Origin of the sequence: Edaphobacter modestus (assembly GCF_004217555.1) — a bacterium.
Lineage (GTDB): Bacteria > Acidobacteriota > Terriglobia > Terriglobales > Acidobacteriaceae > Edaphobacter > Edaphobacter modestus.
Window position 1 is genome coordinate 1 of record NZ_SHKW01000008.1, and the last position, 56,695, is coordinate 56,695.

At 53.6% G+C, this 56,695-nt stretch carries 60 protein-coding genes and 1 pseudogene; 15 read left to right on the forward strand and 46 right to left on the reverse strand.

What is annotated here, in order from left to right; translation table 11 throughout:
* Both BDD14_RS30450 and BDD14_RS30455 read right to left on the reverse strand, forming a co-directional pair.
* Positions 1 to 1,738, reverse strand: a 1,738-nt coding sequence (locus tag BDD14_RS30450) for an ABC transporter permease (protein ID WP_165420443.1), incomplete at its 3' end; no start/stop codon positions are given.
* 14 nt (positions 1,739 to 1,752) lie between these two features.
* Positions 1,753 to 2,079: a PadR family transcriptional regulator gene (locus BDD14_RS30455; RefSeq protein ID WP_130425236.1), complete on the reverse strand. Its 327-nt coding sequence runs from the start codon at positions 2,077 to 2,079 to the stop codon at positions 1,753 to 1,755.
* Between the two features lie 704 nt (positions 2,080 to 2,783).
* On the opposite strand from BDD14_RS30455, the gene BDD14_RS30460 reads away from it, so the two are divergent.
* The 6 genes and pseudogenes from BDD14_RS30460 (at position 2,784) to BDD14_RS30485 (ending at position 8,383) form a co-directional block, all read left to right on the forward strand.
* On the forward strand, positions 2,784 to 2,996 hold the full coding sequence (locus BDD14_RS30460) for a hypothetical protein (protein WP_130425238.1): 213 nt from the start codon (positions 2,784 to 2,786) through the stop codon (positions 2,994 to 2,996).
* Between the two features lie 131 nt (positions 2,997 to 3,127).
* Positions 3,128 to 3,427 (forward strand): hypothetical protein, encoded by a 300-nt coding sequence (locus tag BDD14_RS30465; protein WP_130425240.1) that lies wholly within the window; start codon positions 3,128 to 3,130, stop codon positions 3,425 to 3,427.
* 539 nt (positions 3,428 to 3,966) lie between these two features.
* Positions 3,967 to 4,296, forward strand: coding sequence for a PadR family transcriptional regulator (locus BDD14_RS30470; RefSeq protein ID WP_130425242.1), 330 nt, complete (start codon positions 3,967 to 3,969; stop codon positions 4,294 to 4,296).
* 13 nt (positions 4,297 to 4,309) lie between these two features.
* Positions 4,310 to 7,033, forward strand: a complete 2,724-nt coding sequence (locus tag BDD14_RS30475) for an ABC transporter permease (RefSeq protein ID WP_130425244.1) — start codon at positions 4,310 to 4,312, stop codon at positions 7,031 to 7,033.
* Positions 7,034 to 7,210: 177 nt separating this feature from the next.
* Positions 7,211 to 7,674, forward strand: a pseudogene (locus BDD14_RS30480) (IS30 family transposase); the annotation flags it as partial.
* 217 nt (positions 7,675 to 7,891) lie between these two features.
* Positions 7,892 to 8,383 (forward strand): hypothetical protein, encoded by a 492-nt coding sequence (locus BDD14_RS30485; protein WP_130425246.1) that lies wholly within the window; start codon positions 7,892 to 7,894, stop codon positions 8,381 to 8,383.
* A gap of 285 nt (positions 8,384 to 8,668) precedes the next feature.
* On the opposite strand, the gene BDD14_RS32210 is transcribed toward BDD14_RS30485, so the two are convergent.
* From BDD14_RS32210 to BDD14_RS30530, 10 genes are all read right to left on the reverse strand, one after another.
* Positions 8,669 to 8,815, reverse strand: a complete 147-nt coding sequence (locus BDD14_RS32210; RefSeq protein ID WP_165420444.1) for a hypothetical protein — start codon at positions 8,813 to 8,815, stop codon at positions 8,669 to 8,671.
* Positions 8,816 to 8,903: 88 nt separating this feature from the next.
* The gene (locus BDD14_RS34960; protein WP_130425248.1) at positions 8,904 to 9,461 is read right to left on the reverse strand and encodes a DUF1643 domain-containing protein; all 558 of its coding nucleotides are present in this window, start codon (positions 9,459 to 9,461) and stop codon (positions 8,904 to 8,906) included.
* 309 nt (positions 9,462 to 9,770) lie between these two features.
* Positions 9,771 to 11,756, reverse strand: coding sequence for a DNA repair helicase YoaA (gene yoaA / locus BDD14_RS30495; protein ID WP_130425250.1), 1,986 nt, complete (start codon positions 11,754 to 11,756; stop codon positions 9,771 to 9,773).
* Between the two features lie 52 nt (positions 11,757 to 11,808).
* Positions 11,809 to 12,474, reverse strand: a complete 666-nt coding sequence (locus tag BDD14_RS30500; RefSeq protein ID WP_130425252.1) for a ribonuclease HII — start codon at positions 12,472 to 12,474, stop codon at positions 11,809 to 11,811.
* 246 nt (positions 12,475 to 12,720) lie between these two features.
* Positions 12,721 to 12,942: a hypothetical protein gene (locus BDD14_RS30505; protein ID WP_130425254.1), complete on the reverse strand. Its 222-nt coding sequence runs from the start codon at positions 12,940 to 12,942 to the stop codon at positions 12,721 to 12,723.
* A 92-nt stretch (positions 12,943 to 13,034) separates the two neighbouring features.
* Positions 13,035 to 13,499 carry a hypothetical protein gene (locus tag BDD14_RS30510; protein WP_130425256.1) on the reverse strand — a complete coding sequence of 155 codons (465 nt, stop codon included), beginning with the start codon at positions 13,497 to 13,499 and terminating at the stop codon, positions 13,035 to 13,037.
* Positions 13,496 to 14,146 (reverse strand): phosphoadenosine phosphosulfate reductase domain-containing protein, encoded by a 651-nt coding sequence (locus BDD14_RS30515; protein WP_130425258.1) that lies wholly within the window; start codon positions 14,144 to 14,146, stop codon positions 13,496 to 13,498. Before BDD14_RS30515 ends, BDD14_RS30510 begins: the two co-directional genes overlap by 4 nt.
* Before the next feature lie 710 nt (positions 14,147 to 14,856).
* On the reverse strand, positions 14,857 to 15,258 hold the full coding sequence (locus BDD14_RS30520) for a leucine-rich repeat domain-containing protein (protein ID WP_130425260.1): 402 nt from the start codon (positions 15,256 to 15,258) through the stop codon (positions 14,857 to 14,859).
* A complete protein-coding gene (locus tag BDD14_RS30525; RefSeq protein WP_130425262.1) occupies positions 15,255 to 15,656 on the reverse strand; it encodes a BlaI/MecI/CopY family transcriptional regulator in 402 nt (133 codons plus the stop codon). Before BDD14_RS30525 ends, BDD14_RS30520 begins: the two co-directional genes overlap by 4 nt.
* 520 nt (positions 15,657 to 16,176) lie before the next feature.
* The gene (locus BDD14_RS30530; protein WP_130425264.1) at positions 16,177 to 16,815 is read right to left on the reverse strand and encodes a hypothetical protein; all 639 of its coding nucleotides are present in this window, start codon (positions 16,813 to 16,815) and stop codon (positions 16,177 to 16,179) included.
* A gap of 74 nt (positions 16,816 to 16,889) precedes the next feature.
* Between BDD14_RS30530 and BDD14_RS30535 the strand changes: the two genes are divergently transcribed.
* A complete protein-coding gene (locus tag BDD14_RS30535; protein ID WP_165420445.1) occupies positions 16,890 to 17,951 on the forward strand; it encodes an HNH endonuclease in 1,062 nt (353 codons plus the stop codon).
* On the opposite strand, the gene BDD14_RS30540 is transcribed toward BDD14_RS30535, so the two are convergent.
* Both BDD14_RS30540 and BDD14_RS30545 read right to left on the reverse strand, forming a co-directional pair.
* On the reverse strand, positions 17,948 to 18,457 hold the full coding sequence (locus BDD14_RS30540) for a hypothetical protein (RefSeq protein ID WP_130425268.1): 510 nt from the start codon (positions 18,455 to 18,457) through the stop codon (positions 17,948 to 17,950). The genes BDD14_RS30535 and BDD14_RS30540 overlap by 4 nt on opposite strands.
* A gap of 60 nt (positions 18,458 to 18,517) precedes the next feature.
* A complete protein-coding gene (locus BDD14_RS30545) occupies positions 18,518 to 18,922 on the reverse strand; it encodes a DUF6573 family protein (protein ID WP_207231948.1) in 405 nt (134 codons plus the stop codon).
* Positions 18,923 to 20,100: 1,178 nt separating this feature from the next.
* On the opposite strand from BDD14_RS30545, the gene BDD14_RS30550 reads away from it, so the two are divergent.
* Complete coding sequence (locus BDD14_RS30550) at positions 20,101 to 20,949, forward strand: hypothetical protein (RefSeq protein ID WP_130425270.1); 849 nt, start codon at positions 20,101 to 20,103, stop codon at positions 20,947 to 20,949.
* Positions 20,950 to 21,129: 180 nt separating this feature from the next.
* Here BDD14_RS30550 and BDD14_RS32215 read toward each other — a convergent pair whose 3' ends face one another.
* The 6 genes from BDD14_RS32215 to BDD14_RS30580 all read right to left on the reverse strand — a co-directional run bounded on the left by BDD14_RS32215 (position 21,130) and on the right by BDD14_RS30580 (position 27,000).
* The gene (locus BDD14_RS32215; RefSeq protein WP_165420446.1) at positions 21,130 to 21,360 is read right to left on the reverse strand and encodes a hypothetical protein; all 231 of its coding nucleotides are present in this window, start codon (positions 21,358 to 21,360) and stop codon (positions 21,130 to 21,132) included.
* A gap of 377 nt (positions 21,361 to 21,737) precedes the next feature.
* The gene (locus BDD14_RS30560; RefSeq protein ID WP_130425274.1) at positions 21,738 to 23,507 is read right to left on the reverse strand and encodes a tetratricopeptide repeat protein; all 1,770 of its coding nucleotides are present in this window, start codon (positions 23,505 to 23,507) and stop codon (positions 21,738 to 21,740) included.
* Between the two features lie 159 nt (positions 23,508 to 23,666).
* On the reverse strand, positions 23,667 to 24,818 hold the full coding sequence (locus tag BDD14_RS30565; protein WP_130425276.1) for a DUF4236 domain-containing protein: 1,152 nt from the start codon (positions 24,816 to 24,818) through the stop codon (positions 23,667 to 23,669).
* Positions 24,819 to 25,202: 384 nt separating this feature from the next.
* Entirely contained in the window at positions 25,203 to 25,517 is a 315-nt protein-coding gene (locus BDD14_RS30570) for a hypothetical protein (RefSeq protein ID WP_130425278.1), read from the reverse strand.
* A gap of 3 nt (positions 25,518 to 25,520) precedes the next feature.
* Positions 25,521 to 26,159 carry a hypothetical protein gene (locus BDD14_RS30575; RefSeq protein ID WP_130425280.1) on the reverse strand — a complete coding sequence of 213 codons (639 nt, stop codon included), beginning with the start codon at positions 26,157 to 26,159 and terminating at the stop codon, positions 25,521 to 25,523.
* A 64-nt stretch (positions 26,160 to 26,223) separates the two neighbouring features.
* The gene (locus tag BDD14_RS30580; protein WP_130425282.1) at positions 26,224 to 27,000 is read right to left on the reverse strand and encodes a hypothetical protein; all 777 of its coding nucleotides are present in this window, start codon (positions 26,998 to 27,000) and stop codon (positions 26,224 to 26,226) included.
* Between the two features lie 446 nt (positions 27,001 to 27,446).
* On the opposite strand from BDD14_RS30580, the gene BDD14_RS30585 reads away from it, so the two are divergent.
* Both BDD14_RS30585 and BDD14_RS30590 read left to right on the forward strand, forming a co-directional pair.
* Positions 27,447 to 28,325 (forward strand): leishmanolysin-related zinc metalloendopeptidase, encoded by an 879-nt coding sequence (locus BDD14_RS30585; protein ID WP_130425284.1) that lies wholly within the window; start codon positions 27,447 to 27,449, stop codon positions 28,323 to 28,325.
* A gap of 50 nt (positions 28,326 to 28,375) precedes the next feature.
* The gene (locus tag BDD14_RS30590) at positions 28,376 to 28,633 is read left to right on the forward strand and encodes a hypothetical protein (protein WP_130425286.1); all 258 of its coding nucleotides are present in this window, start codon (positions 28,376 to 28,378) and stop codon (positions 28,631 to 28,633) included.
* A 61-nt stretch (positions 28,634 to 28,694) separates the two neighbouring features.
* On the opposite strand, the gene BDD14_RS30595 is transcribed toward BDD14_RS30590, so the two are convergent.
* Genes BDD14_RS30595 through BDD14_RS30605 form a run of 3 tightly spaced genes read right to left on the reverse strand, consistent with a single transcriptional unit; the run spans position 28,695 to position 32,841 of the window.
* Entirely contained in the window at positions 28,695 to 31,154 is a 2,460-nt protein-coding gene (locus BDD14_RS30595) for a DEAD/DEAH box helicase family protein (protein WP_130425288.1), read from the reverse strand.
* Positions 31,151 to 32,377, reverse strand: a complete 1,227-nt coding sequence (locus BDD14_RS30600; RefSeq protein WP_130425290.1) for a DUF1173 family protein — start codon at positions 32,375 to 32,377, stop codon at positions 31,151 to 31,153. The genes BDD14_RS30595 and BDD14_RS30600 overlap by 4 nt, the downstream gene beginning before the upstream one ends.
* Positions 32,374 to 32,841 (reverse strand): hypothetical protein, encoded by a 468-nt coding sequence (locus tag BDD14_RS30605; RefSeq protein ID WP_130425292.1) that lies wholly within the window; start codon positions 32,839 to 32,841, stop codon positions 32,374 to 32,376. The genes BDD14_RS30600 and BDD14_RS30605 overlap by 4 nt, the downstream gene beginning before the upstream one ends.
* A 171-nt stretch (positions 32,842 to 33,012) precedes the next feature.
* Between BDD14_RS30605 and BDD14_RS30610 the strand changes: the two genes are divergently transcribed.
* Positions 33,013 to 33,567, forward strand: coding sequence for a TniQ family protein (locus BDD14_RS30610; RefSeq protein ID WP_130425294.1), 555 nt, complete (start codon positions 33,013 to 33,015; stop codon positions 33,565 to 33,567).
* A gap of 88 nt (positions 33,568 to 33,655) precedes the next feature.
* Here the strand turns inward: BDD14_RS30610 and BDD14_RS30615 are convergent, their stop codons facing one another.
* Together BDD14_RS30615 and BDD14_RS30620 are read right to left on the reverse strand one after the other, a co-directional pair.
* Entirely contained in the window at positions 33,656 to 34,024 is a 369-nt protein-coding gene (locus BDD14_RS30615) for a nucleotidyltransferase family protein (RefSeq protein WP_165420447.1), read from the reverse strand.
* A gap of 27 nt (positions 34,025 to 34,051) precedes the next feature.
* Positions 34,052 to 34,585: a hypothetical protein gene (locus BDD14_RS30620; protein ID WP_130425298.1), complete on the reverse strand. Its 534-nt coding sequence runs from the start codon at positions 34,583 to 34,585 to the stop codon at positions 34,052 to 34,054.
* A 696-nt stretch (positions 34,586 to 35,281) separates the two neighbouring features.
* Here BDD14_RS30620 and BDD14_RS30625 point away from each other — a divergent pair.
* Together BDD14_RS30625 and BDD14_RS30630 are read left to right on the forward strand one after the other, a co-directional pair.
* Positions 35,282 to 36,991 (forward strand): hypothetical protein, encoded by a 1,710-nt coding sequence (locus BDD14_RS30625; RefSeq protein ID WP_130425300.1) that lies wholly within the window; start codon positions 35,282 to 35,284, stop codon positions 36,989 to 36,991.
* Positions 36,991 to 37,686: a hypothetical protein gene (locus BDD14_RS30630; protein ID WP_130425302.1), complete on the forward strand. Its 696-nt coding sequence runs from the start codon at positions 36,991 to 36,993 to the stop codon at positions 37,684 to 37,686. Before BDD14_RS30625 ends, BDD14_RS30630 begins: the two co-directional genes overlap by 1 nt.
* A 631-nt stretch (positions 37,687 to 38,317) precedes the next feature.
* Here BDD14_RS30630 and BDD14_RS34965 read toward each other — a convergent pair.
* The 10 genes from BDD14_RS34965 to BDD14_RS30685 form a co-directional block, all read right to left on the reverse strand.
* Complete coding sequence (locus BDD14_RS34965; protein ID WP_130425304.1) at positions 38,318 to 38,473, reverse strand: hypothetical protein; 156 nt, start codon at positions 38,471 to 38,473, stop codon at positions 38,318 to 38,320.
* Positions 38,445 to 38,600, reverse strand: coding sequence for a hypothetical protein (locus tag BDD14_RS32220; RefSeq protein WP_165420442.1), 156 nt, complete (start codon positions 38,598 to 38,600; stop codon positions 38,445 to 38,447). Before BDD14_RS32220 ends, BDD14_RS34965 begins: the two co-directional genes overlap by 29 nt.
* 30 nt (positions 38,601 to 38,630) lie before the next feature.
* A complete protein-coding gene (locus BDD14_RS30645) occupies positions 38,631 to 39,194 on the reverse strand; it encodes a hypothetical protein (RefSeq protein ID WP_130425306.1) in 564 nt (187 codons plus the stop codon).
* 635 nt (positions 39,195 to 39,829) lie between these two features.
* Complete coding sequence (locus BDD14_RS30655) at positions 39,830 to 40,390, reverse strand: plasmid fertility inhibition factor family protein (RefSeq protein WP_130425308.1); 561 nt, start codon at positions 40,388 to 40,390, stop codon at positions 39,830 to 39,832.
* Positions 40,391 to 40,453: 63 nt separating this feature from the next.
* Positions 40,454 to 40,747: a hypothetical protein gene (locus BDD14_RS30660; RefSeq protein WP_165420448.1), complete on the reverse strand. Its 294-nt coding sequence runs from the start codon at positions 40,745 to 40,747 to the stop codon at positions 40,454 to 40,456.
* Between the two features lie 31 nt (positions 40,748 to 40,778).
* A complete protein-coding gene (locus BDD14_RS30665; RefSeq protein ID WP_130425312.1) occupies positions 40,779 to 41,231 on the reverse strand; it encodes a hypothetical protein in 453 nt (150 codons plus the stop codon).
* 34 nt (positions 41,232 to 41,265) lie between these two features.
* On the reverse strand, positions 41,266 to 41,529 hold the full coding sequence (locus tag BDD14_RS30670) for a hypothetical protein (protein ID WP_130425314.1): 264 nt from the start codon (positions 41,527 to 41,529) through the stop codon (positions 41,266 to 41,268).
* A gap of 486 nt (positions 41,530 to 42,015) precedes the next feature.
* Positions 42,016 to 45,420, reverse strand: a complete 3,405-nt coding sequence (locus tag BDD14_RS30675) for a TonB-dependent receptor (RefSeq protein WP_130425316.1) — start codon at positions 45,418 to 45,420, stop codon at positions 42,016 to 42,018.
* Between the two features lie 482 nt (positions 45,421 to 45,902).
* On the reverse strand, positions 45,903 to 46,721 hold the full coding sequence (locus BDD14_RS30680; RefSeq protein ID WP_130425318.1) for an XF1762 family protein: 819 nt from the start codon (positions 46,719 to 46,721) through the stop codon (positions 45,903 to 45,905).
* Positions 46,722 to 46,898: 177 nt separating this feature from the next.
* On the reverse strand, positions 46,899 to 47,555 hold the full coding sequence (locus BDD14_RS30685) for a hypothetical protein (RefSeq protein WP_130425320.1): 657 nt from the start codon (positions 47,553 to 47,555) through the stop codon (positions 46,899 to 46,901).
* A gap of 177 nt (positions 47,556 to 47,732) precedes the next feature.
* Between BDD14_RS30685 and BDD14_RS30690 the strand changes: the two genes are divergently transcribed.
* Positions 47,733 to 48,803 (forward strand): RelA/SpoT domain-containing protein, encoded by a 1,071-nt coding sequence (locus tag BDD14_RS30690; protein ID WP_130425322.1) that lies wholly within the window; start codon positions 47,733 to 47,735, stop codon positions 48,801 to 48,803.
* Between the two features lie 40 nt (positions 48,804 to 48,843).
* Here the strand turns inward: BDD14_RS30690 and BDD14_RS30695 are convergent, their stop codons facing one another.
* The 3 genes from BDD14_RS30695 to BDD14_RS30705 form a co-directional block, all read right to left on the reverse strand.
* Positions 48,844 to 49,278 (reverse strand): TA system VapC family ribonuclease toxin, encoded by a 435-nt coding sequence (locus tag BDD14_RS30695; protein ID WP_165420449.1) that lies wholly within the window; start codon positions 49,276 to 49,278, stop codon positions 48,844 to 48,846.
* Positions 49,271 to 49,510 (reverse strand): hypothetical protein, encoded by a 240-nt coding sequence (locus BDD14_RS30700; protein ID WP_130425326.1) that lies wholly within the window; start codon positions 49,508 to 49,510, stop codon positions 49,271 to 49,273. The genes BDD14_RS30695 and BDD14_RS30700 overlap by 8 nt, the downstream gene beginning before the upstream one ends.
* A gap of 469 nt (positions 49,511 to 49,979) precedes the next feature.
* Entirely contained in the window at positions 49,980 to 50,447 is a 468-nt protein-coding gene (locus BDD14_RS30705) for a hypothetical protein (RefSeq protein WP_130425328.1), read from the reverse strand.
* A 15-nt stretch (positions 50,448 to 50,462) separates the two neighbouring features.
* Between BDD14_RS30705 and BDD14_RS32685 the strand changes: the two genes are divergently transcribed.
* Positions 50,463 to 50,798 carry a hypothetical protein gene (locus BDD14_RS32685; protein ID WP_130425330.1) on the forward strand — a complete coding sequence of 112 codons (336 nt, stop codon included), beginning with the start codon at positions 50,463 to 50,465 and terminating at the stop codon, positions 50,796 to 50,798.
* A 70-nt stretch (positions 50,799 to 50,868) separates the two neighbouring features.
* Here BDD14_RS32685 and dnaN read toward each other — a convergent pair whose 3' ends face one another.
* The 8 genes from dnaN to BDD14_RS30750 all read right to left on the reverse strand — a co-directional run bounded on the left by dnaN (position 50,869) and on the right by BDD14_RS30750 (position 56,381).
* Entirely contained in the window at positions 50,869 to 52,077 is a 1,209-nt protein-coding gene (gene dnaN, locus BDD14_RS30715) for a DNA polymerase III subunit beta (RefSeq protein ID WP_242618408.1), read from the reverse strand.
* An 80-nt stretch (positions 52,078 to 52,157) separates the two neighbouring features.
* The gene (locus tag BDD14_RS30720; protein ID WP_130425332.1) at positions 52,158 to 52,457 is read right to left on the reverse strand and encodes a hypothetical protein; all 300 of its coding nucleotides are present in this window, start codon (positions 52,455 to 52,457) and stop codon (positions 52,158 to 52,160) included.
* Positions 52,447 to 52,749, reverse strand: a complete 303-nt coding sequence (locus BDD14_RS30725) for a hypothetical protein (RefSeq protein ID WP_130425334.1) — start codon at positions 52,747 to 52,749, stop codon at positions 52,447 to 52,449. The genes BDD14_RS30720 and BDD14_RS30725 overlap by 11 nt, the downstream gene beginning before the upstream one ends.
* 46 nt (positions 52,750 to 52,795) lie before the next feature.
* Entirely contained in the window at positions 52,796 to 53,305 is a 510-nt protein-coding gene (locus BDD14_RS30730) for a hypothetical protein (RefSeq protein ID WP_130425336.1), read from the reverse strand.
* Positions 53,306 to 54,123: 818 nt separating this feature from the next.
* Positions 54,124 to 54,426: a DUF6874 family protein gene (locus BDD14_RS30735; RefSeq protein WP_130425338.1), complete on the reverse strand. Its 303-nt coding sequence runs from the start codon at positions 54,424 to 54,426 to the stop codon at positions 54,124 to 54,126.
* 66 nt (positions 54,427 to 54,492) lie between these two features.
* On the reverse strand, positions 54,493 to 54,828 hold the full coding sequence (locus BDD14_RS33555) for a hypothetical protein (RefSeq protein ID WP_242618409.1): 336 nt from the start codon (positions 54,826 to 54,828) through the stop codon (positions 54,493 to 54,495).
* A 10-nt stretch (positions 54,829 to 54,838) separates the two neighbouring features.
* Positions 54,839 to 55,687 carry a PRTRC system ThiF family protein gene (locus tag BDD14_RS30745; RefSeq protein ID WP_130425340.1) on the reverse strand — a complete coding sequence of 283 codons (849 nt, stop codon included), beginning with the start codon at positions 55,685 to 55,687 and terminating at the stop codon, positions 54,839 to 54,841.
* A gap of 37 nt (positions 55,688 to 55,724) precedes the next feature.
* Positions 55,725 to 56,381 (reverse strand): DUF1738 domain-containing protein, encoded by a 657-nt coding sequence (locus BDD14_RS30750; protein WP_130425342.1) that lies wholly within the window; start codon positions 56,379 to 56,381, stop codon positions 55,725 to 55,727.
* Between the last annotated feature and the right edge of the window lie 314 nt (positions 56,382 to 56,695).

A 56,695-nucleotide genomic window follows, 5' to 3' on the forward strand; every position in this document is an offset into this window, starting at 1 on the left:
TGGCAGAGGATATGTCCTTGTGCGCATTCAACTGGTGCAGCATCCGCCTATACGTGCTCATAATCTCTTCCGGCTTCTGCATTCGCTGGAACTCTGCGGCGACCTCGGTCACATGTTTCGGGTTGTACCCTAAATCTTCTCCGTAGATCTGCCGGAGCGTGCGCCAGTAGAAGCTCGCAGTCGTCAACAACAGAAACGTCACGGCAATCTGCGCCGCCAGTAAAACCTTGCTCGCAATGGCCGGCTGTCGCTTCATGCTCGACTTCGCCTTCAACACTGAAGCCGGATTCGCGTTCGTCGCGAACAGCACCGGCACAATCCCCACCACGACCGTGCACAACACCGTAAAGATACCTGCAACAGCGAACATCCTCCAATCCGGATGCAACACCACAATCTCACCTGCGCCCGGCTTTGTTAGAAAGTTCGAGAGCATATGGGTGCCCGCAAAGGTGATCGGAAGCGCCAGCGCAGCTCCGCCAACCGCGACAATCAGTGCTTCCATCAAGCACTGTCGCACCAGATGGCTCCGATTCGCTCCCAGCGCAACCCGCACCGCAAACTCGTGAGACCTCTCCAGCGTTCTCGCAAGCTGCAGTCCCGCCACGTTGATGCAGCAGAACACCAGCGCACTCATCATCAGCACCTGAAGCAAGGTGAGAGTGCTGCCATAATCCTCCAGGGCTTGCTGCCCACGGCTTGCGCTTGTCATCCAGAGACTCATCCCCTCAATCGCCGGATGACGAGAAACATAAGGTTGTAACTCATGCCGCAACCACTTAGCTGTGGTCTCCTGAAGATGTGCATTCGCCTCTTTCAGAGTCACGCCTTCACGTAGGCGTCCCACAGTCGTAAATCCAAAAAGATCCTCAGCATGTAGCGGGTCTTCTCTTCCTGCATCTCCTTGTATGTTGAGAAATGCCATCGGGATGTACATCTGCGTGGGCACGTTCGGCGTGATGCCCTCGAATCCCGAGGGTGTCACTCCCACAATCTGCGCTTGCTGCCCTGAGATCGTTATGCGTTCGCCGATCGCCGCAGGGTCCCGATGATACTTTGCGCTCCAGAAGTTGTAGCTCAATACCACGGGCCACACGGGAGGATGTTCCTGCTCGTTATCCTCGGGCGTTAACAACCGACCCCTCTCTGGCCGGACCCCCAGTACATCGAATGCATTGTCTGTCACAAGCATCGCGCTCAGGCTGCGTTCGTGATCCTCCTCATCCGGCGCCATCACGCGATCGTGCACCCACCCCGAAACACTCTCCAGATCTGTATGCCTCGATGCAAGATTAGAGAGCAGCGGATACGACAGCCCCAGTCCCCGCGCCGGATACTTCGGGCCTGTCATTGTTACAAATACAAGACCCTCCGGATTGTGCACTGGAAGAGTGCGAAAGATCGCCTGGTACAGGACGGTGAAGATCGCCGTATTCGCGCCGATTCCCAGGCTAAGGATCAAGATTGCAGTGCCTACAAAAACAGGAGCTCTCTTCAGCTGGGCGAACGCAAATCTGAAGTTTGTTAAGATCGGGCTTAGAAGGCGATTCTCCCAGATCTCTTGCGCGTGGTCCTGCAACAGGGCCTGATTCCCGAACGAACGGCGTGCAGCTTTGAGCGCCTCATGTGGAGACATCCCTTCAAGCTCAAACGCCTCTGCCTTCTCAAGCACATGAGACTCCATCTCCTCCCGGAGCTCTTCCGCCGTCGAGTGCCGATTATTCCGGAACCACCTCATCACTCGCCTGCTCCTCAGTTCGCCAAAACCAATTGAATGCCCTTCAGCATCGCCTCGAACCTCGACGTCTCTTCAACCAGATGCTTCTTACCCGCAGCTGTAATGCTGTACGTCCTCACACGCCGATTCGTCGAAGAGGTCTGCCACAGCGCATCCAGCCAGCCTGCCTTCAACATGCGCTGCAATGCTGGATACAACGACCCTTCTTCCACATTCAATAGGTCTTCTGAGGTCTGTTGAATGTGTTGCACCAATGCATACCCATGCATTGGCTTCACCTTCAACGAACGGAGAATCATCATCTCTAAAGCTCCCGGAAATAGATCTCGCGGCTTTTGCATAGACTTTCACCCCTATTTCTAGCAGGCCTAGAGTAAATATGCCTAACTAATTTTGTCAATCCCGTTCCCATCATCCTCACAGTCCACACCCCGCTCTGCGCTGCGACTTCTCAAAACGGCTTCAAAACAACGAGAGTCTTAGTCAAGGCCGCGAGCACAAGTATCCACCCGAATCTACATCACGGTTGGGTATCTCCCTGGCAATCAAGTGCTGTGGTCGTCCTGTCCCAACACTTGAACATTGGACATCGGAAATTACAGAACTGAAGTTGCCGATAAGCGGGACTTTGCGGGCCCAACGGGATTTCTTGCGGTTTACCCGTTATCCGGCCGAAATCATTAAAGATAGGGCGACTAATCGTACTCATGGGTGCGGCACATGTTCGTTATTGGACGCTCTGTCGCAGAAATAGACACCGAACCTTGAACCATCCCATCTCTAGCGCGATTCGTTTCAATGTCTTGAAATCACTTCCATCTGGTGCACGACGTGCTTTGATGACTGCTAGCAGTCGAAGTGCACTCTCATGTTCAGTGGGCGACTGTGGCGCGCCAGAACTAACAAAGGAGTCGCTAAAGAAGATGCTAAGGAAGCTAATCATCGCAGCAGCGGTTTGCCTTGCGAGCGGAATCGCAGCCTCAGCTCAGTCGGACGGAGCCGCCGATCCCATCTGGCGAGGAGCGATTTTGGGGAAACTACTGTGATGTACACGCAAACCGCTTCCGGCGAGATGAAGTTTACGGCCATGGGCCAGTCGTATACGTTTCAGATGGACGGAAAGGACTACACCTCGCTGTTCGGGGTAACGTCCGCGTGGAAGCAGATCGGCGGCTTGACTTGGGAGATCGCGATCAAGCAGGACGGTAAGTTGATCAACACGACGACGACCACACTTTCAGCGGACGGCAAGACCTGACGACGAACGAAACGGGACCGAAGCAGACAAGCGGAACGTTCCATCGAACGACAGTCTATTCGCGGGCCTCCGGCGGCACCGGGCTGGTGGGAATTTGGAAGACGAAGAACCCACCGAGAATGCCACGCGTCGTGGAACTGGCGCCTTCTGGCGCTGATGGCCTTGCGATCCGGTTTCCGGACGACAAGGAAGGTTGCGAAGCGAAATTCGATGGCAAGGACTATCCGGTGACCGGTCCCGTTGTACAGCCCGCTATGACGTTGGCCATTGAGAAGACCAGCCTGCGATCTTTCGACGTGACGGGCAAACAACACAGCAAGTCGATCTTCAAGATAGCCTTCACCGTTTCGGACGACGGTAAGACCTTGATGCAAACCGGCAGCATGATCGGCACCAGCGAAAAGTTCGCCGCTGTCTACGACCGCCAGTGAGCGTGTCGGACAAGTTGTTCCACCGAGAAAGCCGAAAGCCGACCCTCGAAGCGTCTTCGGGGTCGGCTTCTACCCTTTGAGGCTACAGGTGCCACAACTCCCCATGGCCATGATAAGCAGCAAGGTCTTGGGTAACGGCGCAGCGTTTAGTGAGAACTCCCGTGTGGGGTAGTAGCCACATCTAACCGAAAACCTCCGTTAAGGAAAACAATCTCGGCCAACCCCCACCGGGGGAAACTGCGCCTTCGGCAATTACTACGCACTTTAATGCGTTTTTGAGCCGCTCTGTCGCGCCATAAGGGCCGATTTCCTGCTGGAAAGTGCGCAGTAACTGTATTCTGCGCAGTCTGATTGTATGCCGAGATGCAGGGTGGATGCCCATGGTTCAGCGTATCCACTCCTCCCCATAGGCAGACTCCCGATGCTGATCAGGAATATGAAGTGATAATTTTGACCGAAAGGTGCCATAGCCTGTCTATGGCACCTATTATTTATGGCATAGACAACCTATGCCAAGGAAGAACGTTGAGGTGCCGCTGATGAAACGCGATGAGATACCGCCGGGAACGCTCTCTATGCTTATTCTAAAGACCCTCTCGCTTCATGGCCCTCTGCATGGTTACGAGATGGCAGACTCCATCCAGCAGAGCTCCGAGGACATTCTTCAGGTGGAAGAGGGATCGTTGTACCCCGCACTGCAACGCATGCTGGTTAAGGGATGGGTGACGGCGGAGTGGGGCGTGACCGCCGGCAATCGGCGCGCCCGCTACTACAAGCTAACCGCCGTCGGCCGCAAGCAGCTTGTTCATGAACTTTCACAGTTCGAGCGGGTCTTTGGCGCGATCAATCGCGTTGTGCAGACGGCATAAGGGAGAAGCTGCCATGTTCTTCAACGAAGCAATTCGACGCGTGAAGATGCTGTTCCGCGGCAAGCAGTATCAGGACGATCTCGACGAGGAGATGCGGCTACACAGGGAGCTTCGCGAAAAGAAGTACGTCGACTCAGGGATGTCTCCTGAGGGCGCCCGCGGCGCGGCGTATCGCAGCTTCGGGAATGCGGCTTCCCTCAGAGAGACCAGCTATCGTGCGTGGGGATGGAGTTGGCTTGAAAGCCTGACGCAGGATGTGCGCTACGGCGTGCGATCAATGTTTCGCAGCCCTGCGCTGACGCTGGTGGCGCTGCTCTCGCTTGCGCTCGGAATCGGCGCGAACACCGCGATCTTCAGCTTTCTCGATGCGATCATGCTTCGCTCGCTTCCGGTGAAGGAACCCACGCAACTGGTTCTTCTGGGCGAAGGAAATGAGGGAGGCGTCACCGACAGGTACGGTTCGACCACGCTGTACTCCTATCCGTTCTATCGCCAGTTCCAGCAGAAGAACGCGGTCTTCTCCGACGTCGCCGCAATCTATAGCATGAGCAGCAACATTCACGCCACAATCGATAGCCGCGATGCGACCGAACTGATGCGCGCGCAGGTCGTCTCCGGAACCTACTTTTCGACGCTCGGCGTTCAGCCCTTGATAGGCAGGTCACTCAGCGACGACGACGACAACTCCGAGGGCGATCATCCTGTCGCTGTTATCAGCTATGCGTGGTGGAAGCGTGGCCTGGCCGGCGATCCTGCAGTGCTGAACAGGAAGATCAAGCTCGGCACCATCATGTTCCAGATTGTGGGGGTTGCCCCACCTGAGTTCTTCGGAACCTCAGTCGGGGAGGCGCCCGACATCTGGGTTCCGATGTCGATGATGAAGTCGATACCTGGGGGATGGAATGGATACAAGAACAACTTCTTCCAAGCGAGCTACCTCATGGGACGCTTGAAGCCCGGCGTCTCTCTCGAACAGGCAACTTCAAATGTTAACCTGGTGTACCAGCAGATCACTCGTGCGTTCCCTGACGGCGACCTGAATCCGAGAAACGTCGAACACCTTCGCAACGCACACGTCGTGCTGACGCCGATCGCGAAGGGCCTCTCTTCCTTGCGCGGCAGATTCTCTGAGCCGCTGAAGATACTGATGGGGATTACAGCACTCGTCCTGCTGATCGCCTGCGCCAACATTGCGAATCTTCTGCTTGCGCGTTCGACCGCGAGAGCGCGAGAGCTTGCGGTACGCCAGGCCCTGGGCGCGCGCCGCATAAGAATTGTGCGACAGTTGCTCACCGAGAGCCTGGTGCTTGCTATCACCGGTGGCTTACTTGGGCTGGTCTTCGCTGCCTTCGCCGACAAGCTGCTGCTTCGCATGATCTCCGGCGGAGGTGACATGATCCCTCTCGACATCTCGATCAACACGCGACTTCTTTTCTTCAGCTTCGCGGTCACGGTAGCTACTGCCATCCTCTTCGGCAGCATTCCCGCTTTGCGCAGTACGCGTGTTGAATTGACGGATGCCCTGAAAGATGGTCGCGGTGGTGCAAGCAGCACATCGCGCAGTCCTCTCGGCAAGGCGCTCATCGTTACTCAGGTTGCGCTTTCGCTCGTGCTGATGGTCGGAGCGATCCTGTTTATCCGCAGCCTGCAAAATCTCAACAATGTTGATACCGGCTTCGCTCGCAAAGGTGTGCTTCGAGTGGTGATTGACTCGAACGTCACGGGACTTGGAGGCGGGGATCCGCGCATGATTGCGATGTTTCAGCAGATCGAGCAGAGCGTGAGTTCGATGCCTGGCGTGAAAGCCGCGAGCTTCGCCTCGTTTATCTTCGCCCAGGGAGCCTGGATGACCGGCATTCATGTTGCGGGTATAAATGTCGACGAAAACGTCAATATCAAGCACAACGTCATCGGCAACGGCTACTTCTCCACGATGCAGATCCCTCTGCTGGCCGGTCGCACGTTCGGCCCGCAGGATACGGCCACCTCACAGCGCGTCGCGATCATCAGCAAGCGCATGGCGAAAGACTTGTTTCCCGCAGGCATCAATCCAATTGGCCGTCACTACTACACGGGATGGGACCCGTTGCCTGATACCGACGTAGAAGTCATCGGCATCGTCAAAGACGTCAAAATCTTCGATTTGGAGGAGAAGCCTCAGTACGTTGACTACATCCCGAATCCGCAGCACCCTTGGGTCTACGGAACGCTCGCCGTGCGCTACGAAGGCGACTTCAATACAGTCTCGAATGAGGTGCAGCGGGCAATTCACATCGTCAACCGCAACCTGCCTATCAGCCGCGTCACCACGGTCGACGAGCAGGTCTCGCGCACCATCACCAACCAGCGCCTGGTCGCGCAGCTATCGGCCTTCTTCGGTCTTCTCGCCGTCTTTCTCTCCTGCATCGGCATCTATGGCCTGATGTCGTACATGGTGAGCAGGCGCACCAACGAGATCGGCATTCGCATCGCCATCGGTGCAACACGCGCCAATGTGCGCTGGCTCGTGATGCGCGAGATCGTCCTGCTGGCAGCCATCGGCATCGCCGTGGGAGCTCCCGTTACACTCGCCGGAAGCCGCGTTGTCGCGAACCTGCTCTTCGGTCTTCGTGGCACAGACACAGCCAGCCTTCTTGGGTCCGTCGTCGCGCTGATGCTGGTTTCCATCATAGCTGGCTATCTTCCGGCGCGCCGAGCGGCACAGGTCGATCCCATGGTGGCGCTTCGCCGTGAATGACAAACATTCGAAAATCTGACGTTCGAAGAGTTTAAGCAGATCCGGTCGTAACAGTTCTTTGCCGCCCCGAGGCCTGGTTTCCCCCTGAATGAGGGTCAGATCAAAATCCTTAACGGAGGTTTTCGGTTGGATGTGGCTACTACCCCCGTGTGGTCGACAATACGGAAGGAATCATTCGAAAGACCTGCGGAGGTTGCAGACCGCGCTGCTCCCGGTCATTGGGAGGGCGGCCTGCTCGCAGGCAGCAAAAACAGTCATATCGCAACCCTGGTGGAACGTCATTCGCGTTTCGTCATGCTCATCAAAGTGCCCAGCAAAGACACTACGACGGTTGTCGCCGCGCTGAGCAAGCACGTGCCTAAGCTCCCCGCGACCCTGCGGCGCTCGTTGACCTGGGACCGGGGACACGAGATGGCAAACACAAGAGCTTCACGGTGGACACGGATGTAAAGGTCTACTTCTGTGATCCACAGAGTCCCTGGCAGCGCGGCACCAATGAAAATACCAACGGCCTACTGAGACAGTACTTCCCTAAGAGGACAGACTTGTCCGTCTACTCGCAAGCCGATCTCAACAAGGTAGCCCTGCGCCTCAATCAACGCCCGCGAGAGACCTTGGGCTTTTCAAACCCCGGCGAGTAAACTGCAAGCCAGTGTTGCATCGACCGTTGAGCCCGCCCCGTTTTAGGGAAACGAGCCGTTTTAGCGCCCGCCGTCACTGTCATCCCGGTATACTTGTGCCGCTATGCGCCTAACCCTTGTACTGCTCCTATCCCTAGTCCCATCCTGCCTCCAGGCTCAAGCCAGCTCGATCAACAACTCGCCCTCGTCTGTCTCGGACAATGCGACATTGACCGAAATGTTCACAGTTGATCAGAAGGCGAGAGAGGGCGATCACATCGACTGGGCGAAACTGACGAAAGACGATGAACAACGGAGGAATGATCTCCGTCGGATGCTCTCCGCCGGCGGAGTTCGTACCGGGAATGACTACTTTCATGCGGCAATGATCTTTCAGCATGGCCAAAATCCCGATGAATACTTGGAAGCTCATGTGCTCGCGATGGATGCGGTTGCACTAGGCAGCAAAGAAGCCCGGTGGCTTTCCGCAGCCACGCTGGATCGGTACCTTCTATCGATTTGGCAGCCTCAAGTGTTTGGCACGCAATTTCACGGTGGACCTAACTTCGAGGCCATGACGCATAACAAGATCAACCCGGCGATTGTCAGTGATCCCATGAGAAGCGCTATATGCGTCGTTTCCACTTCGGAGCAAGACAAGGTGCTCGAAACCGTCAATCACGGCGGGAAGTTCGGAAGCACTCAATCGAAGGAAGATCATTGTAAGTAGCCAGTAGCGCTCTCTGTTAGTTTCGCCATGGGAAGCTTGGCTTGCCTGCGGATACAACGCCGGCCTGAGAGACATCGTCAGCCTGCTCCGGCTTCGCAATGGGCCAGAGTTACCGGCAAACCGGGTCGACGAATTCTGACTTCAGCCAAACTCGGTTGGGCAAACAGGTTTTCGGTCGTCTTAGGATTATTGCGGTATTGTGACATGAAAGTTCATTGTCGTGGTAAGTTCAGGGCCCGTATAGCTCTTTGATGCAACATCAAGTATTTCACTTATTTTGGCAACCTACACAGAGAGAGAGTTGATGTGATTGGCGCCCTCCTGCCAATGATCGAGTACGAAAACGCGCTCGTCGAACGTGAGGACATCCTTTTGGAGAAGAGCACACGCCTGCGCGTGCAACGCGGTTAGCTGCTTTGAGAGTCTGGACAATGGTTCTCTTTTCAGTGAGAGGTTAAATGGAAAGGCCGCCCAAGGCCGCTTTGAATAGGATTTATATCTCGGGGGCACATAAATCGTCTCAGACCAAGTGGTTGATGTCCCACAGGGAAGGTTTGAGATCGCCGCGCTGATAGAGGGGATGTGATGGTGTTCCGTCGTTGCATAGCTTGAGGACGTGGAGAGGGCGTCTACCGCCATCTGAGAGCAACCTCGCCACCGTTGGACCCCTATGCTGGAGTGAGCGGTGGGGCTTCCCATAGGCGAACACTATCATTGAGGCCCGTTGAGCCATAGCCTGCAGGTGTGCATCATTCTCAGGGCCGATTGGATCCGCCACGATCATCAGACGCTTCTGATCTGTGGCGCGGTAAGCAAATGTGTTGCCGACCAAGAGTCGGCCATAACCCCAGTCTTCGGCATAGCGCCGACACTTAGCTACGGTTGGGTCGTCTACTGCTGGCGATGCCGTGGAAGGATTCATCATGCAGATCATGACGGTAGGCAAGGAAGTGTCCCATTCTCGCTCTAAGGTGTATCTATACTCGTCCTTCGGTCCACCAAAGACCGCCTTGCTACGAACCCAGATTGGAACTGGCAGGAGGACCTTGCCGCCCGCGTCATGTTTGTTACAGATCACTCTTCAAGTCTCCCACGGTATCGGGTAAACAAACTGATGTGGTTGGCCATAAATGATCAAGGGATTTGTGGCCACGATTGTTTCGTACCGTGCGAAGGCCACCACATTACCGAGATGCGTAACGGTGGCAAATGCATCCGCATCTGAGCGAAAAGCAGGAGGTGTGGCGTTGTGCCTTGCAATTGCCGGCCACCCAAGACTGATCTGGCACGTCCCTATCCAATCGACGCTTCGTCGGCTTTGCACGAGGTCTCGTCTGTTTGGGTATTGCCCTCAGCTTCTCTGGCCAGTGGTTCATCTCTATTCCGTCTATGCCGCGCATCCACTCATAAAGGTACGAAGATCCTCGATCTCGTTAGTGACTCTATAAGGGGGCAAGCTTTCCGTAAACATCTTACCGTAGCCAGGGTGCTGAATGCGTGGATCAAGCATCGCGAGAATCCCGCGATCGGTCGTCGAACGGATGAGCCTTCCGAATCCTTGTTTGAGAGCGATAGTGGCCTTCGGAACCTGATAGTCGAAGAATCCGCTGCCGCCCCTGGTTTCGATAGCCTTCACGCGGGCCTGCAGAATGGGATCACTGGGTACGGAAAATGGGAGTCGGTCGATAATCACACAACTGAGCTGTTCTCCCTGCACGTCGATGCCTTGCCAAAAGGAGGAGGTGCCGAATAGAACGGCGTTTTTGGAAGTTCTGAAGCTCTCCAGAAGCTCCTTGCGTGTCATGGTGCCGTGCAGCAGCATCGGGTAGGGAAGCTCGCCTTCGAGCGCCGCGTGCATCTTTTGCATGAGCTCATAGCTCGTGAAGAGACAGAATGCCCGTCCCTTCGAGATTTTCAGGAGTTCTAGCACCTGTTTTTTCGCACTTTCGAAAAACGATGGATCTCTCGGGTCCGGCATATCTGGCGGAACGTAGAGCAAAGCCTGCTTCTGGTAGTCAAAGATCGATGGCACAATCATTTCGTCCGCTTCCGTGATACCGAGAGAGCGACGAACGTGTGAAAATCCATTCTGCACTGCGAGAGTGGCGGAGGCCAGCACAACCGAGTTGTACCTCTCGAATATGCTGGAACTAAGCGTTTCTGCCACATCAATCGGCGTTGCCTGAATGAAAACGTTCATCTGCGCGCCAGGACCAGCAAGACGCCTCTCAACCCAAAAGACTGCGTTCTCTTCCTTCGATTCGAGGAGATAGCGTAATTCTCCGTACAACTGGCTTGTCCGAGAAACGAGGGATTCGGCACCTTCGAGATCTTCGAGATTAGAAAGCTCCAGGTGCAGGTACTTCATTGAGGAAAGGACGCCTTCGTACGTTTCATCGTATTCTTGCAGGAATTTGCTGCGCGAACCGAAGACCACCCGAGAGGGTTCGACCTTGCCAGGTAGGCCAGTGCAAAGTAGGGCGAATCGATCCACCATCCTCGCCGCCGCTTGTACGATCGCGTTTGCACGCGCTGTGCCCACAATTGCCTGTCGAATATCACGCGCCAGATCTCCGATTCTGCGGTTGCTGACAGAAATTCCGAAACAATCGGAGGCTACATGCTCGAGTTCATGAGCTTCATCGAATACTACGGCATGTGCGGCCGGAAGGATCGAGGCATCTTCGGTCTTCATTTTGATAGCGAGGTCGGTGAAGAACAGGTGGTGATTGATAATCACCAAATTGCTCGATTCTGCGCGGGACCGCATTTCGGAGACGAAGCAGCGCTCGAAACTGGCACATTCCTTACCTATACAGGCATCGGTGCGCGCATCGACGCGCGGCCATAACGTGCTCTTCTCAGGGAACGCAGGAATCTCGGCCCTATCCCCGGTTTCGGTCTTCTTCTCCCAGTTCACCAGGACTTTGTATTCCCGATTTTCATCCGGCGTGAGGGAGGCCGGTTTGATGTCGTACAGCTTTTGACGACACAAATAATTCGACCTCCCCTTCATGTAGCAGATATCAAATGGGCCTAGAAGCGATTCCAGAAAAGGAACGTCTTTGTAAAAAAGCTGTTCCTGCAGCCCCTTTGTCCCGGTTGAAATAATGATTCTCTTGCCAGTGAGAAGAGAATACCGAAGAGATGGGTACATATAGGCCAGGGTTTTACCAGTGCCCGTTCCAGCCTCTACAACGAGATGGGGACCTTCGAGAAGGGACTTCTCGACGCGCAAGGCCATTTGGAGTTGTCCTGGTCGATACTCGAACAGCAAGCCACCTGCATGAGCTAAAGGGCCAGTAGGTGAAAAGAACTCGGCGACAGTCGGGAGCATCGCTTCTGTCCACTTAGTTTTCCCGGTCCTCTTCATACTTATACAAACTATACCGTATCGACGTGAAGAGCAACGAACTTCTTGGCGCCTAACCATTTTGAATGGCAAGAGAGAAGGCTCGTGTTAGTCCGCGAAGCGGGCTAAAGCTCATTCGATGTAGTGGAGAAGGCCCCAACTTCTGAAGGGCCTGCATGTGCAGTGCTGTTCCGTAGCCCTTATGCTCTCTAATGCCATAACCGGGATACTGTTCGTCCAGCTCTTCCATCAAGGCATCGCGGGTAACCTTGGCTACTATACTGGCTGCGGCAATGGTGCGGCTCAAGGCGTCTCCATGCTTAATTGCCAACTGCGGAATTTCGATTTCTATCAGCATAGCGTCGATCAGCAGGAAATCGGGAACGACGTCCAGACCATGAAATGCCTCGTAAAATGCCAGTTGAGTAGCTGCTGCGATGTTGGTCCGATCGATCTCTGCTGCCTCTACGTGTGCGACACTCCAGGCGATTGCCTGGTCTTTGATTTCTTCCGCAATACGCTTCCGCTTCTGCGGAGAGACCAGTTTGGAGTCTCTCAACCCCTCCAATTGGCAATCTCGGGGCAGAATTACTGCAGCTGCTGTTACGGGTCCAAACCAGGTGCCTCGACCGACCTCATCAAGACCTGCAATTATTGTTGCGCCTTCCTGATACGCTTGGTTTTCGTACTCCAAACCGCACACGAGTTTGCGCAGTTGGGAGTCTTTCGTGTTTGCCATCCGGGGAACCTTTCTGAAGTGCCACGAAGGCAAAGATGTATGGAACGGGACACTCTGTGGGGCCGGTCTATATATCGACAAAAAAGCCAAGAGTCTTCTACGGGTTTGCCAAATAAAGTGAGGGACCGCGCTGTTACAGGCGGCCCTCGGTAACACATTCAATTTATGTGGGGGTTAGTGGTGATAAAAAGAGAAGTCACTGCTGCCTCAACTTCTTCAACTTCTCAAGCAAGCGGCTGCATTCCGTCACCTTTGCGTAGCAATCCACTCGGTCAGATAGTTGTAGGAACTCAATAGAATCGCTGTGAGAACGGGCAGCAGGACGATACCAATGATGTCCTGACTGTGATGCCGTTGCACCAAGACGCCGAGAGTCATCAGCATGATGGCGATCAGTAGACCGAGAACGACCCTGATGAACTTCGCTAGTCTAACCGTCCCGACTATCCCGCTAACTTTACACGCCATCCACATACTTCTCGTCCTTCCTTTCTGACTAAATACTGACTATCCGAGCATTAGTCGTCTTCACTCTTGCCAACAACAGAATCCGATCGAATCTAACTAACGCGAGAAAACGCTTCGACGTCAGATATTGGCTGGAAAGACTCGCCGCGTCGGGCATCGTCGGTGGTTGGCACGTACATGTAGAACTGACCAGACTCATCGAGATTCAAGTATTTTCTGGTTTCGCGGTGCTTATACAGGTGAATGACTGACCTTTCGGCCTTCGATCCCATGTACATGTACGAACCGCAGTTTAGGAGCCCGATTTTCTTCTCAAGAGGCCACCAAACAGTCTTCGAATCGTCCTCCCGCAGGGAGGGATTCAATTGAAATGCAAGGTGAGCTGCATCCTCGGCGTTGAGGCGCAAGCAATCTTCCTCGCCCTGGGTGTAGGACGAAGACTCGGCGCGCTCTCGACTACCGATCAAGGCGATAACCTCGCGGGAAAACCCGAGGAGCAGATCCGCAGCGTCTCTGGTGAGAGTGGTTCCATGTAGGTCAAACGTTTTTGAGTTCATTGAACCTTCTCCTTGCTGTTTTTCATGTCAGCGAGTTCCGCGTATCGGGACAAGACTGACTCTCCCGAAAGGTAGCCAGCGTTCAAGCCGAACATTGCCGAAATCCGTTTACGAACACTCGCGATGAGTTCCGCCTCCTCGGGAATGGGCATGATGGTAGGCCAGCCCTTCGTGTAGAGGAGGTGCTCGGGGATCTCAGCCTCGATTGCATTACGTGCAGCGGCCAACTCCTTCGCCTTCGCGATGCGGTCCACCAAGGAGGCCGGCAGGAGGTGAGGTGCGACGTCGGCCAGCCAGCGGCCGCCTTGGAAAGCGAAAGCGGAGTCCGCTTCGAGCTCGACCATCGCCACGTACACAGCCTGGTTATCCCCGCAGGTTGCTGATGCCGCTAAATCTTGGGTCGACGACATAATGCAGAAACAGCAACTCACGCGAGAGACTCCATATCGTGTATAGGCTTCGTGAAGCTCCAGTCCCGCTTCCTTGATAGTTGCGAAGACCTGTTCGATCCTCCAATCGATGATGGGATTCCAGACTGCCCCTTGGTAGCCTTTGCGTATCAGCCTTGGATCGTCAGCGGCAATGGGCATCCGGCTCCGGGCTGTGCTTTCTTGGCGACGGATACCAGTGACGCTAATAATCGGCATTTGTGCGTTGACGGATAAAATGAAAGCGCTAGCCACGTAGAATCAGCGGCTTACGGGCCGATTGTGCTGCAAAAATGAAAGTGCGGGCGCCCGTAAAATGAAAGTTTCGCCGCCGATTTACGGATTCGATGAAAGTTTTGAAAGACATCGTACTTGCCGAGCATGTGACCTCGACCGACACATTTGTTGCTCGGCTTGTGGGTCTCATTGGCCCGTATTGAACTCGCCCCCGGGGCAGGGATGCTGATTAGCGGTGCTCGGGTCTTCTGGGATCGAGGTGATGCTATTCACCCGGGAAGTCTCCTTCGGTCAGCGCCTGGAAGGTCGGCACCCTCGAAAGACGGTCGCAGAGTTGCCGCGCCGAGCGCCATGTCCAACCCTCTGCGGGAGCGCATCCGCAACCCTTATATCAGTTGTCCGAATAGCCGACTATACAGACATGTGGCTCGCGTTCCATTGTCGGTGAGCTCATTGGCGATTTGGAGCTATCCCAGAATCCATACAGGCGATGTCGGCGTTTTGTGCGACCCAAGGTGTTCCCAAGTACCCAAAAGCCGAGGCACCTTGGAGCACCCAGTTTTTGTGATGGAGTGAAGAGTTAGCGGCGCCCGAGGTGCCCGAATCGGTCTATGCGGGATCAGACCGGTACGATGACCTTTCCAAAAGGTGTCGCAGGCATACCTCAGAACGGGAATATATCCTAGACCGTTTCAGTCCGAAGAAACATCATGATACATATTTCGCTTAATCCAAGCCCTCTGTTCTGACGTCAGTCCGGGAAGGTTTTCGTCGATATACATCTCTTCCATGACCCCAAGATTAATGATCGAATTTGGCAACTTGAGGCCGGGATTTATGCAGAGATCAAGGCGCTTCAAATTCTTGAGATCTCCAATCTTCTCGGAGACGTATTCTAGATCATTCGCCCAAGCAGTCAGCATTCTTAGCGACTTTGCGCATCCAATGCTGTCAGGGATAATCCTTATGCGATTTCCGGAACGTCCGCGCAGCAAGCCAAGAGCACATGCAAGCAAAAGTGCCACAAGCGCGCCCTGCCAGAAAAGATGCAGCAGACTCCAGCCCATCGCGTGGAATAGAGTAATGTCAGTCATTGCGCCCCTTTCTCGAACTCATCGAGCATCTTACGAATATCCGCCAATTCCGCCGGAGAAACTTTTTGTGACGAAAGTGCGCCAAGTACCAGGTTCTTCGCAGAGCCACCGAAGGCTCGGTGGAGCAGATTTCTTGCCAGTTGCTGCTGGGTTCGCTCTTTGGGCAGTCGCGCCTCATACACATGCGAGCGAAATCGCTCGCTTCGCAGCAGCAGACCCTTTTCAGCCATCACCTGCATCTGCTTCAGCACTGTGGTATAGCCAATTTGTTTGTTGCTCAAGGCGTTGTGGACCTCGCGAACTGTGCTTGCCCCGGCAGTCCACAGAATGTTGAGAATCAATAACTCAGCTTCGGTGGGAAGCGGCGTTATCGCTTTCGAGGATGCTCGTTTTCTCATGAGCAAAACCTTATTACGAGTCAAGTCGTATGTCGACGATATCTCTCGTACTTAATCACGAGACTAAAGAAGTGAAGCAGAAGTGGGGGCCTGCGATGAGCTTGGGAGATGAGGACTCGAGACAATCAGGGGACACGACCTTGAGTACGACCTGCAGATCTTGAATGAGATGGGGCAAAGACGCCCGGCTTTTCTGATCGGCGACTGATGATCGCCATGCTATGCTCTTGGTCGCCAGAACCACTTGAGTGATTAACCGGCTTTCCGGAGATGTGATTGCCGCAGGCGCCGGGCTACCGTCACCTGTCCGACCCGCTATTCAAACAGGTGGATGAGTATTGGGATTTAGAGCGAACTGACGATTACCTCCTCAACTGGAGCTAAGGAGTAGGCAGAATTGGCGCACGACACTTGATGCTTGGCGGCACCTAGGCAAGCGTGGTAGGCGAAAATGGCGCACAAACCAGGCTTGGCAGTGCTTTTAAATCCTTTGGATCACGGCATCGAGTAGGCGGAACTATTATTCAGTTTCAACCATAGTAATGCAGTCGGCCCTCGTCCATCCCCATTCGACAAGTGGAAAGATGGATTCCCTCGATGGAGTGTCGTATTGACGTGCGCGTGCAACTCTCTTATGTTCGTCAATATTGAAGCCGAAGGCCATTCGTTTAGCCTCGGCAGCCTGGCACTTCGCTACACGTTTCGGCTCCTCCGCGGAGTAACCGAATGCGTGAGAATACGGCGTTGACAAGTGCTCGCGAAGCCAAAATTCCAGCGGAAAAGCTTTGAATTTGAGGCTGCAAATATGTTCCCCGCCGAACTGAGGCACGGTACCGGCAGCTCGCAGCTCATCCGAGAGTTTATAGTCTCCCTCGATGTGAAGGCGGTAGGGTTCCCTCGTGTCCGATAGCACTGTAATGCCATCAGACTCCAGATGACCATGACGAGCTACCTGAACAAGTCGAACGCCGTATCGTCGAAGTATAGGGAGGATGTAGGTCTCCGCGTCCTGGCGGGTATCCTCATACTCATCACCCGTCTGTGCAGACAGGACGATCAGCTCGTCCAACGAACAGGGCAGGGTTTCTGGCTCAAGCAACCACCGTACCAGGATCGCGGTAGACTCCACGCCAAATCCCCAACTCAGGACCGTTATCATGTAAACCTCGTTTATTATTTTGGCGATGGAGACCCTTAGTCGGTCGATCGACCTGAATGTGCTGGAGAAATAAGTTGTTCATTGACGAAGTGACTGAAGCTGGCTGGACACGCAATGGCAGAGATTCGTATCGCCATCTATGTAATGCCAGCGTCACGAAAAGTGGAAAAGGATGGATCTCGAGGACAGCCTCCTGCGAGACGGTGAAGAATCACGCCACACTTTCAGAAGCAATCGCATATCTGCAAAATTACGATCCACATTTCTGGCACTTGGACGAAACAGGAGCATGGGGCTGTTACAGTGGCATTTGGACGATCTATGGAAAATTCAAAGGGAAAAGCGACACCTACGCCTTCGTTCACTACTTGCCCAAGTCGTCCGACTTCCCGCAGCATCTGGTAGCCGTCTACCGCAGATACTTCTTCGGCCAAGCCCGTTGTATGAAGTGTTCAGGCGCTATGAGCAGCCTGCGCTTCCGTGAAATGTTCTTTAGGCCAGATGGTTGTGCGGTTGAAGGTGATCGTGAAGAATTTCTCGCGTGTGAGTGCGGCTATCCGGTTTGGATAGTCGAGAGCGATCGATACTACTCGGCAACCAATTCATTACGCCAATATGACCGGTTACACAGGCGCAAACAGACCCTGGCGTCGGCTGGAGGAAAATATTCTACGAATGACGTGCGTACGATTCTGTCCCTACAGAACCACCGTTGCATCTATTGCAACGTTCGTTTTTCGGACAAAGTCGCCCCTACCAAAGACCACCTATTAGCGGTTGGCTACGGCGGAACGAACTGGCCGCTAAACATCGTGATGGCGTGCCGATCTTGCAACTCAAGACGATGCGACATTCCATTTCGGACGTACTGTAAGCTTCTCAGCAAAGCTCAGAACCGAAGGATCCTGTCGCACCTTGTACGAAGGCTCCTTGCATTAGAGGAGGAGGGGCTAACCGAGGAGGAAACCCTGTCCTTCCATATCGGATTAACGCTTCACGATTCGAAACATCATCGGTATCGAATGATAATGGGAATGTCCGCTGCAGCACGCCGAAATTCGGCAAGTAACAAACTGCTGCCGCGGACCTCGCACTTAATTCTGAAACAGGAAAACAGGCGCCTCAAAGCTATTTAACTGGTGGATCGTACCTCTTCCGCTGAGGTGGTATTCCCGCTTGTGCGCGAGAGGATGCGGCGGGCGTCGATATCTGAGAATCCTTTATCTACGAGCGTCTTGTACTCCATCCGCCACTTGCGCGTGAAAATGAGGTCTTTGCGCTGCCCCTCATCGGTCAGGAAGTCTGGGAAAGTATCGATGGGCTCCTCACCGGGGAGGAAGCCGAGGTCAGCCACATGACGCTGAGCCGAAGCGACAGCCTCTCGATAGCTGCCATCGCCCATCGCGTAGCCACGAATCGTGAGTACATCGTTCACGTCGTGGCGTAGGAAGGTGGACTGCCAGCCGTTCAGGCCACGAAAGACCAGGACCGAGTGGCCACGCCACTCAATGATCGTGGGCTCCCAGTGACCTTGGTTGAGCGACTCGATCTGTCGAATCGCGTCCTGCTTTGCTTCCTTCGCGTTTGCTCCGCGCCCCGTGAAACCGTGAACCTTGACGTACTTTATCTTTGAATTTGACATAATTTCCTTCACCTTTTGAGCCGCGCAGACGCGTGCACCTTGTCGTCCTTCGCCATTGCCTCAGTCTTCGTCTGGAAGCATGAATGTGAGACAAGGCTCACCGTCGTCGGCTGGGCCACTCACGCATTTCAGTTGCTTCTGTCGTACTCGACCGTCGGGATCGCGGACGCACACGGACCAGCGAGCTTCAAGAGGGCTGATCTCCCGGCGTGTGCGGCGGAACATCCAGACCACATCCCACCATCGACCCTTTATGTCCTGGCAGGAATGCCCTTTGGTATCGGAGACAGCAACGAACGCGTGAAAGGCTGTCGACGTCATCGTGATGGGCCATTTGAGCCCGGCCTCGCGGGCCAGGTCACCGAATGGTTCCGCCGTCATATCGACGAGAACTCCATCCTCGATTGCCTGGGCTCGTGTGTACATGCTGAGAATCTCAGCGTTCTCGAACAATGAGTGGGACATTAGAACCTTTCTCTTCCTGTGCTAAGATATTTCCGGAGTCAGCTGGTTGCACAGCCGACCCCGGTGTATTGCAGGTTTGAAATGCGTGGACTATTGTAGGAAATGCTTGATTGCCGACAATAGCGCAACGAGAGCAGCAACGAGACGAATCACCAACAGCAACGTTTCATTGCAGCCTCGAAAGCTAGACTTCCGCTTCACATACAACCCCTCCTTTCGACGAACGCCGCCAGTTCCCTGGCGGCGTTGGTCTATCGCGTTTAGAGCGCGATACGCGCAAGGCACTGTAATGATTCGCAGTGGCAATTACGCTTAGACCGGCAACCATCGAAAGAGAGATAAATGTCAGATTGCTTTTGGGGCGAGGCTATCGAACCCAGACTGACTCTTCACATCGTCCGCAGTAGGCTCTTACCCAGTCGGTGAGAGGGTTTCTGAAGATCATCAATTCACCACACCGCCCACAGCAAGTCTCGTAGAGGTTTTCCGGTTGCTCTGCCACCGCTGGAGGCGGGGTTGCTTGCCTCGCATTCCGTAGATCGATGAAAAACTGCCTTGCCGCTGTCATTTCCACGAGGTTCGGAAGAATGGCTGCGGGCGTGGCCGGAGGCACCGACTGAACAAGGCGAGGGCCCTTCGGTGGCAAGTTTGTGGGTGTATTGGTGGCGACTTCCTTGAGTGCGAGAGTCCCATCCACGCGTGGGTATTCGTGGGTATTTGATGACATTAGAATATCCATGTGATTGCGGGTAGTGGTGCGGTTGGAATCCACTGCTCTAGCAGTTGGGCAAAGCCGTCCAGACTCCGAGCCGGCAGTCGGTTACCAATATGTAACCCTCGAGTCTGGCTAACTGATGGCTGTTATAACGGATAATGGTTGACCGATCAGAGCTCCATTCGGTTCGGCAGACCCAAATCACTTAGGGAAACATACTCATGTCTGCATCACTTACGTTGTCTGCCCGAAACTCCATCGAATCCGGCTTCATTGAGCTTTCCCTCAGCTGTCAAAACCAATCGTCGTCTGACCTAACAGTCAATTGGACTATTGAGCTACCGAACCATCTCGCAAATTCCGCTGGCCTTACTCCCGCGCGACTAATTTCTTCCCAAGACGAGGACTAGTCGCCACAATTTCGCTTTCCAACAATACACAACGTCCCAGTGGAGATCACGTTATGCCAGACATCGCCATCGAAGTCATGAATTCTCAGAAGTTCTTCAGCCCCGTTTCCTATTGGAAAGAGGGCGTTCATCCAGCATTGGCATCCGCTAGAGCGGATGCACCGCCGGTCGCTCCGTCAGGGCCAAGCTCGCTCATTTCGACCGATACCGGCCTCGTATCCTGTATCTGTGCCGACGTGAAGGACATCGATCCCAAAGTTCAGGCTACGCTGGATGTTCAAAAGCAATACATGATCAGCCTCACGGGCCTCGCTTCTTCGTATGTCAGAACACAAGCGAATACCAAGCAGAACACTGCTCTGATGTTCGACAGTGGTCTGTGGCTGAGTGTCTATAACCATTTACCCCTCATGGCCCCCCCTCAATTGGTGGTAAAGCATCAGGACACCACGATCCAGGGCGTCGAGATCGCAACAAAATTCATCGAAATGATTCTCGGCGTCGCAGTCACCGGGGGGGAGGCATTGGCACCCTTCACTATCTGGCTATCTGGATTGGGATCCCAGATTCGCGCTGGAATCAAGTCCACTAACTCATCCTTCAACTTCACCACGCTGGCGATTGCGCTGACGACCCAGAAGTTGGGCAATCAGACCCGGGCATTCCCATACCTGAAATATTACTCAATCAACTTCACCCAGTCGCAGTTCGAGACCTATTCGTACTGCGGTTCCAGATCTTCCTACCGCATGGTCTTTGACATGAAAACGATATCGACGCTTTGGAACTACGAAGTGTTAGCTGATCGTCCTGATGTAAAGGAAAAACTTGATCGCTTGATCAAGGTATCGCAGCTTGACGATATTGAGAGCTCCGCGAATTTTTTCGCGGTGACCGCGTAGCAAACAAGAGATGGGGGCGTCTCAAGGGGCGCCTCATTTATTTCTAGGGAAACCGCATTTTAGAACTGGGAGAGTTCAATGACGACCATCGTGTACATACTCACTCATCGCGAACAGTCTGTACCCTTGCAAAGTGCGCAAGAACTCCCCCGAACTGCTGAATAGCAATTGAAAGCTTCACTACTCGTAACGCGGGCGATGTTCAGGGTAAAACGGCGGCAAGGCATCTTCGTGGATCTCGACTCCGTAGCGGCCTTCAGACAGCACAGAAGAAATATCACGTCTCCCCTCGTTCAGCTTCTCAATGCCCTTCGCCATCTGGTCCCTCGCAGCTTGCGCAGCCTCATGAGTCAGGTGACAAGAGGGCGTTAGGCCGCCGCAGTACTCGGCATAGATCGAATGGTCGGTCACCAATTCTCCGCAGTCGTAGTACCACCCACTTTCCTCCCTTCCTCCGTAGGCACGGTCTTGAAGGTATAGTCCAACCCAAAAAAGACAGGGCTTTTCTTCTGACTGGAGGGCTACTTCGGGCGTCTCATCAACACAAATCGCACTCATGAAATTCCTTTCCACATAAAAAAGAAGGCCAGGACAATGATTTGTCCCGGCCACTCCAGCCACAAACGTTGAGTGACAATTATTATGGATATTTTCCACAATTCATTGCGGGCTAGATCCTCTTCTAAATTGCTAACTTCCGATAATCGACTCGGTACGAATCGATCCGGATGCCCTTAGCTGAAACGGACGTTTCAGAGTGCACAACCTCTTCAGAAGTCACGGGGCAGTCAGTCGGACGAGCAAACACCGTTCAACAGCCTTTCACCAATAGTGTCGGGCACAACTCCTCGCCATGAGTCGGAATCGAGTATCGGACTACCCAGGAGGTCATCCTGTGCGTTATACCGCGCTTCGGAAAGGGTACGCATCTCCCGCGAAGCGCAGTTAAATTCGAAGGAAATCACTTGATAGCCGCTCTTTTCGGAGCGTTTCACCCAGACTCTTTTGAGCGATCCACTGAGAACGGAGCCTTTCACATCCAGAAAATACGATATTGGAGCGTGTGACTGGTCAAGAGGCCGCCAGCGTTCAACGGAATCGGAAAAGGCTCGAATCCCACGATAGATGCGCTGAAAGTCGTTTACTCCATCGGCAAAACGACCGCTTTGAATGTAGGCATCGCCACGTTTTTCGTAAACGTCATTTATCAGAGAGATTTCGTAGTGACCATCGTTATGCAGCAGCTCATCAGCGAAGCCTTGGTACTGGACCTCGGGATGAAACTGATCATGCATGAGGCGCACAACGTCAGCATCAGAGAGACTCTTTAGCTCCGGATACAGTGCGCGGATCTGTGGAACACTGAGCAGAATCGTTAGATTCCCGAAGGCGAGACGTAGGGCGGCAGAGTAGTCACTGATCGCGCTGCGGAGGTCACCGACCTTCATATAAGCATCACCTCGGGTCTCATAGATGGTGTGCAGATACGAATCGCCGTTCTTGATCTCAAGCGGTATAGCCGTGGTGAAATCCGAAATTGCCTTGTAGTATGCACCGCTCTCCATGTAGGCATTGCCTCTATCGGCGACTGCGGTAGAGTTCTGGGGGCTGATCGAGAGCACCCGTGTGAAATCCTTTATCGACGAGGCGTACTGCTTAGTGTTGAGATATGCTTCCGCTCGTGCCATATAGGCAGGTGCAAAGCTCGGGTCGCGTGTTAGAGACGTTGTGAAGAATGCTGCCGCTTCCTTGTGTGTCTCAACGCGAGCGGCATCGGAGGTCCATGCCTTCTTTGTCCAGAATGAGGCTTTGTTCCGGAGTTCTCCGAGTAGATATGGCGGGACGGGCGATTGAGGTGCCTTGGTGTCAGCCAAGTGAAACTGCGTCGCTGCCGTCGCGTAAAGGCTCTCATCTCCAAACGTAGTGAAAAATTCGACGTAGGCTCCGCGAAGAGCAGACGCACGCCAGTCAGTGGGGAAGTTCTCGACAAGGACATCAAGATTGGCGAGTGTCCACGCGCAAAAGCCCCCACCTTCTTCTTCGGGCTTTGTACCGGAGATGTTGAAGACCTGGGGAGCGCTGCTCCAGTCTGCAGACGCAGCGGAACTTAGGAGATCGAGCGCAGCGCGATAGTCGCCTTTAACAAAGGCAATCTTTGCACGAAGACTGGCAGGGTTGTCTACCAGCGTCGCACTCATGCCGCTGGGATGCGCGGTCGCTTGCGTCAAATCGGATTCAAGTTGGGATAAACCTGGCTTCTCGTCGGCACAGGCATACATCGCGCGGATGGCATAGCCCCCGGGGTAGTTGGGATGGGACCCGATAAATGCGTCGATGAGATGGCGCTGCGAGTCGGAAAGCTTTTCCCCGTGTATTCCTTCGAGCAGTTTACCGAGTTCACGATCATCTTCGGTAACGGCGGGCATTGACTTGGGTGCGCCCTTCAACTCGGGAGGCAAGGTTGATTGGCCGCTCGACTGTATAGAGGGCAACATGCAGAACAGCAATGGGATACCGCACGAGATTGTTTTGCGTCGAGCCTTAGAGAAACGAAGCATCCTAACCTTTCGAAAGCCGAGATGATGAAGCAATTAGTGGCGACAATTATCTGAAATGACACGAGCCAATCCAATCGGGTGGGCTTGCCTCCTTATGGCGAGGATCATCGGTTTCGTGCCCATGCGCGGAACTCGGCGGCTGTGGAAACAACCTCCCGCCTACTGTTTAGAAACTGCTTCAAAGGAAGTGGTAAACCTGTTCAACTCATTTATAAAATTGATGACCCGCTGCGGGTTCGAAAAGTGGAACTCCTCCCACAGACCACTATCGCTCTTGAGCGATACCTGAGCATATTCCGCAATTGGAATCTGGTAGTTATTGGCGAATCTTCGATCTCGGCTTCCATCCTTATTCGACTTCGCCCAGGTCTGCCCGATTATTTTTGAATCGGAAGGCACCGGATCTTCTTCTTGAAAAGCCAGCATAGACGCTTCCCCTTGCACATCGTGATATTCGATTGCTGAGAATGCCTCTCTAGCGGTCCTATAAAGAATGAAGCCTGGATAGAGATAAAAACTGCCACCTTTAGCGTTCTGTATGTGTGGAACCTTTTCGTCCCATTGAATGAGATCGCATTTTCCTAGATTAAACTTCACAAGCTCACGACCGACTCTGAGATTTGCGGTGGTGCGATCATGGAATTTATCTGTAGCCTGTCGAGTCTTCACATCCCAGATGGAGCCACATTCGCACAAAGCGGCAAACTCATCTTTGAGCCTGTAATAGAAGTCCGCTTGTTCTTTAGCTATCTCGATATGTGTGGCAATCGTCGATAGACGAAGCTGTTCTTCCAATTCTGAGACTTTAGCCGTAGCCGTTTCAGCATCCGCCTTACGTTTCTCGAATGCATTTTTGAGCAATCGTTTGAAGAAAAAACCCTTCTCCCATTTCTCGTAGCGGTCCACGGCTTCGACCTTTTCAGTGAGAGCATTATCCAGGTCTCGACTGATTTCGTCGCGTTGCTGAGACGCGTTCTGAATGAGACGCTTTAGGTCCTTAAGTGTTTCGCTTGTCAGTAGCTCCGTGCTGGCGCTATGGACCTGTTCTATCGGAGCGGGATTGACAAAGGAAGGCTGTTGCTCTGAAGGGTAGATGGGGATTGGATTGGAGGGAGGAATGTTAGGAGATACCGACTCGTGATGACGATAGGAAAGGCCAGTGCCGGGTATCGAGAGGGTCTCGGTTAGACCCTCTTGGCCGATGTTCATCGTGAAGGGCGCGCTTCCGATACTTGCGCTCAGGCCCCGCTTAGAAAGATTGAGTTTAAGACCCGGAACGACCGTGAAGGATCGACGAAATCGCCAACTCATTAAAAGCTCCGCTTAGAGTGATCATCGCCATTATCAATGGAAAGGTCATTTCAACAAAGAGCTAAGTCAAGCCCAACGCGCGGCTGTTCAATCTCCTGGAGTCTAGTAACAGAAATGTTTGTGGCCGACGCGAGGACGCGCTAGCCGCTGATTTTGGCTTCGTCTGTCTTCATGCGAAAATCCATGGCAGCTACGATGACCGGCTCTCCGCAAACCGTGAGACCGTTGCTTCGGCACGCGTCGCAAATAGACCTCAGGCCTGAGGAAATTGTCGAAAATATCCATAACCGGGATTTTTTGTCAATTCTGAACCGGACACGTCGCTTCAATGGGTTACAGCTGCAAAATATCCACAATAATTGTCGTTTTACGCAAACGGGCTCTTTAGGGATTACTCGCCACGAACTCGCCATTTAGGATAGAGTTCACGATCGTCACCACATCTGTGAAGTCTGAAGGTAAGTCAGTGTAGATTTCTCCGTAAAGATCGTCGCCGCCTAAGTCGTGTACAGACGCACCCCAGCTGTCGTTCGCTGTGCCGATAGTAATTAGGCGACGCTGATTCAGGCCTTTGACCTCGATCGTTGCACTGACGTAAGAAATTCCGCCAATGTTCTCGGTGACCGCCCCTGCATCATCTGGAAGTCGCCGGTTGATTTCTGCTGCTACCTCATTGAGCACTTCAAGTTCAGACTTCATCGTTTAAGGTCCTTCCTGCGTCTTCTCGTCGTTCTGCATATATCCGTTCACCAACGTGGGGCAGAGCAGCCCCTTGAGCCAAGCCTCGTCCACGCGCTTAAAGCTGTACTCCTCCATGTGGGCCACGACGAACTTGCGGACAGATGCCTCGGTTATGCGGTTCTGCTTCATCTTTAGGGCCTTGATCGTCACCCACATCTGGATTCGGCTGTGATTCACGCCCAAAAGACTCTGAAGCTGGCGTATTGAGTACCCTTCCGCCACCTCGGCGGAGACGTTCATACGGAACAACTGATGTTTAACAGAATGAACGCTGCGTTTCATCGACTTGGCGATTGCACGGATACTCTTTTCGCCCGCGAGTTCGCGAAGTTTCAGCAGCTCCTCTTGGCTCCAGGGCTTCCATGGAAGGAGGCTGAGAGCGAGAGTTTGAGCCCTGTTGGCGAGGATGTATTTCGGACGTTTCAGTGTTGAAGCCAACCGAACGAGCTCGACTGACAGTTCACGACGGTTCCTCGCTCGGCGGTACACCTGGCGAAGCTGATCGTCCATATCAGACGTCCATAGGTATTTAGGCGGCTTGCGGAAGGAGTTCGAAGCAGGGGAGGCCGCGTCCGCGGACGTTTGTTTGATCGACGGCACGTGGCCTCCATATTCAGTTATTCGGGTAGCCCGCACGCGTGCCCTAGTGGGATTGCGAGCGGGTTCAGAAGACGTGCGTTTGTTCTTGCGACATTGCTCTGGAGTTGAAGTAGAGCATCGCATTCGAGCAACGCTTACAGAAAACAATGTGGCGATTCCGCTCGAGGATGTAGTACCTCATATCGGTGGCGCAATCGATCAAAGCTTCCTTCGAGAGGCATTCAAGCTCTCGGTGCTCGAGCGGCATACCGTGATCGATGAAGAGCTGGACAAAATCAGCCTTGCGCTGCTCTACCATGTCCGGCAGTTCGATAGGTCGCCGGTAATCCTGCCAGATAGTCGAAGAACGGAGAACTTTGGAGGCAGGATGGTCAACACTGTTTATCCCGATGTACCGGAGGGAGGTTGAGCGGTCCTGGGGAACAAAGTCATCGTCGCAGAAGGAAGTCGCTACCAGGGTGGCGACGAGTGCCACAGTGGCGTCTTCTGCCGTGCGAATTCCGTCTGGGACGGCAAACTCTGACCACAGAGCCGCACCGCCGACTTCGCGGTCAGCCAGAGACGAGGGTACGGGCGGTAGCAGCGCCGTCCGACCTGCTTTGATACGGCCTAAAGACACGTCGCCGAAAAATGCGAGTGGGTCGCAAAGATCTCCAAAGTTATCAACCTCAGAATCATTTCCGGTCGCCAAGAGCTCGAAGACTTCGCTTGTCGTCTTATTTCTGTCGAGTACAGCGGTCAAACGATCAAGCCTGTGTTGCTCAAGTGCATCGGCCATAGTGTCTGGAAGTTGATACATGCCGAAGTGCTGAACGAAAGGAATGGTTGGGTCGTATTTCATAAGATCAACTTTTCAATATGAATTTTAGTTTGCTTCTCGGCGTGAGCCGCCTACTTTTCGACTGTATTTAGCAGCGGCTAGTGAAGACGGGAGGACGGCTGGTGAAACATGCTCGCTACTACCGGCTCTTGCTGGCGGAAGGACATCTGACGCGGCAGCTCTTTTGGAATATGGTGCGCCGGATCGCGGTGCTGTCACTTGTCGGCGGAATAGCTGAGACCGTGGCTGGGGGAATTCGAATCCAGAGTCAAGAGGGGAAGGAGAGGTGTCTGACAAAACCGGACAGGAAGGCCGTGGTCAGCAGTTGCGGGACTCGCAACGGGGCACCCGGATACCCATGCTACGCCCGGGGACCCGGCCAAAGAAAACATTCATGCGTTGGAGTCCCTGAACAGGTATATAGTGTGTGGGTCAGGGCCGCGACGGATCCATAGGAAGGACCCAAAATGGCAAAGAAGAAGAAAGCGCCTTCGGCGTCGAAAGTGGAAACATACTTCGCCCATGCAAGCTTGAAGAAGAATGCTACGGCTGCGGCAATTCGATCCGCATACAATATCGAAGTCCGCTTTCTAGGTGGACTGACCACACAACAGAAAAACGCCTTCAAGAATGCCGCCGACCGCTGGTCGAAGGTGATCGTCGGCGATCTGCCCAGTGTAATGATCGACGGCGACGTCATCGACGATCTGCTGATCGTGGCGCAAGGAGTAGCGATCGACGGCCCGGGGAAAATTCTGGGACAAGCCGGACCGACGCACTTGCGTCCCGCGAGCGCCGGAGCGAGTGCGTTTCTGCCCGCGAAGGGACTAATGTCCTTTGACACCGCCGATCTCGCCGAAATGCAGGCAGACGGGACGCTGCGGGACGTTATCACCCACGAAATGGGACACGTAATCGGCATAGGAACCATTTGGGAAAACAAAAGGCTGCTGGTTGGCGCCGGGAGCGATAATCCAACTTTCAAGGGCGTCAATGCGAAAAGGGAATTCGGAGTCCTCAAGGGCACGGGTCCGGTCAAAGTTCCTGTCGAGAACACAGGGGGATCGGGTACACGCGACGGCCATTGGCGCGAAACCGTTTTTCGCAACGAGTTGATGTCGGGCTTCATCGCAGCGGCCGGCAATCCGCTCAGCAAAATGACGGTAGCGAGTCTACAAGACTTGGGCTACACAGTCGATCTCAACGCGGCCGAACCTTATGGCTTGCCGAATCTGATGGCCCTTGCGGAGGCCGGAAGTCTTGCGTCTCTCCGTGATGTTCCGCATCCTCACGCGCTTCCGATTTTCGCTCCGAAAATCTTACCAGACGATCGGCTTGTTCCCTGACTTGGGGCCTGAAGCGGAGGCACCTTTTCATTAGGTAGAAGGAGTCGAGCATGGGCCGTATGCTCAGACCAAAAATGCAGGTATTGGCCGATTCGGCGATGGTCGAAACAGCAGTCACTCACATTGTATCCGGCGAACAACCGTACTATTTCAAGAGGCCTGGCAAGGTATCGGAATCCGCCGGCACGCTTCCCGCGGGTTCCAAAGTTATGCTCGTCTCGAAAGGCCGTGGGGACATGAGCCTTGTGGAAGATAAGGAAGGCCGGCGGGTCTACACGGCCTTCGCTGGTCTGCGCCCTATCAAGTAGGCCGCAATCGCACTGAGTCGCGCGTCACGGCATCGGCGCGCCATCCTTGCCTCTGACGCGCCTATGATGATTCCGATTTATCCATCAAGCTATTGACGGCCGCAAACAGTTCATCGGAATCGTCGTTGCCTTCGATCTCCCCGAGGCTCAGAACCTCGGTAAAGCTTCTCCGGCTGTAAACCTTATTCAGACGCTTGACGTCGTATGCAACGTTGATGGCTACCGGAATGATTTCGTGGACTACCGTGGTGGGGACGCCGTCTGGCGTAACTGCACCTTGGCGCTGAATCCTCGCGATGGTTTGACGATGTCCAGAATCGTGCCAGGGAATGCCAAGCGTGACAAGAGTATTTGACACTCTTTGGGAACCGTCGACTCCGGTAGACCACGATGAACTAGCGATGAGGCACGAATCCCGATCCCGCAGGTAAGCGCCGAGATCCGCATCGTCACTGTCGCCGGTACAGCTACGATACTTGACGCCACGCTCGTCCAGAAACGCTGCGATCGTGGCTGCAGGACCATCTACGAAGTAGGTGAAGAACACCGGGTTCACCGCTCGCTCCATAGGCTCATAAGCGAGTCGGACGACAGGGAAGCGATTGTGCGACAGTCCAGAGAGATCTATGCCACCTTCTGCTTCATCGCTGGCCAGGTCCTCTATTGCGATTGCATCGAGTTCTGGTAGATCAACACTCTCCGAATTGATTACTACCCGGCCTTTGAGGGAGTAGAGGTCGCGCAGAGCGTATTCTATACGGACCTTCTCCTTTGCCAAGGTTGAGAGTCCGGGGTTGTTGAGTCGCGCAGCAACATCATCTGGGACCCTGAACGGCAGAATATAGCGGCGAAGCGTTGGAAGTTTGTGATTGATGAACTGGAAACCAAATTCCTGGAGCCGGCCCCGTAGCCGCAGCGCGTTAAGCTCGCTCATTTCCGGAGAAAACTCACCTACGTCCTCCCCCACCAATTCGAACAGAGCTTGGCCCTCGCGCGCGTCAACTCGTACTGGAGTGCCGGTGAGCACGATGATCCGTGTATCGAAAGCGAGTTTGCCGAGCAAATACCGCAGACCCTCCATGCGAGGCTTGTATTTCGTATCCTTTTCCGTCTCTCCCACTTCTGGATCTACGAGATTGCTGGATACCAAAAGGTGGCCTTCGTCGAAGACGATAAGACCCGGGTCGTGCGCGATTAAAGCATCCACCATAGCCTTTGTTTTCGGGCCCTGTTGTAGCTTCTCGCTGTTGCAGACGAAGTAGTGGTGTTTGCCGGGTTCAAGATAGGTTGGGACTCCGCGATCAGAAAAGTGAATGACAGCAGCCGGGTCTTCGGCCTTCATCTCTTGCGCGAGCTGCGGATTGTCCTCGTTCGTGATTTTCTTTGGCGAGAACAGCACAGTGAGGTGAATATCAAACGTGGAGACCACCCCTGGAATCGTTCTAGTCTTTCCAAGTCCGGCCGCCGACGAATTGATGAAACGTCGATGCTCATGGGCGTACCAGAGGGAATAAGCCTGCATCCAGTTCCGGCCCTTGATCCGATGAGCGCAGACCCCCTCGTATTGACGCCTGAATTCTGAAACCAGTTCGGGCTTCAAGTCCGACAGTCGAGCAAGGACGTTCGCTTCCACCGCTTCGATGCCGTTGCCCTTGAGCGTATCCTCGCGGTCTAGCATCTCCCAAACATGGTGATAGAAGCCATTGATGATCTCCTGTTGCAACTCATGTGCCGAAGGAAGCCACAACGTCACGCTGTTGACCAGCGTACAAGCCTCTTCGCTGAGGGTTAATCTCCCCGGAGTTTTCGCTTTACCGCCTCCGCGGCCCTGGCCACCTCCATTACCGTCCTTCGAGGTGCCTCCATCGTCGTCAGGAGTCTGCCCTGAAATAGCGGTTGCAATCTCAGCCATCCGATCAGGAATGTCCTTTTCTTCAATCCCCAGCTCTTTGGCCTTTTCCTTGATGCTCTTCCAGTATCGGGACACGAGAAGGAATCGCCGGCGTTCAGGACGCGGGAGCAGCCCGAGGCTCTCCAGGTCGAGCGCGATTAGGCCGTTGTAGAGTTCGGAGTCAGAGAAGTAATCCGCGTCACCTGTAAAGTCGGCCCAGGAGGTCCACTCCGCATACTCGATCGGGTCTTTAGGTGAGCACTTCGGCAAATACCCGCGCGTGAAGGCCTCGCGGTACTGAGCAGTGTTCTTGATGCCTCTCCGCGTTGCCACAGCTTGTAGCTCGGCGAAGGGTGGGAAGAACGCTCTGCCCTGAAAGGCGCAGACGTCAGAAGAGAAGTTACTGGGATCATTCAAGTAACGTACGTCGACGTCGGCCTCTTCGCCACATTGGCGTCTGCTGCATCCACAAATACAGCTTTGTACCAGAAGACCATCCCGCTCGCGTGCCTTCCCCACAACCACGAGGAAACCACAGAGAGATTCCAAAGGACGTTCTTCTGCCGGGAATCCTTCTTTACCGACCACCAAAGGCAGCAAATCTACTTCGTCAAAAAGAACTTCACTCATCTAGCTGGCGCGTCCACTCTCTTTGTGTACTTTGGGGGAAGAGGTGGAAGAATGCCGAGCTTTGGCTCCCACACCCAGGACACGAGCTTACTGTTAGTGATCAATTCCCGAATCGCGTCAGAGCTGGCCCATTTCCCAACGAGCGTATCCAAATCGAGATACATCGGTAGGGCGGGACCGGCAAGGTCAGTGAGCGTTGCGGAAGCAATCGGCTTATCGTAGGTGAGGTTGTACCGTAGGTTCTTGCGGAAGCCGCGCTCCTGCTTGACGAGCATTCTCACGAGATTATTGTCGTGGGTATTCTCGACCGGAAGCCACTCGGCGGTAGTCAACATAACGGCAATCTCTTGAACTTCCGGAACCCCGTTGGCGTCCATCGTGAAAGTAGCGATTGCCATCAGATGGCCGTCGTCCACATGCTCCCATAACCGTATTACCGGCTGGAAGAGCTTATCGAATTGCTTGTGCAAGTCCGGCGACATCATGAAGGGGAGATCGGGTAAGTGCTTGATCTTGAGAGCGAAGCCAAACCGCGCTTCCGCAATGGTCTCCACTTCACCAACCAGCACCATTAACTTCTTGCCAAAGTTGCCGGGACCCATTATCGGCGACAGCTTCATGGTTCGCCGGTGTATCGTTTCCTCTTGTCGCTGCTTGCCCAGGTGTTCGGGAATATAGAGAACATCCGCGAGAGGAGATCGCTTCGTCTCCTTGGACTCCGTGGCGAGTAGCAGATACTTCCGCACCACAAACCAGCTTCGTTTGCCCATCATGCCGGGAGTCCAGTGATTGAGGCGGGATTCTTCCCATAGATAATGCAGAAAACCGCGAAGCGTCAGCCGCGTCCCGGTCGCCGTGGCACTGCTGTGCTCGAGGGCTTCTTTGGGCTTTTCCGACATGCCATTACGTCGCAGACTAAATGCCAGCTTGAGATTTACGAGTCCACCCTCTTCATGCTGGATCGCTTGGCCATCGACCTCACCGCGGCCAGACAGATCAGCAGGGGTTTCATAGGATTCACAATCAGCCGCATGCTCCTCACCGCTGTCGGGCATACGCTTCACAAGAAACCCTTGCTCGAAGTGAGCGATATACATCGGAATCCCGGGTTCGCGGCAAAGACAAAGCGGTCGCACCTTTTCGCGGTACGCCCGCGCGACATGAACCTGGAAGTCAACGCTATCGGAGTTTGTTTCGATTTCGCCGATCCGATAGCGTGTCATCGCGTGACCTCCAGACGCCGAACAAGTTCGTGACCTAGCTGGTCGGCATCATGGATCATTCGGAGATCGGAATTGGGATGAGAAACGTGGCGCGAGTACCGGTAATGGATGACTCCGAAGGTCAGCACTCCGATGACGGCCCAAATTGCGGTGATCGCGCCCACAATTCTCATAATTCCTCCAAAGACGGGGTATGTCCTTCCCGACGGCATTTCCCAATGCTGACGTGTTCGAGCTGTATGCCCCGTAAGAAGATCCTGATGAGTGCGCACTTTGGCTGCCAGAGGCGCAGGCAGCATCAGATACATATCGAAGAGAACATGTTCAACGATGAACTTGCGTTCAGTTTCGGGAAAATGCTCGTAAAGATGGCTCACCGAGGTTTCAAAGTTGCCGCTCTGAACAAGTTTTGCCAGAAGCCGAGATATGTTTTGAGTGTCCAAAGTAGTTGCGGTGGAAATCATCAACGTCGTCCTCTTCGCACATGACGGTCAAACGACAATATACCATATCGATGTATTAGGAGATGCGACAATTCACTTTTCCGCGAGCAGTGTCAAAAACATCGCTAATTCGTACTGGTACAAATTAGTAATGTTCAGCGGCTGGCTAAAAAATAAGGCGGGAGACGAAACGTGTCACATCTCTTACCATGCCATCCGCATCGCCTCAATATAGAGATTCTGTCGACCTGGATGCTCAGAATTGCATCGGATAACGACGTTTCCGTCAAAAGACTTTGCGCGTGGCTTGGAGATGATCGGTTTCGGGCGCTAGATTCGATGGCGCACTATAATCCACTCATAAACTCTATTGCAGAGGCGGTTGGAGTAGAGAAGGAGATTGTTATTCAAAGCCTTCCTTCCGGCCTTTACGGACTGTTTGGAACATCCATTTCCCCCACAGGATGGCCCGGGACATTCCCTCAGCAGTGGCGCCTATTAGAAGGTACGCCATCAAGAAATTTGGGTAACCAGTATTGCCCCATCTGTCTTCGGAAGTTCGGGCACTATCAGCTTCATGGACTATCGCCGTCTATAGTTGCTGCTTACAGCACAAGTGCTTCCTTCGAGATCGCTGTCCTCATTGCGGAAAGACATTTCGAGGTGCATCCCGGTTTTTCGACTCCTGCACTGCTAATCCAAAAAGAGATCTTCAACTCTGCGCATATTGCGGCAGATCAGTCGTGAATCATGAGCCACCCGAGTTAGTAGATGGGAGAATTTTGAAACTTACCTACGTTCTGGACTCTTTGGTAAGGAATCCCACCTGCGTTGACTACTTTGGAGTGTTGGCCAAACTGTCGATTGAATAACCGAAGGCCTTGATATTGATTGAGACATTCTGACGTGTCGGCGAGAAATTCTTTTCGGTCAAACGGTTAAACAGTTTGTCGTAGACGTCTTTGAGCGTTTCGGGCGTCGTCTCTGACAATGAGATAAAGAGGTCTACATCGGTCCCGGTTGTGATCGCGGTGCCTTTCATGAAGGACCCACTAGGGTGCATCGCGAATAGCATGCCGTTTGCCCATTCACGAATCATTGGCAACAAAAGAGTCTGCACACCCCGAACGGGTGAATTTGGGCCGTTATCCACGGTCTCTCGGGCAAGAATCCCGAGCAGATACTGATCACCTGTCATGGGCATAGGCAGCATGTCGTCAGAGCTGGAAAATCAGTCATTGGCTGCCTGCGCCCAGATTTGAGAGGCATTGGGAACCCACTCTGCTACCGCTTCAACGCCGCCGCCCGCGCCATGAGGCATCTGCCAGAAGGTGTTCTTGGGACCGTTGCCAAATAGAGCTGGATGTGGCGCTGTATACATCTGTTCAGCAGAGAACTCTTCACCGTGAGATTTTGCGAGTACTTCGCCCGTCTTTTCAACGACTCGAACCAGCAGTGCATGTGAGCCGCTACATTCGCTGTGTGTGCACGGGATAGTAACCTTGAAGTCGAAGCCAGGCGTGGAGACAATTTCCACTCCCACCCGACCAACGTGAAGAAGCGAGCCCATTGAAGTTTTAATCGCATGAAGTTTTCGTCTTATCCAATTTAATGTCTGACTAATGGTCCGACTATACATTAGCCGACTTATCAGACGTGAGTCTTTTGTTATCTGTACTTTGTCGCAATCGCCAAAGAAACTGCAATCAATGCTTCCTTCGAGTGTGACCTTTCCAACTTCACAAAAATGATGAAGGTGCTGCAATGCAGAACACTTTTTTTCTTGACACGATCAACTCTTCACGTCGATAGTCACTGTCGCATATCAAAGCAATTCCAAGTCAAATAGTTATCTTCGCCTTCTCCATCGATCTGAGTTCCACTCGTGAAGGATGTGATAATGAGAAAGTTTGTCTGCCTCTCAATTGCTGCGATCGTAATGACGTCTCCCCTTGTGGCCCAAGAAGGGAAAAATTCGACAGAAGCTAACAGTTCGAATCACAAACCCAAAACAACAAAAGAATCCAGTAGCAAACCGCCCACTACGGTATTTACGCCTCAACAGGTCTCTCTAATGCTGTCAGGAGAAAGCACGAAGAGGCGTATCCTCCTCACCCTAAACAACAACCATGGTGTGCCTCTTCCTGTGACACTTACGGTTTTCACTACGTCTGGACAGGCTGTGCAGTTGCCATCCCAGCAACTTCTAGCCAATGAGAGTCGGTTGATCGAGCTTAGTCCAATGCTGGATCAAGCAGGCCTAACATTTCAGGAACTTGGTTAGCTGGATCTGCACTACAGCGGCCTTTTCCTTGGCCTCGGAGCTCAGCTCACGCTCTATCCAGATGGTGATGTTGGAGTGGATTCTCCGCGGAGTCTTGCCAATGACTTTATCTCGCCACACAGGCAGGCAGCCTTTTGGCTGTCCAGTGGTTCAACATTAACCTTGGCGTTGACGAACATGTCCATCGATTCTCTGACTGTCCACCTGAAATGCGGAGTACTCACAAAAGATTTGATCTTGGGTGGGCACGACACCAACATCGAAGATCTGTCAATTTCCGACCTGCTTGAGCACGAGTTCCACGGTGATCAGCGAGAGGACATTGCGAGCGGCTGCGAACTTCAATCGGAAGGAGATCCATCGGCCTTAAGAGCAACAGGGATCATTAGAAGAAACGGCCGATATGATGCTCCTATCCGATTTTACGATTCTCTGACCGCAACATCTCCCGACTTGACCGCACCCTATGTACGCACTTCGGCACAGACGCACATAGCTGTACTCAATGTGTCTAATGAACCTGTGCAGTTCTCCCCTGTGCTTCGAGAGGCAACGTTGGGAACCCCAAAAGAAATTACCCTTCCTCAATACACAGTTGAACCACACAAATCTATTCAAGTGTCGATCGATCCGGCTTTAGCACATCTTCGTCGGCAGGGAGTTGCAACGACAACCCTCACGATCAAAGCGTCGGGATCCAAAGGTTCCCTCGTCGGAGCCCTTACCCAAATCGACTCTGATGGGCTGATTGAGGATATCCCGTTTCGCAGCGCCAATGTAGCGAAGTATGCGGCTGGCGCATATCCTCTGCGCTGGGACAAGGACTACACCAATCAGATAAGTATTACGAACACTGCAGACGTTTCCCTTGTCGCACGAGCCCTGATTACTGCAAAAGATGTTACCTATTCCTTGCCTCAGCAGACCATTGCTCCTGGCCGCACGATGGTCTATGACGTAGATGAACTTCGCACTGACCAAGTTAAAGACCCAAATGGCAATCTGCTGCCGAAAGATGCAGTGTATGGAAAATTTATGTGGTTTGAGATCGGTATGGGGAGATCGTTCGGCCTAATGGGAAGAAACTCTGTGACAAGTAGGGCCGATCACCGTCGCAGCAGCTTCAGTTGTGGCATGCAGTGTGACTATTTCAAGAGAGAATATCCCACCTTTCTCGATCAATCCCCATTTGCGTACACGCCATTTGGCACTGGCTTCGGCTCCCGGATTTCTGACCGAACATACACAGGCTATGGCCCGGTGTACGATCTTCCATACAATTTCTCGAACGCCCCCATTACAAGTGATGGGCCGCAGATTCTTTCATATGCTGCTGATCCGAATAGCACAACGTCTTATGCCGCTACAACCGTGGCAGGCGGCTCGGTCACAGCGGCATATCCGGATGTGATTCTTCAACCCTATTTAGATATGTTCGGTGACTGCTATTACCCTCCAGCTGAACCATTTCAAAACAGTGGCACTGCCGGTGTTAAGATACCAACATCGACTCAGTTCAACTATTTACTTTCAGAGGGACAAAGAATTTGTCCCCCAGAGTCTGCTGGCTGGGATATGGTGCAAAATCGATATATCGCTGATCAAACTGGAAATTTGATTATTGCGTATATGCACTGGCATGAAAACGTCGTCATCGATTCTAGTCACAATGGATTGGGACTGATCTCTATCGACCAACAAGACGTAGACACCAATACGGGTTTCTATAGCGATCATTTGTGGGCCTGTAGTGCCGCCTGCCCTGGCAGCGCGCAAACCCTCGCCACTCAGAACCAAACTGTCACCCTTGGTGGGCAGAATTTTACATTGGTACCTAACAGTTTCGTCTACTCCTGCTCAAAGAACACGATCAATGGGAAGCCCTAATGAACATTCTGAAGGCATCGATAATGTGGATCTTTATTGCTCATGCTGTTGCTTTGGGAGGGCAAGCACCCGGTGGACTGCCCGCGACAGGGGATGAGAACATCCTGCATGCCCTGGTAAGAGTAGGGCATGCAGGTGGTATTCCACTAGGTATCGTCCAACAGAATGATGGCGCGCTATGCCGAACGATTACCGGCATCACTCCGGAACGCCCATCGAATGCAGCGGAAGCGATTCGGCAGCTAGCAATGCAGGCTGGATATGAAGTGACGCAGTCAGGGGGGACTTTGGTCGTTAGGCCTCGCGATGTGAGCGGTAAGCTTGCAACTGCAATGAACTATCGATTCCCACAATTCCCAGCAGATAAAGGTACTATGCGATCCTTGGGAACTACTCTCGACGGTTGGCTCGCAATGACGCTAGGCGGAGTGAAGGCTTACGCTTCCAGTGATGCAAGTTCCCTTGAAGCTAAAGTATTGAAACTTCCTGAAAGTACATCTTCAACTACCATGGAAATCGCGGATCGTATCGTTGAGCTAGGTCCAAAAGGCGTTTGGATTCTTTCCGAAGACCAGAACCCCAACGACAAATCATGGCCTATCCACATGCGAATCTATTCCTACGAAGATAATGTCTGGTCCTTGGATAGGCTGCCATGCCCGATGCCACTCATTAAAGAACCGAAGACAAAGTGATTTAAATTTGGCAGGCTATGATTTTAGGACTCAACTCTGAGATCCAGTAGTCGATAACGATGTGGATTGCAGTTCAGTACACGAAAGCGATGACTGCAGAACAAAATAGCGATTTGCAGATTCGGCAAATCGGGCGATCAGTACAAAACAGCGATAATTCTGACAAGGGAGTGGCGTGAAGCTCATTCGGTGTAGAGGGGTAGAGCCTAGAGTCTCTAAGGCCTTGAGGTGTGCCGCCGTTCCATATCCCCTGTGTTGGCCGATACCATAGCCAGGATACTGTGCATCCAGCTCCTCCATCAGCGCGTCCCTCGCGCGGCAGGTTTAAGTTGGGCCACGGTATCCAGCCACAAAACCGACTATGCTAAGGCGTTCAATCCCGTCAAATGGAAGCTGAGGGCAGTCTGGAAGAGGGCGAATTCCCGCCGTCGAGGCAGCTAGTTACGCTTTAGCGGCACTGCCCATTAGCGGAGGGCTGATGCCGTCACGACTCTTGGGCCAACTTAATGCTTCTATGGTGTTCAAGATCTGATTCCATGAGCTGCCGTTTCGAAAGGCAATCACGCAGAGAGCGCAGACAATCCGGCAACGAGCCTTTGGTAAAGCATTTGACTACGCATGGCCAGATCCCTTAGGTCCTTGTTAGAGGATCGTCTGCTGCTGCAGCTGAAAGACGCTTCGTAAAAAGAAGCATCATGTAACCAATCGTGCCAGTAGGCGCAAGGACGGTAACCTGGGCATTGCGGAACCCGTTCTCCTTACCGGAGTGGATTGCTTGACGCCACATTTGGTTCCCCCGATGGTACTACGTACAGAAGGCTGCGGAGCAGATGAGCGAAGGCTATGGCTCCGGCGATGCCGACGCCGAGACCGGTAATCACCAGCGAGAGGCCCTCACCTTTGGGGTCGTTCATCTCTTCGCTGGGGATCGGAAAGCAGCCAATTTAAGGTGCATCCTCTGAATCCTCACCTTCAATAAGATCCTCCCTGATTCGCCTTGCCGGATTAATCAGCTTCTCAAACGGCGGTTTGTGAAATACACCTACGTCTTCTTTGAACGGATACTGCGCATAAAATTCCCGTCGGCTCGCGCATGCCGGACAGTCGGGACCATCTAAACATCCGCCCATGAGTGTCAACAGCTTCTCGTCTGACAGTTCGATGTACTCCGGAAAGGGAATCGAGGGGTGGCCTTGTATAGTCACCGTCTGTGCTGCCGGATCAACCATAATCAAGGGCCGGTCAAGGTCGAATTCAGCATCTTCACTGCATGTCCATACCGACGCGGAGATTCCGTGACGGCAATCGTCATCTTCAAACCCGCGCACTATTTCGCAGAGGATGTTTTTGGCAAGGAATCCTGTCTGATCCCATCTCCCACGGTTGAGCCCTTCCCTGAGATCGATCGCCACATGGGGGCCTTTCCAGTGGGCATGCAGGTTTATACAGAGATTTGGGCCATTTCCGTCTGTTTCCTGCTTTATGCTGACTACCGCTTTGTCTCCCATTAAGCCCTCCAGTTCGTCGGGTGCCTCAATCGAAGATACTCAACGAAATTCATCAGCCACGTGGAGCGTTTCCGTTATACCCCCAACAGGAGGGATGCCCGACCTGAACTAGGCACATTGTAGCTCCCAATTAGTGCCTTACGGCAGAGACTCCGATTCGGCGCCGTGAGGGGGACCGAAATTCCGCAACGCCGGCAACGTCGTATTTTTGGCAACTCCCGAACCCTGTTTAGGGAACGCTGCCTCATCGTTTCGCATGAGTCCGACAAGCCGATCTGTAAGGGATTCATGCTGTCTTCGCGGACACAGTTTTCGCTGGAGTAGCCTTCTTCGCCTTCGCCCAGCGCTTTTTCTGTGCAGCTACAATACGTGCCTTGGCTTCAGCACTGAGGGGCATCCTTGTCGGGTTTGCAACAGGCGAAGTGGCCTTCGCTGGACGGCCTACTTTTCTGGATGTGGAGGCATCGGTTAGGAGCGTCTTTGCCTGCTGAAGAGCGGTGATCTGAGCATCAATTTGACTAAGGATTGTTGTTAGGTCCATGCGCAAAAGACTAACAGGCTCGTGTCTGCTCAAACGGATTCATTCAATGAAAGTTGCGCGCAGGAACAAGCTACTGCATCTTTCTCTCACAATTTCACCAATCTTCGGGCAGAAGTGATGCAACGGTAATTGGTGGAGATGAGGTGCCAGCGAGCCTATGGAGTTCTTGAGAACTGCTTTCACTTCCCAGCAAGATCGGAAATGCTTTTGCCCGATGAGCCAAGAGCCAAAGTGTCCTGGTGGTCCCATTGGTGAAGGAAACGCCTTTCTTACCGTGACTCGGAGAGAAATTCACCTCAGCAAGCGGGACAGGGTTTTTGAGACCCGCTGAGAAGCCTTCCACGGCATGCGCATATCTGTAATCTAGTGGCATTTGGATGCGAGGGGCACAGCTCGTCTCTGGAGTGGATCGCCACAGTTTATAAAACTTTTCCCCGTCGACGATGACCACGAAGCGACTCTCATTATTGAATGGGGTTCGCCTAACTATCATGAAAGCTTCCTGCTCTGCTTCTATCTTCCAGACGCAGTGATGATACGTGAGCTCCACGACTTCGGGAAAAGGTTGAGAGGTTGATGGCTCTATTACCTCGACAAGCTTTTGTTTGAATGATTGAAAGCTCCGAAGCCGCTGAAGAAAATTCAGTTTTGCCATGTTTAACCTTGTATTATTCGTCCTGTTAGGCAGAATAATAGGATTATCGGTGAAATCCGAGCCCTACGAGATCCGGGGCGAACCGCCGAGCGCAATCGACGAAGCGCTCGCTGCCAGGACGTGGAGGGCCTCTTTGACACTGGCTGTGAGAGAGGATTCGTCCAGGCTCCACTCGACTCCGAGAGTTTGCAGCGAATAGCGTTTCGCGATTCTGCCATCAGAACAACTGATTGCGACAACCTCTCCGCCACCGTGCCACGCGAATGCAATCCCACTCGCATGGTCAATTTCCACTGCTTTGATTCCATAGAGTTGCTGGTGCAGCTTTGGAGTCTGTGGGGCATTTTCAGGCGGCATGTGCTTCATCTCCTCATTAGATTCCGGCAACTCAACCCCCCAGTCGCACGGTCTGTCCGCATTGTGATATCTGAAACGCGTCGCCGCGTTTAGCCTGGTAGTGTGCCGCCGCACGAGTGATCCACTCCCGAATGTCCGGAGGCACGTCTTTGCCCCATTCAAGTTCCAGAGTGTGATACGGCAGGGAAGCAAGCCTCTTGTAGTCTCCGTGCTCCTCCCGTTCACGATCGGCGAATACCAGAGCGCCAGGAAACACCCCAATAAATACCCTCAGGCGAATGATGACATCTGGACTCTGATCGAACATATCCAGAACGAACGCCTCAAATTCCGCATCATTGAGCCAGAACGGAACTTTGAACGCGGGGAGGTCGAGGCTTTGCTTGTTGTGGATCCCGACACGCATCATGCCGTTGTAGAGATCTGCGACGAAGTGAACGCCGGAAGCTCGAACGATCTTGGTGACTCTCGCCGTGGTTGGCATAAATTACTCTCCGTTCGGATGGTGGTTACGCTGCTTACTCTTCCGCCGTGTGTGAGGGCGGAATTTGCCCGGTCGCTTCAAATTCGTCGAGGGCTTGAAGATAGTCCTTGTCTGATATGTCCACACTGAACATGAGGCGTGACTCTGGGCCATCTGCTACGAAGCGCTCGCTTTGTTCAAGGAGCGTTCGCTCAAGCGAATCCAGACGCGGCTTTCCTTTGAGCCACTGGAGGCGCATTTTGTGATGAAGAAGGTCATACTTCCTCTGCCTTTCGGCCAATTCTTTGCTCGTGCTCATTTGAGAATGCTCTCCTGCGATGGGATCGTGGCTCAGCGCGCACGAAGTAGGTGACGGCACCGGATGGCGGCGCCAAGAACAGCAAGAGGGCCGCCAAAGTGGTTGACTGCCTCACCGGAAAGTCTGCGATCCTGTAGCGCGCGAACGCAGTCAACCGACTCAGTGACGCTTAGAATCGCTGCCCAACGCATGGCACGAAGAAGATGGCGGTATCGCTTTTCGATTGCCTCATAGCTCATTGGAGGACCAACGTTTGGGTAAGGGGTGGTAAATGACACGAGCTTTCTCCGATTTTGTTGGGATTCTTTGGCGGGATGGAGCGTTCGATACGAAACGCTGCACTGGTTTAAAAAGAAACCGCCCACCCTTATTAAGAGGGCAGGCGCAGTGCAAGAATCAATGTTTCGATCACTACAGCAAAAGCTAAAGGCAGCTACAGGTTGTTACCCGTAGCTGCCTTGCCATTTAATAAATTGCCGGTGACTGTTAGAAGAACAGTTTGGCGGATACCTGCAGCTGGCGTGGGCCGTAGAGGGTGTTATTGGTACCCGTAACAGCACCGAATGCAGTTGTTCCGGAGCCAGTGAATGGGCTGATGCAGCCTTGCAGTACGGAACCTGCCGGTGCGGAGCCCTTGCATGTAGTGCTATTGGTTGGGGTGTAGGTTGAGTAGGTGGAAGCTACGTTGGTCGCAATCTTGTGGTTGAAAAGATTGAAGGCTTCGCCAGAGAACTGCATGTGAATGTTCTCGTGGATGGGCAGATCGCGGGCGATGCGGAAGTCAACGTTGTTGAATCCTGGACCGACCTGGCTATTGCGACCGATCTGCGGAGGACGACCGGTAGTTGCAGCTCCCGAACTGGAACTCATGGCGCCACCGTAGATGTTGCCTCCCGCGCCTATGTTGGTCGGGTTGCTGGAGGAAGAACCGGCTCCGTTGAAGACCGTACCGCTCATGCTTGCCACAATGGGCTGGCCTGCTGACGCGATTTCGGTTCCAGAGACGATGAATCCATCAACGATGCTCCGGGCCCATTTGTTTTCTTTGAAGAGCTGCGGCTGGTAGACAAAGCTGAGCACAAAGCGATTGCGCAGGTCGATGTCGGACTGGCCATTCTCTCCACGGACATTGTTGGGATCGAGGACGGCGTTGCCTCCGTAGAAGGTACCGAATGCGCCCTGAACCTGATCGGTATCCGTCGCTTTGGCCCACGTGTAGTTCATCAGTAACTCGAGGCCATTCTTGAAAGGACGGCGAACCGTGACTGCCATGGAGTTATACCAGGAGTTGGCCGCACTGAAGCCGGTGTTGTAGGACTGGAGCCTCGCGTCTCTTCGATCCGAGACGAGGTAGACGGGTACGGTGAGCTGATTGACTACGTTGCCACTCTTATCGAGGATGTTGTAGCTGCGAACGCCATGCGGCGTCTGGCCGATGAGATTGGCATCAAGGAAGACTGGGAGACGCGTGGCGCGTGAACCAACATAACCGACCGAGAACGAGATGTGCCCCGGCAGAGCCTGTTCAATGCTTAGTTCAGCTTCATGAGCCAGCGGCGGTACGAAGTTGGGATCGAGGCCGTGGAAGCTCTGCGTGCCAAGATTGCTAGGACCGGAGATCGCCGGAGCCGTGCCGCCCGAGGGAAAGAGGGCGCCGGAGAGAGATGGGCCGGTGGGCTGGAAGGGAACGTTTGGGAAGGTCAAACCGGCTGTTGGAGTAGAGGTGCAGGTCGTGGGCGCGTTTGAGGGTGCCGTGCAACCAGTGTAGTTGTAGTTGACCTGGACGACACCGTTCTCCACGCGCATAGCGTAGTAGGTGCTGCCCTGGTTGAGACCGGAGAAGAGACCGTAACCACCACGGACCACCGTGCCGGCGTAAGGCCCCCAACTGAAACCGATACGCGGCTGAACGCGGTTAGCAACATTCTTGATGGTGCTGCTGTACTGCGTCGATAGCGGCGCGAAGTTAGTGTTGTTTTTGATGGGGGCAGGAGTGAGTTGTAAGTCGTAACGCACACCTAAATTAACGGTGAGGTTCGAGCGGACCTTCCAGGAGTCTTCGGCGAAGCCATCGAACATCTTCATCCAGAAATCATCGGCTCCGGCGCGGTTGCCAGTGTTCAGCTGATCGACGGTCTGGACGAAGCTGGTGTAATGGTACCCTGCGCTCGGATCCGTATCGCCAGACTGGCCACGGAAGGAGTCCTGCGCCCAGTTCTGGAAGTTGATTGTGGTGTTAGCACCGCTGTAATTGTAGACACCGCCACCTTGGAAGAGGTTGATCATCACCTCGTGGACGAGGTTGACGTCGCCTCCGAACTTGAACGAGTGACGCCCATGAATCGTGGAGAAGACGTCCGTTATCTGGGTGCGGTGCTCGTCAGGCTCGGCGATACGGGGAAGAGCGTTGGGCATACCGTAGGTTACGGCACCCATGGAAATGCTGGGTCCTGAGGCGTTGGCGCCTGCAGTCTCGAGATCGCGACCGTACTGAAAGTGAACTTGATTGATCGACGAACCGGAGAGCTGGGTCGTGAGGCCGGCAATCAAAAAGCGCTCGTGATAGCTGGTGGGACCATTGGTGGTGGGCGAGCTGTTCGTGAAGGTGGGAGCGGAGTTGTAGCCGTACGTGCTGTCGAAGTTAGCGAAGTTGTAGTTCACGAAGGCATCATTTTTACTGTTGATGTGCCAATCGATGCGCGGGAAGAAGATGTTCTGTTTGCTGAAGCGTGAGGGAGGAGCGGAGGTGGCTCCGGATGTCTGCAGCAGGAAGTTGATGGCGCTGACGCACTGAGCGCTGGTAATGGTATTGGGGCACTGCGTGGGCGTGATGAGCGCAGTGGGATTGGTTCCCGCCGGCGGCGGCGTCGTCGCTGAGGGGGAGAGAGAAATGTAGTTGGTGTTGGCGTAGAGAGCGCGGCCAACACGGCGGAAGCCATCGTAGGTGAAGAAGTAGAAGAGCCGATGCTTGATGATAGGCCCGCCTACGCTGCCTCCGAACTGCTGTTGCTGATGGATGGGCTGAGTGAGCAGGAAGGGATTACCACCGTTGTGCAGCGCCGAGAATTTATTGAAGGGGTCGAGGGCATTTAGGGTGGGGTAGCGCAGGCTGTAGAACAGGTCGCCATGGATCGAATCGGTGCCCGACTTGGTGATGGCATTAACCTGTCCGCCGACGGCCTGACCAAACTCAACCGAGTAATTGGAGACCTGGGCCTGGAACTCCTTGATCGAGTCGAGCGAATAGACGTAGGGAGCACCCGAAGAACGGCCCCGCGCTTCGGAGAAGAGCATCTGGTTGTTGTTGCCGCCGTCCACATAGTTCTGGTTGTAGAGACCGCTGATGCCGTGGAAGCTGACCAGGCCCGTACCGCCGTCCTGAACGACGTTGGGAGTCAAGAGGACAAAGGCGCTCCAGTTGCGGCTGTTAACGGGCACATTGGAGATCAGCTTCTCGCCGATGGTCTGGGAGACCTCGGTCTTCTCGGTATCGATCAGCGGAGACTCGGCGTTGACGACGATTTCAGAGCTGACCGAGCCTACGGGCAGCGCCACGTCGACGCTCAGGGTCTGGCCGACCGTGAGGGTGAGATTTTTGCGGACGACCTTCGCATAAGAACTGCCTCCGACAGTCACCTCATAGTGGCCGGATTGCAGGAAGGGAGCAGCGAAGGAGCCGTCAGCGCTGGTGGTGTAGGCACGGGTGATACCGGTATCGGTATTGGTGACGACGACCGACGCGTTGCTGACAGTGGCCCCTGTTGTGTCGGTGATGGTACCGCTGATGTTGCCCACACCGGACGTCTGGGCAGTGGCGGGCAGGGCTGTCAAAACTATGAAGATGGCTGCGATCGCAAAGGTAACTCTCTTACACCAACGGGTATGATTCATTGAGTACTGGCTCTCCCTAAAAACGACACCGATAACAAAATGCGGTGTGTAAACGAGGTTTCTGGCAGAAGGAGATTTCGACTGTGAGGTCTGCCGAATCGTTCCAATACAACCAGAATTGAATTTTGGTTGGTCAGCCCAAAGAATAGCGACTGTCAAGGCGAACTATGTCAACATTCGGGTAATAACGAATTGAATGATCTACTTCAATTCCCAGAACGGAACCAACGGTACAAAAGTAATCATTCAGGCAGTGGATGCGCACGTTTTTGCATGCACTGAAAACACTCGCGTTAGTTACTGATCATTCTCAACGTTGGGTTTCCTGAAGGCCCCCATGCGGGGGACCTCCTTTTTCGATTGTTTCTGCAGTTACTACCCGCGTGCCTACCACCGCGTGGACTTGTCGCGTAACGTCGCGCGAATCGGATAGATGGTCGAATAAGCACGCCGTCTAATTCGTTGTTGGAGATGGAGTCGCCTCAAGATGCAAGTCGTTCCAGGTAAGTATCGCTACATTCCTTCTGAAGCTTTGGAAATAGCGCCAACTGTCGTGGTGGGGCAGCATCGGATTTGATGAGATCGCGAATCCATCGCCGCTTTTTGCTCGGTTCGGGTGCGTTCGGCCGTGGCCGGTTGGCACGATGCCAGCTACCTCCAGCAGTGAGGCCATCCTCGAAGAAACCTGCGGCGCGCAGGCTGACGCCAGATTCGTGGAGATGCGTGTAGGTGACGACCTTTTGGTATCCCTTCCGCTCGGCCTCGCGGAATACCCATCCATAAAGCATGGTGCAGGCGTTCCATCCGAGTTTTCGTGGAAATAGGTCTTTCACGCATAGGCGAGTGACTTCGATCACCTTGCGATGGTCAATGTTCGGGGCAACGGGTCTTCCGGCCGTGACGACAGCAACCAGCTCGCCGCACGAGCGGAGGCCGTGACCGAACTTCCATCCCTGGGGAGCGGCGTTGTTCCGATGGTGCTGAGAGACAAAGGCCTTCGCTTCCTGCCACGTAACGGGGCAGAAGCTCAAGCCGGTATCGACGCACCAGGTTGGTGTCTCCTGCGTGATGATCTGGCGCACTCCAACTCCACAGGAAGACTCGAACCAGGTGGCGAATTCCTTGCGGCTGAGATTCGGAAGATGCGTGACCGCAAACTCGTGCAGCTCCCCGCAGCAGGTGTCCAGAGTAAAGCTGCGATCTTCGGCAAAGTAATCAAGCACCTCAACCCGAACTAGCTCTCCACAAAAGTTACAGGATTCGTCTCCTGTTTCCGAGAGATTCAATGCACGACGGCTCACTGCTTGCCTCCCAGGGGTGTAGTGAAGGAACGCCAACGGAAACACAGAGAGCACAGCGTGGGAACTTAGCCATGGTTTCTCCAGACGAAAAGACGCGCGCCCACACAATCTGGGCGCGTCGACAACTTTGAAATTGTTGGTGGTGATTGTTAGGGATGGCAGAGCAAGGCCTTGGCTCTATCGAAGAGTGGTCTGTTCGGTTCGCTTGACTAGCAGCTTAAGGCTGCCCCAGCGCTGGCCAAAGGGAAGGAGGAGAGATGCCCAATCGACATCCAAACTACGGAGCTGATTGGCGTGGACGTCGGTGCGCCTAGCTCGCGCCAGATCTTCATCGAGAAAGACGACCACACCTTTATTGTCCGGACTATTGACCGAGAAAGATACGATTCGTTGACCAGCGAGATCTCTCACCTCGACGTGGACTGAATTGTAATTCTCGAGCCAAGGACCGAACTGATTCCTCAACTTTCGTACAAATACGCTCTTCACTTTCTCTAGAAGAGCCAGCTCGGCGGCGCTCATTTGGGAGTCATCCTTATATACATCTACCGGCTGACGCTGCGGCTCCGAACCCTCATCCCGTATTCCTTTTGATAACCCGTTTATTTCCTGCTGTTTATATGTAAATCCCAAAGACACACACACTCCAGGTTGGTGCAGTTTTGTGTTGAAAAAAGCAACAACCATTAGACAGCAGTTCTGTGCAAAAAAGGATGCAACTTTAGGTATACGGCCACTTACGCCGCCTTTCGGTAGGAATAAACACGCCGGAGCCTTGGAAAGATGCATGATCCTGGACATCACTGTCGACCACTGTGCACCGATGTTGGCCACTGTACAAAGCTGCTTTCAGCAGAGAATTCCTTCCTTTCGGACGGAGCTGATCCTGTTGGCGCCACAGCTCGATCGAAAGAGAAATAGCATCTCATAATCATAGTTATGCGAGGTTATTTCCCGGTTTCCAACTTTTGGTGTGCGGTTCAGTAGAGAGACGCGAATAGAATTCTCAACATGACCTTGCCTCAATATCCGATTCAGAGTGGGATAACCCTGCCGAAAAAAAGCTTTCCCGGCGGATCGAAGTCGCGCGTCTCTCGTGCAGGAGACGCCGTCCGCGCTGGAACCCCATCCCCGGAGGATCTTGCGGTCATTGATACGTGGCGAGCGGCCCATCGCAATGTACTGAATACCTTTCAAGCCATACTTCGAACTCGGACACGGAGCACTGAGATTGTCGTGGCGCAAAGGCATAAGCGAAAGCGAACAATTTTCGATAAGTTACAACGTTTTCCGGCGATGGAACTGGCGAGGATGGATGATGTTGCGGGATGCCGCTTGATCTTCCCTGACCTCGACGGCCTGTATCGTTTCCGCGACAACCTACATCAAGCAAAATTCAGGCACCGACTTCGCAATTCCGTAGACAAATGGAACTACATTAAGCGTCCTAAAGCGACTGGGTATAGGGGCATCCATGATGTCTACGAGTACGACGTTAACTCTGAAAACGGTAGGTTATACGAGGGCCTTTTGCTTGAGGTTCAGTATAGGACCGCAGCTCAACATGCATGGGCGACATGTGTCGAAGTGGTAGGCTTCATCACCCACAGCCAACCGAAATTCCAGCGGGGGGATTATCGTTACGAGACGATCATGGCGTATGCAAGTGAGCTGATCGCACGCAACGCTGAGCAAACCACTTCCTGTTTCCCAGATATGCCAAACCTTGAACTCATAGAGAGGTTTGTAGCTTTAGACAAAGAGCTGGGATTGCTTAAGATCCTTCGTGGCCTCAATACCACCAGCAATGATATATCCAGCGAGAAAAACGTTATTCTCATGTTTTCGGAAGGGGAACAGCTTCAAGTGAAGACTTATCGCCGCTCACCTGAGGCATTGAAAGCGCTCTTCTCGCTTGAGCAGGAGAACCCAGGTAAGGACATCGTGCTAGTCCGCGCCGACACAAGTGATGATGTGCGCATAGCATTCAGGAACTACTTCTCAGACGCTACGGAGTTTATCTCCCTTGTTGATCGAGCATGCCAGAGTTTAGGAGGAGTCACGCTTCCGCAAGATAAGTAATACCCCCGTTCCCGCTCTTGTCCCCGTTTCCGCACCTTCTCTAAGCCTTCAGCATTAGGACGTGTCGGCGGTGCTCACCGGCCAGATGCAAAATGGCTTGGTCGAAGGTGGCGAGTATCAGACCCTTGCTAATCGCCATGCCCAGGAGGTAGGCATCCGTTATTTGATTGTGGCCGTGCAGCCGCTTAGAAAAAGACGCGGTCAATGTGTGCCAGTCATCAGTGATCGGCTGAAAGTGATAGCCCGGATGCTCTTTCAGGCGAGCCAGCATCGCGTTAGCCTCTTCCATGCTCATATCGCCGGTCTTGGGCCGTGTCATAAACCGCAGGAGTCCAGCTTCCGTGAACGGGCAGAGCGCCCACTGCAAGCCGGTCGTGGCAAACCAATCCGTCATTGCAGCGTTATGAACGTGGGACTCGTTGAGCAGAGCAATCAACCCATTCACATCCAAAAGATGAATGGGAGCCTTAGTCAAGATCATCCTCCGAGAGTTCCTTGACCATCTCCGGGGTGATTGCTTGGCTCGTTTTTGCCTTCACAAATAAGCCGAGCCGGTTAGTCTTCAGCATGGAAGATGGCGGCTCCGGCGCTTGTTCAGCCCGCCTCAGCAGTTCGCTAATCGCAGCTCCTAGCGGGATTCCCTTCGCGCTCGCATAAGTGGAAGCGAAGCTGTAAGCGTCAGCGTCGATATTGACATTCGCTCTCATAGAGCCATTATACACGTTTACATGAAAAGGTGCATAAAACAGAATCGGTGCGTATTTTATTTAACGACGCGGTTTTTCTCAGTGGATTCAATCAGATATCGCCTTGCCGACTCAAGGGCGTGCAATAAAAAACACAGTAACCCGAAGAACCGACTTCCTGTTGCTGGGTATATGGAAACTACCAAGCAAGAATGTCCTGCGGCCTATTCGTTGGGTTGCGTGTGTTAAAACCATCTACCGTTGTTGCTGTGGGCGTCGCCCGGAACCAGATAAGCATCGTGCCAGGTGCCCCCGCTGTGGTCGCTTGTACCAGCTATCGCAGCTCATGGTGCGCAAGCCTGTTATGCCCGAGGTGTGACAGGCTTGATAACGCAACTGGCTGGAATCCCGACGTCGGGATTCCAGCCAGGGGGCACCGAACGCTTCATCAACGGAAGCGGCATGTTGAGATGATTCGTGAGATGGCCCCTTAGCGGCTTTGGTCTGGTATTTCGTCGTCCATCCACGGCGCTGTTTCGGAGAACTCCACCCTGTAGCCGAATACTTCGGCCATATGCCAGACATGCATCTGGACGAAAGCGACAGCGTGGCCCAAGAGACGCCTTATGTGACCGTCGGAATAGGAGGGTTCGATGTCTCCTGCCTTCGAGAAGCGAAGTGATGTGGCATGATAGCCGCCGTGGGTCCAATCGCTGAAGTTGCTGTAGTGCTCTCCGTAGAGAGACAGTCGGTCAGTACCTCCAAGTTTCCTGTCAACTTCAGCCGCGAGGTACTCAAATTTGTATTTGCCAGAGAAACGGAAATCCTTATTCCAGAATTGCTCAAGAATTAGGACGTCAGCACAGAGATACAGCCATTCGGCTCTAGCGATGGCGTCCGCCATCGGGCGGAAGAGAGCCATCGCGCTGCCGATCGCCAAGCCAGATTCGCAGAGCATAATGATTGCGCGTAGATGTTCGACGCCGATGGATTGCAGCGCACAGAAAGCGGCGGTTCGGTGGTCTTCAGCCCATTCGTTTGGCAATGTATGCACTATCTCATCAAACGATTTGCTGGCAAGAGCGAGGACGGCAATTGTCCTTTGTTGATACTGTGGCGGAGCGTAAACGACCATGCAGGCAGCCTAGCATGGCCGATATTGATTACCCGATTTCCAATCGGGACCTACGACTTCACGGCGGTGGTGGCTGACATTGGCTTCTGCCGCAATCAGTACATTACCAAAATCCCCGTGAACAGAGTGTCCAAATGGCCGACATTGATGTGCAAGATCAATGCAACAAGCTGACAAAGAAGAAAGCCCTCATTTCAGAGGGCTTTCACTACAAACGCAACAGATAGTCGTACGGTAGGATCTACTACCGCATGGGCATGACGATGTAGATGAACGATGTGAACTCAGAGTTGGCGACCTCGGGCTCAAACCGGGCTGCACTCTGGCCGTCCTTAAAGCTCATCTTGATCTCGCCAGCACCAACCACCTTACAAAAGTCGAGAACGTAACTCGAGTTCACCTTGATTGTGATCGGACCCGCGGCGTACGGCGCATCCACGGTGTCTTCTGATTCTCCCGCCTCCGTGGAGGATGAATTAATTTTGAGCGAGTTGGCACCGAGGTTCAGCTTAATTCCATTTGATTTCTCATCTGCGAATTGCGAAACTCGGCGCAGTGAACGCTCAAAGTCAGCGGTGGGGACGATCACTGTGTTCTTGTTGTTGGTGGGTATCACAGCTGCATAGTTTGGGAACTGGCCGGACATTTTCCTTGTCGAATAGTCCCGCGAGCCCATACGGAAATACATTGAAGTCTCATCCTCGAAAACCTGCACTGTATCCTCGTTGGTCGAGCCGAGCAGGGAATTTAGATCGTGCAGCGCCTTCGATGGAATGAGCAGCTTGCGTGCGGTTTCCACTCCGGGCACTTCTTCATCCTTCGCGGCAATAGCGAGTCTGTGCCCGTCTGTTGCGCACATCGCCACCTTGTTGGCCTCGAGAATCAGTAGGGCACCGTTGAGAGTGTACCGGCTCTCCTCCGTAGATACCGCGATGACGGTGCGGCCGATCAGCGAACGTAGGAGCTGGACCGAAAGCGAAACCGGCTTCAGGTTGGCCGCCGGTGACTGCATCTGTGGATACGAGTCACGTGGCATGCCGACCATCTTCGTCGTCGACCGTCCTGCTCGAATCTGGAGCCAGGAGTTATCGAGGAGTTTGATGCTGACGTCTCCGGCTGGCAGAAGTCGAATGTAATCGTACAACTTCCTCGCTGACACGGTGGCGATGCCCGGCTTTTTCACGATCGCGTTGAACTTCGTGCGCAAGGCCTGGTCCAGATTGGTGGCTGACACCGACACTGAGCCGTCATTGGCTTCAATCAGGAGGTGCGACAGGATGGGGATGGTGGTCTTCGTGGAGACGATGCCCTGTGCGGCCGAGAGTTCGGCAAGCAATTCATCCCGGGTTGCGACGAATTCCATAAAGACGGCGGGTGTGGCTTTGGCCTTGCTGGCAGACGTGACGAGGGACGGTGAAGGTGCGGGCGCTGGAATAACAGGGGCGGTTGACATGGGAGACCTTTCAGGTGGGATAAAGGCAGAGAGCCGGTGGAACGATGCGGCTCTCCTTCCTTACGGCGATGGCAGTGGTGCTAGGCGGCTACGTCGGCGGCTTTCGCTTGAGAGCTGTCGAGCCTGCCATGGATGGCCTTGAGTGTGTCGAGATGTACTGCAGATACAACAGTCAACTCCGGAGAACAACCAGTGCTATCCGCAGACTCCAAAAGTTGTTTGATGACTTCTTTCAGATGTATGTCGGCAAAGGTAGTAGGGGACCAGCTTGGACCGGGATAGATAATCAGGTCGAAAACATCATCCATCTGATTGTCTTTGACATAGATGCAGCCGCGATCATCAACCTCCGACCCCTCCCATTCGATCTCACCATTCAACGAGTATCCCCGTGGTTCGAAAAAAGTGCTTGAGCAGGTGGCTGAGCCAGAGACGGAGTCCGTGACGGCTCTCTCCTTCCTCCGGGATGAGGCGGCTTCGATCTTCGCTGACCTCGAGCAATCCGCCATAGTAGGGAAGATCTGGATCAGGTGAACCCTCAATTGCCTTGAATACAGCCTTAGTCTGAGCAGTTCGCTGAAGGTTCATGACTGCGCCCAGAACCTTTGCATCGCGTTTGGTGAGTGGCGGCGTAACGTTCAGCTCGCCACGGTAAAAGACATCATCAGCCAATTTCGACTCCTTTCAGATTGATGAAGGACTTGTGCAACATGATCGACTATCCAAAAAGCGAAAACTGACTGTCTGCTTGCACAGGTTCCAAGGTTGCGACAGACACTACCGGGCGGCGGGTTGAAGGGGTTTCAATTTTGGAGGGGGGTTGGGTATCAGATATATACCCCTCATACTTTGCCTGCAGGTGTGCCAGGACTGCACGTTCAGCCTGTTCCGTCTCCCTGCCGAGCCGAGACCTGTACATCTCATAGAAGCCAAGTTCACGCAGCTTCTCCTGGACAGCCGCTTCAACATCCGAGTAGGTGTAAGCGGGATCTCCATAGTTCGGCCAGTTCAGGAGGCAGGAAAGAAAGCGAACCTTGGCCGCTGTGCAGGTAAAGAACGCTTGGTAGAAACCCTCCAAATTGTAGTGGGCTATCATCCCAAATACACATGAGAGACGGTTGTAGAAGCCCTTCGTAAACTTCTGTCGCGGGAAGTCGGTGGCGATGAAATTGATCAGGTGGTTTGCGAAGGCGAGCTTCTTCTCTGCGGAATCCCACTCCGTGGGCATGAACTCGTTTTCTATAAAAACTTTCGATGATTTAGAGATAACAACCTCCAGGCACACTGGCCCAAAAAAAGAGGCTATGCACGATCGCACAGCCTCTGGTGTTTTTTAGGACTCTTTCTAAGCCGCGACAGGAACGTCGGACTCGGGAAGTTCGGAGAAGGATAGTGGACTGGTTTGAAGAGTATGCTCTGAGGAATCCTCGAAGTAGCCACACTCCGAACAAGAGACGACGTAGCTTGAATCGCCGCAATCAAATGACTGCGAGCACGTCGGCGAGTCACACTTAGGGCAGTAAATTATCGATTCAACGATCGTAGCCATATCATTGGTCTCCAAAGAAAAAGCGCCCGGCATGTTCCTGGACGCAAAAGTAGCCGACGAGTTCACGAGCGTCAGGTCAACGGCTCGCGTATCCAGATGCGCAATCCCTCGCTTGGGGCTTCCACACTCCACACTGCGACAGAGACGCCACTGTCACTTTCTGAGCACTCCTCACGCAGAGGCAGTTGAGGTTCACCTAACTGCTGTGTCCTGCAGAATTCAATAGCTGAATCAGCGGCCGTCCAAGCTATAACGGTTGATTGCACTGTCTTAGTATTGCCACGGCCAAGAAAACACGAGACCAAAAAGCGTCTGCAGATCATTAGAAATTTCCTTGTGCAAGACGGAATTCAGATAGGGGAGAATCCCGTACAGCACAGAATTTCCGATCTCGTTGCACCATCAAGGCGCATCGAGATCGGAGTAGGGTGAGGTTTGGGGCTACGTCAGTATTTTTTCAATGGAACGCTTGGAAACTGGCGAATCAGCATTCCATGTCAGGACCCTTTCCGTTCCGTCTGGGCATAGCGAGGGACGAAGAAGTTCTTCAGCGTGCCCGTCTCCCTCTCCAGATGGACGTAGATTCCGATCGCGTCATGGGTGAAGTCGCCGGTCTTCGCTTCAGCAGCCTCAGCCATCTCTTCGAGTCTGAGCGGACAGCCGTTGGCGTGTACGGCTGTAATATCCATTACAGCTGAGCGAAGGTCGCACAGTGGTTTGTTCACAAGCTCGACGTACTTGAGCGCGATTCGACGAATGATGTGTACTTCCTCAGCGGTGGTTTCCCAGTTTATCGGCACTTTTGTCTCCTGACTTTACGACGCGCAGTGAGCGCACTTAAACTTTGGTAATTTAGGGCCACCCGCTTACGCGGCCTCCCCTATGACAATGTCTTCAGGTCTGGGTTCTGTCCACGGCACGGCGCAGATGAAATAGCCCAAGCGATTCACGCGCCAGAAACCCGGCGTGATGTACGTTTCCTCATCGCCTTCGATAAGGGACCAGACAAGATTCTCGGGTTTGTTGCGTACCTCTTCGACTTCTGTACCCCACGTCTCAAAGAGCTTGCCGTCAAATGCTCCGTTAGCTTGCGGGAAGGTGTTGATGATGGGCTGGTACGTCTCCAGCCACTGATCGAAAAGGTTCGTGGTCGCGGCAACAGTGCCACGGTAAGACGAGACCAAAAAGCGTTTGCTGGTCATAGAAATATCCTTATGCAAGACCGGTTACATTACGCCGCCTGCCCATACGGCGCCGACGGCGTGATTGTTTCTCCCACATATCCGGGTCAATCGGCATTGGCACTGTTCGACCCGTCGCGGCGTTATAAAACGCTCCATGATGATCGAGAGTGCCGTAACGCAGGAGTCGAGTGACCATTGCGAGCGCACTTGTGGCGAGGACGTTGTTGACGAATGGCTCCTGTTTTTGCAAAGCATCCGCAGCCGAACAGCTAGGCTGGGAACCTTCCCCCAATGAGGTGTCCATAATAGAAGGGAACAGTTCGGTCACGGTGCGGAGCCGAACGCGGGAGCGGCGGTTGATCGCATTGAGGGGTTGGCCGAGGACAAACTGACCATTGCTGGCGTTGTTTCCGAGGTCGCACCAATACCTGACGCAACGCCATGGCCCGGTGGCATTATTGAAGGCTTCGTGCATTTCAAGCCGCGCCGAACGGGTATCCACACAGCTAATGACAAGGTCGATCGTGCGGTCATACGAACTGAGGGACGATGCCTTCGTCTTACTAAAAAACTCTTCCTGCGATTTCCACTGGAAGCCGTGAAACATATTGACCCGATTGACGAGGGTTGTAGCCTTATTCTGCCCGATATCCGCGGCGCCGAATGGCTGACGCACACAGTTTGTTGGCGAGACGGTATCTGCATCCATCACCGTCACATCCAACCCGTCGGGCTTCCCCCATGCGACTAACGCGTGGTGAAGATAGGGAAGGCCGAAGAGGACGGTGCTGCCGTTGCCTCCCGAACCAATCAGGAGAACGCGGATAGCTCGCCCGGACACACTTCCATCATTCGAGAGCTGGTGAGTAATCTTCATTTTTTATTCTCCTGATTGATTCGGTAATTACGTACGTTTACGCCGCAAGAGCTTCGCTTGCTGGCTCAAGCGCTTCTTCGTTTTGTGCTGAAGGCTTGTCGAGGATCGCGGCCAGGATTCCTGTTGCGGTCTGCTGTACCAGAGAGAGACTTTCCATGAGAAGGTCTGCATCTCCCGACCACAATTGGATATAGTCGACTGCTGCATTGTTCGTTTCGAGCCCAAGGGCGCTGCAAACCACGAAGGCAACTGCCTCCGCTTCGGTCTCTCGCAGAACCTTCGTCGTCGCCGCTCGCCGCTCCCCCTTGTGCAATTCTTCATGGGCTACCTCATGGATGAGCACGGAGAGGGTTTCCGCAGTCGGCAAGCCGCTCTTGAGCACAATCCTGCCGCCATAGGAGAGGCCATCGGCAGCCATATTGTCGACGTATTCGAGCGCAATTCCGCAGAGGCTCACGTACTTGATCAGCCGGTCCAGGTACTCAGTTGCTTCGCCCTCGACCCTGCCCGTGCTCGGTAGCTCGTCGCCGTCGGTCTGTTCTTTCGAAAACACATCAACGACGCGAAAACCGCGCAGGACGCGCTCTGCGGACTTCGATGAATCTACCAACTGGGGACCTTCGCTGGTCTCAGAGTCCTTTTTGCGGGAGATCACCGGGGCTGTGATACGGATGCCCTTCTCCCCTTTCCGCACGAATCGTCCGAGGGACTTCCATGTTTGAAACCCTGCGACGTGCGTAGCATCGGGAGCTTGCGAAGTACCTACAGAATGCGCATGTTTTGACCTCTAAGATTCACTATCCCCATCATCCGCAGTACGGCCAGACGGTGACGCTGGTACGGAGGTGTTCCTCCTTCGTACACCACCAGGTACAGGTGGCTTTTCCCAACGGAGCACAGCTCCTTGTTCCCGAGTGGATGCTCGACGAGGATATCTGCCGTGAGGTCGAGATGGTTGAACGTCCCACATTGGCGATCTCCGCTCTTCTGGCTCTGCGCGAACTGGTC

Coding starts and splice junctions, on each gene's coding strand:
- BDD14_RS30580 (WP_130425282.1), bottom strand. CDS start 27,000: ATGAAATACGACCCAACCATTCCTTTCGTTCAGCACTTCGGCATGTAT.
- BDD14_RS30505 (WP_130425254.1), bottom strand. CDS start 12,942: ATGGCGTGTAAAGTTAGCGGGATAGTCGGGACGGTTAGACTAGCGAAG.
- BDD14_RS30675 (WP_130425316.1), bottom strand. CDS start 45,420: ATGAATCATACCCGTTGGTGTAAGAGAGTTACCTTTGCGATCGCAGCC.
- BDD14_RS30570 (WP_130425278.1), bottom strand. CDS start 25,517: ATGAAGTCTGAACTTGAAGTGCTCAATGAGGTAGCAGCAGAAATCAAC.
- BDD14_RS30545 (WP_207231948.1), bottom strand. CDS start 18,922: ATGTCCCACTCATTGTTCGAGAACGCTGAGATTCTCAGCATGTACACA.
- BDD14_RS30655 (WP_130425308.1), bottom strand. CDS start 40,390: ATGGCAAAACTGAATTTTCTTCAGCGGCTTCGGAGCTTTCAATCATTC.
- BDD14_RS30530 (WP_130425264.1), bottom strand. CDS start 16,815: ATGATAACGGTCCTGAGTTGGGGATTTGGCGTGGAGTCTACCGCGATC.
- yoaA (WP_130425250.1), bottom strand. CDS start 11,756: ATGAAGAGGACCGGGAAAACTAAGTGGACAGAAGCGATGCTCCCGACT.
- BDD14_RS30595 (WP_130425288.1), bottom strand. CDS start 31,154: ATGAGTGAAGTTCTTTTTGACGAAGTAGATTTGCTGCCTTTGGTGGTC.
- BDD14_RS30550 (WP_130425270.1), top strand. CDS start 20,101: ATGCCAGACATCGCCATCGAAGTCATGAATTCTCAGAAGTTCTTCAGC.
- BDD14_RS30615 (WP_165420447.1), bottom strand. CDS start 34,024: ATGCCCATGACAGGTGATCAGTATCTGCTCGGGATTCTTGCCCGAGAG.
- BDD14_RS30625 (WP_130425300.1), top strand. CDS start 35,282: ATGTCCATCGATTCTCTGACTGTCCACCTGAAATGCGGAGTACTCACA.
- BDD14_RS30705 (WP_130425328.1), bottom strand. CDS start 50,447: ATGCTCTGCGAATCTGGCTTGGCGATCGGCAGCGCGATGGCTCTCTTC.
- BDD14_RS30520 (WP_130425260.1), bottom strand. CDS start 15,258: ATGACTGACATTACTCTATTCCACGCGATGGGCTGGAGTCTGCTGCAT.
- BDD14_RS32220 (WP_165420442.1), bottom strand. CDS start 38,600: ATGAACGACCCCAAAGGTGAGGGCCTCTCGCTGGTGATTACCGGTCTC.
- BDD14_RS30665 (WP_130425312.1), bottom strand. CDS start 41,231: ATGCCAACCACGGCGAGAGTCACCAAGATCGTTCGAGCTTCCGGCGTT.
- BDD14_RS30475 (WP_130425244.1), top strand. CDS start 4,310: ATGTTCTTCAACGAAGCAATTCGACGCGTGAAGATGCTGTTCCGCGGC.
- BDD14_RS30590 (WP_130425286.1), top strand. CDS start 28,376: ATGGGCCGTATGCTCAGACCAAAAATGCAGGTATTGGCCGATTCGGCG.
- BDD14_RS30455 (WP_130425236.1), bottom strand. CDS start 2,079: ATGCAAAAGCCGCGAGATCTATTTCCGGGAGCTTTAGAGATGATGATT.
- BDD14_RS30600 (WP_130425290.1), bottom strand. CDS start 32,377: ATGACACGCTATCGGATCGGCGAAATCGAAACAAACTCCGATAGCGTT.
- BDD14_RS30700 (WP_130425326.1), bottom strand. CDS start 49,510: ATGAGAGCGAATGTCAATATCGACGCTGACGCTTACAGCTTCGCTTCC.
- dnaN (WP_242618408.1), bottom strand. CDS start 52,077: ATGTCAACCGCCCCTGTTATTCCAGCGCCCGCACCTTCACCGTCCCTC.
- BDD14_RS30485 (WP_130425246.1), top strand. CDS start 7,892: ATGTTCACAGTTGATCAGAAGGCGAGAGAGGGCGATCACATCGACTGG.
- BDD14_RS34965 (WP_130425304.1), bottom strand. CDS start 38,473: ATGTGGCGTCAAGCAATCCACTCCGGTAAGGAGAACGGGTTCCGCAAT.
- BDD14_RS30565 (WP_130425276.1), bottom strand. CDS start 24,818: ATGAGTTGGCGATTTCGTCGATCCTTCACGGTCGTTCCGGGTCTTAAA.
- BDD14_RS30460 (WP_130425238.1), top strand. CDS start 2,784: ATGTACACGCAAACCGCTTCCGGCGAGATGAAGTTTACGGCCATGGGC.
- BDD14_RS30630 (WP_130425302.1), top strand. CDS start 36,991: ATGAACATTCTGAAGGCATCGATAATGTGGATCTTTATTGCTCATGCT.
- BDD14_RS30510 (WP_130425256.1), bottom strand. CDS start 13,499: ATGAACTCAAAAACGTTTGACCTACATGGAACCACTCTCACCAGAGAC.
- BDD14_RS30585 (WP_130425284.1), top strand. CDS start 27,447: ATGGCAAAGAAGAAGAAAGCGCCTTCGGCGTCGAAAGTGGAAACATAC.
- BDD14_RS33555 (WP_242618409.1), bottom strand. CDS start 54,828: ATGACCAGCAAACGCTTTTTGGTCTCGTCTTACCGTGGCACTGTTGCC.
- BDD14_RS32685 (WP_130425330.1), top strand. CDS start 50,463: ATGTTCGACGCCGATGGATTGCAGCGCACAGAAAGCGGCGGTTCGGTG.
- BDD14_RS30515 (WP_130425258.1), bottom strand. CDS start 14,146: ATGCCGATTATTAGCGTCACTGGTATCCGTCGCCAAGAAAGCACAGCC.
- BDD14_RS30660 (WP_165420448.1), bottom strand. CDS start 40,747: ATGCCGCCTGAAAATGCCCCACAGACTCCAAAGCTGCACCAGCAACTC.
- BDD14_RS30690 (WP_130425322.1), top strand. CDS start 47,733: ATGACCTTGCCTCAATATCCGATTCAGAGTGGGATAACCCTGCCGAAA.
- BDD14_RS30560 (WP_130425274.1), bottom strand. CDS start 23,507: ATGCTTCGTTTCTCTAAGGCTCGACGCAAAACAATCTCGTGCGGTATC.
- BDD14_RS30470 (WP_130425242.1), top strand. CDS start 3,967: ATGAAACGCGATGAGATACCGCCGGGAACGCTCTCTATGCTTATTCTA.
- BDD14_RS30730 (WP_130425336.1), bottom strand. CDS start 53,305: ATGCCCACGGAGTGGGATTCCGCAGAGAAGAAGCTCGCCTTCGCAAAC.
- BDD14_RS30540 (WP_130425268.1), bottom strand. CDS start 18,457: ATGTCAAATTCAAAGATAAAGTACGTCAAGGTTCACGGTTTCACGGGG.
- BDD14_RS30605 (WP_130425292.1), bottom strand. CDS start 32,841: ATGATTTCCACCGCAACTACTTTGGACACTCAAAACATATCTCGGCTT.
- BDD14_RS30525 (WP_130425262.1), bottom strand. CDS start 15,656: ATGAGAAAACGAGCATCCTCGAAAGCGATAACGCCGCTTCCCACCGAA.
- BDD14_RS30670 (WP_130425314.1), bottom strand. CDS start 41,529: ATGAGCACGAGCAAAGAATTGGCCGAAAGGCAGAGGAAGTATGACCTT.
- BDD14_RS30645 (WP_130425306.1), bottom strand. CDS start 39,194: ATGGGAGACAAAGCGGTAGTCAGCATAAAGCAGGAAACAGACGGAAAT.
- BDD14_RS30745 (WP_130425340.1), bottom strand. CDS start 55,687: ATGAAGATTACTCACCAGCTCTCGAATGATGGAAGTGTGTCCGGGCGA.
- BDD14_RS30500 (WP_130425252.1), bottom strand. CDS start 12,474: ATGGCAAACACGAAAGACTCCCAACTGCGCAAACTCGTGTGCGGTTTG.